Source organism: Ruminococcus sp. YE282 (genome assembly GCA_900101355.1).
Lineage (GTDB): Bacteria > Bacillota > Clostridia > Oscillospirales > Acutalibacteraceae > Ruminococcoides > Ruminococcoides bromii_A.
Map to the genome: position 1 here is coordinate 1 of FMUV01000017.1, position 45051 is coordinate 45051.

Annotated in this window: 42 protein-coding genes, 1 tRNA gene and 1 pseudogene; 9 read left to right on the forward strand and 35 right to left on the reverse strand. The window is 39.1% G+C overall.

Annotated features, from left to right (window positions below):
* The 11 genes from BLP46_RS06950 to BLP46_RS07000 form a co-directional block, all read right to left on the reverse strand.
* The coding region (locus BLP46_RS06950; RefSeq protein WP_092977592.1) for a class I SAM-dependent methyltransferase at positions 1-732 on the reverse strand (732 nt) is incomplete at its 3' end.
* A gap of 15 nt (positions 733-747) precedes the next feature.
* Complete coding sequence (locus BLP46_RS06955; protein WP_092977594.1) at positions 748-1200, reverse strand: GNAT family N-acetyltransferase; 453 nt, start codon at positions 1198-1200, stop codon at positions 748-750.
* 9 nt (positions 1201-1209) lie between these two features.
* The gene (locus BLP46_RS06960; protein WP_092977596.1) at positions 1210-1752 is read right to left on the reverse strand and encodes a GNAT family N-acetyltransferase; all 543 of its coding nucleotides are present in this window, start codon (positions 1750-1752) and stop codon (positions 1210-1212) included.
* Entirely contained in the window at positions 1749-2627 is an 879-nt protein-coding gene (locus BLP46_RS06965) for an aminoglycoside 6-adenylyltransferase (protein WP_092977598.1), read from the reverse strand. Before BLP46_RS06965 ends, BLP46_RS06960 begins: the two co-directional genes overlap by 4 nt.
* Positions 2628-2629: 2 nt before the next feature.
* Entirely contained in the window at positions 2630-3394 is a 765-nt protein-coding gene (locus BLP46_RS06970; protein ID WP_092977600.1) for a nucleoside phosphorylase, read from the reverse strand.
* Between the two features lie 100 nt (positions 3395-3494).
* Entirely contained in the window at positions 3495-3872 is a 378-nt protein-coding gene (locus tag BLP46_RS06975; protein WP_092977602.1) for a TnpV protein, read from the reverse strand.
* A gap of 24 nt (positions 3873-3896) precedes the next feature.
* Complete coding sequence (locus tag BLP46_RS06980) at positions 3897-5051, reverse strand: plasmid recombination protein (RefSeq protein ID WP_353961303.1); 1155 nt, start codon at positions 5049-5051, stop codon at positions 3897-3899.
* 200 nt (positions 5052-5251) lie between these two features.
* The gene (locus BLP46_RS06985) at positions 5252-6457 is read right to left on the reverse strand and encodes a helicase RepA family protein (RefSeq protein WP_092977604.1); all 1206 of its coding nucleotides are present in this window, start codon (positions 6455-6457) and stop codon (positions 5252-5254) included.
* Positions 6445-6780: a plasmid mobilization protein gene (locus tag BLP46_RS06990; protein WP_092977606.1), complete on the reverse strand. Its 336-nt coding sequence runs from the start codon at positions 6778-6780 to the stop codon at positions 6445-6447. The genes BLP46_RS06985 and BLP46_RS06990 overlap by 13 nt, the downstream gene beginning before the upstream one ends.
* The gene (locus BLP46_RS06995) at positions 6770-7855 is read right to left on the reverse strand and encodes a site-specific integrase (RefSeq protein ID WP_092977608.1); all 1086 of its coding nucleotides are present in this window, start codon (positions 7853-7855) and stop codon (positions 6770-6772) included. Before BLP46_RS06995 ends, BLP46_RS06990 begins: the two co-directional genes overlap by 11 nt.
* Positions 7856-7857: 2 nt before the next feature.
* Positions 7858-8052, reverse strand: coding sequence for a helix-turn-helix domain-containing protein (locus BLP46_RS07000; protein ID WP_092977610.1), 195 nt, complete (start codon positions 8050-8052; stop codon positions 7858-7860).
* Between the two features lie 279 nt (positions 8053-8331).
* Here BLP46_RS07000 and BLP46_RS07005 point away from each other — a divergent pair, with 279 nt between their 5' ends.
* The gene (locus BLP46_RS07005) at positions 8332-8859 is read left to right on the forward strand and encodes a helix-turn-helix domain-containing protein (protein WP_092977612.1); all 528 of its coding nucleotides are present in this window, start codon (positions 8332-8334) and stop codon (positions 8857-8859) included.
* A 154-nt stretch (positions 8860-9013) separates the two neighbouring features.
* Here BLP46_RS07005 and guaA read toward each other — a convergent pair whose 3' ends face one another.
* From guaA to purC, 5 genes are read right to left on the reverse strand one after another with little or no spacing between them, the layout of a single operon-like run.
* Positions 9014-10561, reverse strand: coding sequence for a glutamine-hydrolyzing GMP synthase (guaA, locus tag BLP46_RS07010; protein ID WP_092977614.1), 1548 nt, complete (start codon positions 10559-10561; stop codon positions 9014-9016).
* 57 nt (positions 10562-10618) lie between these two features.
* Positions 10619-11896, reverse strand: coding sequence for an adenylosuccinate synthase (locus BLP46_RS07015; protein WP_092977616.1), 1278 nt, complete (start codon positions 11894-11896; stop codon positions 10619-10621).
* 58 nt (positions 11897-11954) lie between these two features.
* Positions 11955-13391 carry an adenylosuccinate lyase gene (gene purB / locus BLP46_RS07020; RefSeq protein WP_173311986.1) on the reverse strand — a complete coding sequence of 479 codons (1437 nt, stop codon included), beginning with the start codon at positions 13389-13391 and terminating at the stop codon, positions 11955-11957.
* A gap of 24 nt (positions 13392-13415) precedes the next feature.
* A complete protein-coding gene (gene purF / locus BLP46_RS07025; RefSeq protein ID WP_167669207.1) occupies positions 13416-14879 on the reverse strand; it encodes an amidophosphoribosyltransferase in 1464 nt (487 codons plus the stop codon).
* A 42-nt stretch (positions 14880-14921) separates the two neighbouring features.
* The gene (gene purC, locus BLP46_RS07030) at positions 14922-15629 is read right to left on the reverse strand and encodes a phosphoribosylaminoimidazolesuccinocarboxamide synthase (protein ID WP_092977620.1); all 708 of its coding nucleotides are present in this window, start codon (positions 15627-15629) and stop codon (positions 14922-14924) included.
* Positions 15630-15871: 242 nt separating this feature from the next.
* On the opposite strand from purC, the gene BLP46_RS07035 reads away from it, so the two are divergent.
* Positions 15872-15958: transfer RNA gene (locus BLP46_RS07035), tRNA-Leu, on the forward strand.
* A gap of 149 nt (positions 15959-16107) precedes the next feature.
* On the opposite strand, the gene purD is transcribed toward BLP46_RS07035, so the two are convergent.
* From purD to BLP46_RS07085, 10 genes are all read right to left on the reverse strand, one after another.
* Positions 16108-17373 carry a phosphoribosylamine--glycine ligase gene (purD, locus tag BLP46_RS07040; protein ID WP_092977622.1) on the reverse strand — a complete coding sequence of 422 codons (1266 nt, stop codon included), beginning with the start codon at positions 17371-17373 and terminating at the stop codon, positions 16108-16110.
* Positions 17374-17387: 14 nt separating this feature from the next.
* Entirely contained in the window at positions 17388-18566 is a 1179-nt protein-coding gene (locus BLP46_RS07045; protein ID WP_092977624.1) for a phosphoribosylaminoimidazolecarboxamide formyltransferase, read from the reverse strand.
* Positions 18567-18584: 18 nt separating this feature from the next.
* Entirely contained in the window at positions 18585-19301 is a 717-nt protein-coding gene (locus tag BLP46_RS07050; protein ID WP_092977626.1) for an IMP cyclohydrolase, read from the reverse strand.
* A 12-nt stretch (positions 19302-19313) separates the two neighbouring features.
* The gene (gene purN, locus BLP46_RS07055) at positions 19314-19940 is read right to left on the reverse strand and encodes a phosphoribosylglycinamide formyltransferase (protein ID WP_092977628.1); all 627 of its coding nucleotides are present in this window, start codon (positions 19938-19940) and stop codon (positions 19314-19316) included.
* Positions 19940-20974, reverse strand: coding sequence for a phosphoribosylformylglycinamidine cyclo-ligase (purM, locus tag BLP46_RS07060; protein WP_092977630.1), 1035 nt, complete (start codon positions 20972-20974; stop codon positions 19940-19942). The genes purN and purM overlap by 1 nt, the downstream gene beginning before the upstream one ends.
* Positions 20975-20990: 16 nt before the next feature.
* Positions 20991-22442, reverse strand: coding sequence for an amidophosphoribosyltransferase (gene purF / locus BLP46_RS07065; protein ID WP_092977632.1), 1452 nt, complete (start codon positions 22440-22442; stop codon positions 20991-20993).
* On the reverse strand, positions 22439-22936 hold the full coding sequence (purE, locus tag BLP46_RS07070) for a 5-(carboxyamino)imidazole ribonucleotide mutase (protein WP_092977634.1): 498 nt from the start codon (positions 22934-22936) through the stop codon (positions 22439-22441). The genes purF (BLP46_RS07065) and purE overlap by 4 nt, the downstream gene beginning before the upstream one ends.
* Before the next feature lie 167 nt (positions 22937-23103).
* Positions 23104-24561, reverse strand: a complete 1458-nt coding sequence (locus BLP46_RS07075) for a putative ABC transporter permease (protein WP_092977636.1) — start codon at positions 24559-24561, stop codon at positions 23104-23106.
* A 32-nt stretch (positions 24562-24593) separates the two neighbouring features.
* Positions 24594-25550 carry an SPFH domain-containing protein gene (locus BLP46_RS07080; RefSeq protein WP_092977638.1) on the reverse strand — a complete coding sequence of 319 codons (957 nt, stop codon included), beginning with the start codon at positions 25548-25550 and terminating at the stop codon, positions 24594-24596.
* Positions 25550-25996, reverse strand: a complete 447-nt coding sequence (locus BLP46_RS07085; protein WP_092977640.1) for an NfeD family protein — start codon at positions 25994-25996, stop codon at positions 25550-25552. Before BLP46_RS07085 ends, BLP46_RS07080 begins: the two co-directional genes overlap by 1 nt.
* A 139-nt stretch (positions 25997-26135) precedes the next feature.
* Between BLP46_RS07085 and BLP46_RS07090 the strand changes: the two genes are divergently transcribed.
* Entirely contained in the window at positions 26136-26744 is a 609-nt protein-coding gene (locus tag BLP46_RS07090) for a DUF4364 family protein (RefSeq protein ID WP_167669205.1), read from the forward strand.
* 19 nt (positions 26745-26763) lie between these two features.
* Here BLP46_RS07090 and BLP46_RS07095 read toward each other — a convergent pair whose 3' ends face one another.
* From BLP46_RS07095 to pyrE, 7 genes are all read right to left on the reverse strand, one after another.
* Positions 26764-27024, reverse strand: a complete 261-nt coding sequence (locus BLP46_RS07095; protein ID WP_092977644.1) for a pro-sigmaK processing inhibitor BofA family protein — start codon at positions 27022-27024, stop codon at positions 26764-26766.
* An 82-nt stretch (positions 27025-27106) separates the two neighbouring features.
* Complete coding sequence (gene secG, locus BLP46_RS07100) at positions 27107-27358, reverse strand: preprotein translocase subunit SecG (protein ID WP_092977646.1); 252 nt, start codon at positions 27356-27358, stop codon at positions 27107-27109.
* Between the two features lie 151 nt (positions 27359-27509).
* Entirely contained in the window at positions 27510-29750 is a 2241-nt protein-coding gene (locus BLP46_RS07105; protein WP_092977648.1) for a DNA gyrase subunit A, read from the reverse strand.
* 16 nt (positions 29751-29766) lie between these two features.
* Positions 29767-31752, reverse strand: a complete 1986-nt coding sequence (locus BLP46_RS07110) for a DNA gyrase/topoisomerase IV subunit B (RefSeq protein WP_092977650.1) — start codon at positions 31750-31752, stop codon at positions 29767-29769.
* A 105-nt stretch (positions 31753-31857) separates the two neighbouring features.
* A complete protein-coding gene (gene uvrB, locus BLP46_RS07115) occupies positions 31858-33816 on the reverse strand; it encodes an excinuclease ABC subunit UvrB (RefSeq protein WP_092977652.1) in 1959 nt (652 codons plus the stop codon).
* Positions 33817-33824: 8 nt separating this feature from the next.
* Positions 33825-34529, reverse strand: a complete 705-nt coding sequence (locus tag BLP46_RS07120) for a JAB domain-containing protein (RefSeq protein ID WP_092977654.1) — start codon at positions 34527-34529, stop codon at positions 33825-33827.
* Positions 34530-34544: 15 nt separating this feature from the next.
* Positions 34545-35219 (reverse strand): orotate phosphoribosyltransferase, encoded by a 675-nt coding sequence (gene pyrE / locus BLP46_RS07125; protein ID WP_092977656.1) that lies wholly within the window; start codon positions 35217-35219, stop codon positions 34545-34547.
* 202 nt (positions 35220-35421) lie between these two features.
* On the opposite strand from pyrE, the gene BLP46_RS07130 reads away from it, so the two are divergent.
* The 4 genes from BLP46_RS07130 (at position 35422) to BLP46_RS07145 (ending at position 40544) form a co-directional block, all read left to right on the forward strand.
* Positions 35422-36699, forward strand: a complete 1278-nt coding sequence (locus BLP46_RS07130; RefSeq protein WP_092977658.1) for a DNA polymerase Y family protein — start codon at positions 35422-35424, stop codon at positions 36697-36699.
* 12 nt (positions 36700-36711) lie between these two features.
* Complete coding sequence (locus BLP46_RS07135) at positions 36712-36957, forward strand: hypothetical protein (RefSeq protein ID WP_167669206.1); 246 nt, start codon at positions 36712-36714, stop codon at positions 36955-36957.
* A 181-nt stretch (positions 36958-37138) separates the two neighbouring features.
* Entirely contained in the window at positions 37139-38842 is a 1704-nt protein-coding gene (locus tag BLP46_RS07140; RefSeq protein ID WP_092977662.1) for a leucine-rich repeat protein, read from the forward strand.
* A 157-nt stretch (positions 38843-38999) separates the two neighbouring features.
* Complete coding sequence (locus tag BLP46_RS07145) at positions 39000-40544, forward strand: hypothetical protein (RefSeq protein ID WP_092977664.1); 1545 nt, start codon at positions 39000-39002, stop codon at positions 40542-40544.
* 201 nt (positions 40545-40745) lie between these two features.
* Here the strand turns inward: BLP46_RS07145 and BLP46_RS07150 are convergent, their stop codons facing one another.
* Positions 40746-41300, reverse strand: coding sequence for a Maf family protein (locus tag BLP46_RS07150; RefSeq protein ID WP_092977666.1), 555 nt, complete (start codon positions 41298-41300; stop codon positions 40746-40748).
* Positions 41301-41580: 280 nt separating this feature from the next.
* Between BLP46_RS07150 and BLP46_RS07155 the strand changes: the two genes are divergently transcribed.
* Together BLP46_RS07155 and BLP46_RS07160 are read left to right on the forward strand one after the other, a co-directional pair.
* On the forward strand, positions 41581-42513 hold the full coding sequence (locus BLP46_RS07155) for a LysR family transcriptional regulator (protein WP_092977668.1): 933 nt from the start codon (positions 41581-41583) through the stop codon (positions 42511-42513).
* Positions 42514-42724: 211 nt separating this feature from the next.
* Positions 42725-43942 (forward strand): iron-containing alcohol dehydrogenase, encoded by a 1218-nt coding sequence (locus BLP46_RS07160; protein ID WP_092977670.1) that lies wholly within the window; start codon positions 42725-42727, stop codon positions 43940-43942.
* 967 nt (positions 43943-44909) lie between these two features.
* On the opposite strand, the pseudogene BLP46_RS13545 reads toward BLP46_RS07160, so the two are convergent.
* A pseudogene (locus tag BLP46_RS13545) lies at positions 44910-45051 on the reverse strand (IS256 family transposase); the annotation flags it as partial.

The following is a 45051-nucleotide window of genomic DNA, read 5'->3' on the forward strand; positions in this document are numbered from 1 at the left end:
TTCGCAGGTTGCAAAATGATAGGACAGCCATTTTGCAAAGGTTTCATCGTCAAATTCTTCGAGATATTCACGGATATATCTGCTTGCGCCGTCGGTTGCAACGAGCTTGACGCGCTCAACAGGAACAACTGCGTTTAGGCGCTCAATATCCTCAATACGCACCATTTCAAACAGGTCTTTCGGCTCGCTGATGCATTTCCAATCGTCGGTGAGCATATTCAAATCCATTACCGATTTCAGCTGATTACAGCCGAAAACATATTGAATGACCGTCGCTTCGTTCATACAATAGGCGACCAAGATATGACCGCCGGGCTTTGTGATCCTGACCGCTTCTTTCAGTGCGGTGATTTTATCCACATCGGAATACAGATGATACATCGGTCCGAGCAGGAGCGTAATATCATAGGTGTTATCCTCCAGCATATTCAAGTCAAGCGCATTACCGAGAAAGGTTTTGATGTTCTCGCTACCATCGAGCTTGCTTTGAAGAATATCAAGATTGTGTTGTATCAACTCTACGTCGGTAATATCGTACCCTTCTTTTGCAAGTGTGGCGCTGTACCTACCTGTTCCTGCGCCGATTTCCGCTATTTTGCATTCAGCGGTCAACAGCGGATCTAAATATCTGCGTGTAGTAAGATATTCTACTCTGCCGAGACGGTTGTTTTCAAGTCGTCCATCCTCGTCGTATTCGTTGTAAAAGTTTTCTAAGAAGGTGTTATTACTCATTGGCTAACCTCATAATTACAATTTATACTGCATAAAGTTGTCATTCTTCTCAAATCCGAAATCAGAATATAAAAGCACTCCCATATCGGAAGCGGTGATTTGAACAGTACTGCATCCCTGCTTTCTTGCTTCGTCAACTACCTTTGAAAGCAATGTCTTTGCGATGCCTTTTCTTCGATAGGCTTTATCTGTAAACATACTTGACAAAATTCCGATTTTACCGCTTGGGCAACCGAAATACGGCGGCTTTTCCACGATAGACATTCCGCTTGTACCGATAATCCTATCGTTATCTAAAGCAAGCCAAGAGATAAACGTACCGTCTGACAAATGACGAAGATAATAATCTCTTAAAGTAGGCTCAAGGTCAATTTCATCCTTTGCACCTTCCTCACGCAGTTGATGAATGCGCATTTTGATAAATATATCAAGGTCATTATCTGTTAGTTTTCTGTATATAATATTCATATCTTTACCTCAAATTTCAATCCAATACCGTTTTATCTCTGTCCCGTCAACAATAATTGTCTTTTCATAAATGCCATCATTTGCAAGTATCGTTCTCTCGCTTGCAACATTATCTGAATGACAGGTAACCAATAGTTTCTCAATACCAAACTCTTTTGCGTTACCGAGATTCTGTCGAAGCATTTCCTTTGCGTAACCGTGTCCTCGTTCGGAAGGGCGAACAGTATAACCACAATGACCGCCCCAAGTTCCGAGGATAGGGTGATTGATATGGTGGCGCAAATCAATGATACCAACCAACCGATTATCTTTTTTGCGTATAGCAAAGTAGGTAGTTGAAGGAACATCAACGCCTGTTTGACCGCAAGTTTCTTCATTAGTCCTTAATTGACACAAGCGTATCCATTCTTCGGCAGAAGTTGCTTCATCAAGAGATAAACAGCCTGCAAATTGACTTTCGCTGTTATTATCGTAATCAAAAACTTCCTGACGGAATTGCCATACTTGCTCTGCATATTCAAATGTAGCTTCAATCAAATATATATCAGTCATTGGATATTTATCTCCTTTGCGTCTTTAGGCAAATTCTTTACAGCGTTTAGGAATTTCATACAGTTTTCCGCTTCTTTATCATTAAATGGATATTGTAATTCTTCGGCAACCCAAACAGCTGTTTCTTTGAACAAAGAGCACATTTCATCTACCGACTGCCAAATATCATTTATATCAGCTCTACAATATGTTCTCAAGTATATTTTCCATTCCTGATTCGAAAGCCATTTATACATATACTTTGCTGACTTGCCAACACTGACCGAGTAATCGGTTGTTATGCCAACCTTCCAAGACAACATTTTCTCTAACTGCTTTCTGACAACATAATTCAGCATATCTTGAACATAAGGAATTTCCTCACGCCACAAACCTTTTGCAACATTGTTTAGGCACCACCAAAACTCCGTACAAGTGCAAACAAATTGCGCTTTTGAGGGTTTAGCTACCCAATACGTCCTGTCGGAGGATTCGGGAATATCGGGCAGGCATTTATCTTTATCCAATATAATTTTGCAAAGGCTGTCGTTTACTATATTTGCCCTTGCGTGTTCAATGCTTTCAATGTGCAAATCAATTCTGTTGCCATCTGTAAACTGCATTAACCAACCGTAGAAATTATCCTTATCGCTTGGATAATCAGGGTGCTCGTCAGGAAATTGCATAAACAGGATTTCGCCGAATCGGTTGATCCAATCTTTATCCACAATAAATTGCTTTGTTTCAGTGACTACATATACAACATCATAATCTTGAAAAATATCTTTCGGCACATTCGGATTTGTTCTTGAACCATTGAGATAAACGGCTCGTATCCTTTCGTCGCTTTGAGCAATGCTTATGATTAAATCATACATTTCTTTTTCCGTTCTCATCACTAAACCTCCACCGCTGCGTACATTGCTAAATCCATAGCCAAAGCAAAATGACGATTACCCCAATTTCGTATGTCGTGCGCTTCAATATTCGCCAATGAATCCGCAGTGAATAACAGCTGACCGAATGTGATGTTACGAAATTCTGCACAAGCGGCAAGTGAAGCGCACTCCATTTCCACCACCGAATAACCCTCTGCTTTGCGATACTCTACCATTTCTTTTGTTTCACGATAAAAGCCGTCTGTAGTCCACGTTTTACACTTTTTATAGCGGAAGCCACGATTTATTAATACGTCAGCTATCGCATTAATCGCCTTATCATTGAGAGTCACTTCCCGTGAAGGCGGCAAATAATGATAGGATGTTCCTTCCTGCCGCAATGCGGAAACAGGAATATAAAAGTCTCCTTCATTATCTGTGAACAACGCACCGCAGCAGCCTGCGGCTATAATCTTTTTCACACCGCCTGCAACCAACTGTTCCATACTTTGTGTAGCCGCCGCACCGCCTAAAGGAGCCTGACAAACGGCAAGTTCAACACCGTTATGAATCGTTTTATAAACATTAAATGCTTTTGTGACCGTGTTGAATTGACCGATGATCTCGCAATCATTTTCCAACGCATAATGATCCACTTCTGTATCCATAAATAGCATAACCGCTCTTTCGGGAAAGTGAAAATCAGTACTGTGTCCGGGCATAATGATTGCCTTGCTCTCGGTGTCATATTCTAAAATGGGATAGTCATTTTTAATTAAGCTCATAGCGATTACATCCTTTTCATTTTATAGAATTTTACCACAAAAATGCAGATATAGCAATAGCCACCAAGCAGGAGGTTATCCCGCTTGGCGGCTGTACTTGTTAGGTATAAATCAACTCTGCATTTACAATCTCTTCCGCACGGTTACGGAGATTGTTCATTCGCTTCACCCACAGCATTTGATTGTCCGCTTTGAGCTGTTCGGTTACACCTTCCTTTTCGGCAAGTTGTTGTACCAACCGAAAGAACATCTCCTCTGCCTGCTCGTCAATGTCGGCGAGATATGCGGTGAGCTTGCAGCTTGTCAGCAGATTGGTATAGCGGATTTTGTGGTGCTGCTTGATGTAGCGCAAATGCCGCTTGCCCCAAATGCCGATTTCAACCTTCGGCTGTTCGGGAAGCTTCAAACACGGCAGATAGTAATCGCCTTGCAGCTCGTAGTAAATACCTGTTTTCTTGTCGTAAATTCTCTTTTCCATTGTTCATCAACCTTTCATAATATATTAGCGTGCGTCACGCTGTTTTGACTTTTTGAATCCTCTCGCCTGCTCGATAATCTCATTGAGCTTGTGCTTTCCGAAAACCTTTTCCAACAAGCGATAGGCTTTGTTTTGTTCACGGAGCATACCGTTGACCTCTTTGAGCTTGGTGTTTTCATATTTCAGATGTTCGTTCTCACGGTACAGTCTGCCGTTCATATTATTGATACGGTGGTAACTCTCCCAGCCCTGATAGCTTCTGGCGAGGACTGTTCGGACAAGGTTTTTCAGGCGCTTGATTAGCGGCTCCACAAACTTTTTCTTATAGCTCTTTGCCGTCATCAAGCCCTGCGGCTCAGAGAGTTGCAGTTGCGGATCTTCGTCAAGCTGTTTTTCGACGTCGCCGATAAGCTCCTTTGCTTCCTCGATTTTCTCAACCGTCGCTTTTAGCCCCTTGACCTCCAACTGCTTTTCTTCAATCTCCCTGTCAAGCTCGGCAACCTCTTTGGCTCGTTCCTGCTTTTTGTAATCAAGGACGGATAGGTGCTGCTCGTGAGTACCCTTCTGCTCCCACTCGATACCGTGCCGCTCCATAATCTGAGCGAGGACTTTCTTTTCGGAAAATATCCAACGATTCAGCTCGTTGTCGCTCTTTCCCTCGCCTTTGAAACCCATATTGAGCATTGCCTGTTTCAGCGAAACTCGTTTCTCCAAACCTCGCTTGCTTCCGGTGGTGAATGGTACAAAGTCGATATGGATATGCGGCGTCGCTTCGTCCATATGAAGGTGAGCGGAGAACACTCGCAGATAGGGATTGCGCTCTTGGAAGCCTTGATAGTATTCGTCGAGGATTGTCCTCGCAAGCTCGGCGTGTTCTCCTGTCGCTGACATATCGTCCTTGTTGCCGATTTGGAAGATGATTTCGTGGAACAGCTTTTCCTGTTTACCGGACTCGATATGCTTATAGTAATCGGGAATTTTTCTATCCTTGCGTTTCTGTTTATCGTTGTACTGTTTCAGAGCTTCATCAAACATTTCGTGATACACTTTTTTGATTGGCTCGTTGCAGTAATCTATATTCAAATGGGTACGCTCGCTGTCCACGTTCTCCGCCGTAAACGCTCGGCTGTTATGCGTGACGGAACCTTTACCCACCATTGCGCTAATCGTTCTCTTCATTTATCTACCTCAAATCTGTATATTAATATGGTTATCTCACTGAATTTTCTCTAACTCAGGTTCTGTTACTCTTGCCAAGAGTAACGCAAAAGCACTTTTGACAGCAGGGCTATCAAAAATGCAACCTGCGAGCAGGTTTTGCGCTCACCGAGGGGCAGGGATTGCTTTTTGAAAAAAGCACCCTGCACCCAGCAAAAACTTTAGTGCGTGTCAGTCCGTGTCAGCTGTGTCGGTGTTTCACACACCCCACAATCGCTGTCACAGTTGTCACGCTTTGACACGCTGCCCTCATAGGTCAGCGTGATTCTGCGCCCTTCGTGAGTGCGCTTGTAGTGGTAGGCAATCTTGTGCTCGTCCATCAGACGGTTGACATTGACATTCAGCTTTTGTGTGATAGCGTTCGGCTTGATGTCAACGGCGAGATATTCGCACAGCTCCGTCGGGGTTCCGCACCATTGCGGATTGTCGGCAGTCACCCTTTCGGCGATTCTTTCGAGCAAAGGCTCCGGCGGGGCTTTCCAAAGCTCTGTTTCGATTTTGTCAAGCTCCCACACCAGTGTTTCCGTGTTCTTCTTCAAGTACACACGCTGGTCTTGCTGATCTCTGCCCGATACCTCAAGCGTGGCGTTGTTGCTTGTGCGCTTATCTTTAGAAAGAACAAATCCTCCGTCAGCAGCGCCGAGCAAGCCGTTGGTGCCGGAAATCATATCAAACTTATCGTCAGCCGATTGCTTACGTGTATGGTGGACAACCAACATACAAATGTTGTGGTTGTCGGTGAAACTCTTTAGCTTCGTGATGATCTGGTAGTCGTTGGCGTAGCTGTAATTCTCGCCGCCGACCTCTCTGACCTTTTGCAAGGTGTCGATAATCACAAGCGAAGTATCTGGGTGCTTCTGTAAGAAGCCGTCGAGCTGTTCGTCCAAACCATTGCCGAGCTGATGAGCTGATACCGAAAAGAACAGGTTTTCATTTTCGGATGTTCCGAACATACGGTACAGCCGCTTCTGCAATCTCGGATAGTTGTCCTCCAGAGCAAGGTACAGCACCTTACCCTGCCGCACATCAAAGCCCCACAGGTTTGTGCCTGTGCTGACGTGATAGGCAAGCTGTGCCATCAGAAAACTCTTGCCGATTTTCGGCGAGCCGGCGAAAAGATATGTTCCCCGGTAAAGCAAGCCGTCGATAATCGGCGGCTTGCTCTGATAGGCACTGTCAAACAGCTCGGTCATTGAAACCGTGTGTAAATACGATTCGTCTATATCGCAGAGGTCGTTAATTTCATCAAACCTATTGAAATCTGAATCGTTATCGTTTATAATAGTGGTGTTAGTTTTTGTGAATGGCTGTCCTGCTTCTGCGCCAACAGAAGCGTTGAGGGCAGTCATTTCATTTAAGGCATCCATTCGCATTCCTCCTTCATTCCGTTAAGAGTAACGGTGATTAATCTGATATTGTCGAGCAGCTCGTCATCAACGCCTGCTCCTGCTTCTATGCGTTTCAGTTCATCCAAGACTAAGACGAGCTGATTTTTCAAAGCCTTATATACTCTCGGATTGCCCTGCACGATAATATCCCTGTTTAATACCCTGCTGATTAAAAAATCCTGTTTGGTGTGACCGGAAAGCTTAACAGCAAAATTGATTTGATCGTTTTCTTCGGGCGATACATTAAAACCTACCGTCTTGCAACGCCAGCGGTTTTTTCTGTCTCTGTTTTTAGCTGACATCCTCTATTCCCCTTTCCACATTCAGTTTTGCAGCCATTTCATTCTGCGCCGTAGGAAGCATATGAGCATAGCGGTAAGTGATGTCTATACTCTCGTGTCCTACACGGTTTGCTATAGCTACCACCGAAAAGCCCATTTCTATTAACAACGAAACGTGGCTGTGGCGCAAATCGTGTATGCGTATGCGTTTTACGCCAGCTTCTTGACTGCCGCGCTTCATCTCCCGATGCAAATAGCTTTTTGTAATCAAAAATATTCTGTCATCGGGCTGTACGCCATAAATGGATTTGATGTAGTCCTGCATTTCTTCGGCGAGAAAATCAGGCATTGTTACTGTGCGAATACTCTTAGTCGTTTTCGGATCGGTAATAACGTCCTCGCCGTTTATACGCTGATAGGATTTGTTGATTCTTACCGTCCGCTTTTCAAAATCGAAATCAGCAGATGTTAGTGCTAACAATTCTCCTAATCGTAATCCGCACCAATAGAGCATTTCAAAGGCATAATATGAAACGTTTTTATCCATCATTGCTTCGGCAAATTTGAGATATTCCGCCTTTGTCCAAAACAGCATTTCTCGGTTTTGTTTTTTGCCCATACTGCCCGCTTTCTTGCAAGGATTTTCTTTCAGGTTATAAAACCTGACAGCGTGATTAAAGATAGCTGAAAGCTGATTCTGGATAGTTTTCAAATATACCGGAGAATACGGTTTACCGTTATCGTCCTTGTAGTTAATCAGTGTATTTTGCCAAGTGATAATCTGCTGTGGCGTAATATTACACATTTTCAGCTTTCCGAAATAAGGGAGCAGCTTTTTTTCGATAATATGCTCTTTAGTTGACCAAGTGTTTTCCTTGATCCTTGACTTCATATCCTCGGTGTAGTGTTCAACAAAGCTTTTAAACGTCATATCCAAGTCGCCGCCGAGCTTATTGAGCTGTTCACGCTCCCAAGCCTGCGCTTCTCGTTTGGTTTTAAAGCCCCGTTTTTGTGACTGTTTACGTTCTCCGTTCCAGTCGGTGTAGCGATATATTACTCGCCAGGTGTTTGTCTTTTCTTCTTTATATACTGACATATTTACCTCTCTTTCTTTGTCACACCGTAACAGGTGCGCTCAATAAAATACTGTTTATTTACTCGCCCCGAAATCGTTAAATAGCCTTCTGCCTTAAGTTCAGCGTTAAGCTGATGTACGATTTTATAGGCGTAGGATTTAGAAACCCCCAGTGTCTGAGCTACCTCATCAACACTCATAAAGCTTGTACCGTCCATTCAAATTCCCCCTTTCTGAAAAATATAATTATTGTTATTTAGTGTCGGATACTTTCTGACCGCATTCCGATTCGCCCGAGCGGATACGTCATTACCGTGGCGTACAACGGTTAAACCAATAGCTTAACGCTATTTGTTTAATATCATTATACTAAACATTTTTGCTTATGTCAAGTGCATTTGAAGAAAATATTTAACTTTTTTGTTTTGGTTGTCTTGACAAATGCTAAACATATATGTTATTATGATTATATCAAAATAAAAAAGGGGCAATTAATGATGGCTATTGGTGAAAGAATTAGATTTTTCCGAAATCTGCGTGGAATGACACAAAAATATTTAGGCTGTTTAGTAGGGTTTCCTGAGAAAACCGCAGACATCCGTATGGCACAGTATGAATCAGGCACAAGATCGCCGAAAGCAGATTTAACAAATAAACTTGCGGAGGTATTCGGCATATCTCCCGACGCATTAAACGTACCTGACATTGATTCCTATATCGGTCTTATGCACACTCTATTTACCTTAGAGGATATTTACGGGCTGACGATTGAAAAAAGAGACGGCGAGATAATTATGCGTGTTGATCCATTCAACAGCAGAGAAGCACAAAATCTTTTAGACGAGCTTCACGTTTGGTGTGCTGAACGTGAAAAATACCGCAATGGCGAAATCAGCAAAGACGACTACGACAAGTGGCGTTATAACTATCCAAAGTACACCAATGTCAATTATGCGAAAGCTCCTTCACAGGAATTGAATGAAGCTATGGCAGAAGCATTCAAAGACAAACTAAATAAAGATTAAAAGCAAGGCAAAATAATAAGAGCTATCAGACTTACAGAAAATCTGATAGCTCTCTATTTTTACAATAATTCAAATAATGTTGCCATTCTGTTGCCAATGAGGATAACAACACAGCAGAAACCGCTTGTTTATGCGCTTTTTAACGGTTTGGGGATTACTCCCACTCAACTGTTCCGGGGGGTTTTGAAGTTATATCATAAACAACGCGGTTTACGTGGTCTACCTCATTGATTATGCGGTTTGACACCTTACCGAGAATTTCATAGGGGATTTTTGCCCAATCAGCGGTCATAAAATCATCTGTCACAACTGCTCTTATTGCAACAAGTTCATCGTATGTGCGTGCATCACCCATTACGCCTACGGTTTTTACGCCCGGAAGTACGGCAAAAAACTGGCTCATTTGTTCAGCATAGCCACACTTATCCATTTCATCACGCAGTATTGCGTCTGCTTCTTGCAGAATTTTTACCTTTTCTGCTGTAATTTCACCGATTACGCGAACTCCGAGTCCTGGACCCGGGAACGGCTGACGCCATACTAACTCGTGAGGCAATCCGAGCTTTTCACCGACAACTCGTACTTCGTCTTTAAACAAGTCCTTAAGCGGTTCAATTATATCTTCAAAATTGATATCTTTTGGTACACCAACTTGGTTATGGTGTGTTTTAATTTTGGCTGCGTCGCCTTTTCCGCTTTCGATTCTGTCAGGATATATTGTTCCCTGAGCAAAATATCCTGAGCCGTAGCTCTCGCGAATTTTATTCCAAAATACCTTGTAAAATTCTTCTCCGATTATCTTTCTCTTTGCTTCCGGTTCAGATACGCCCTTAAGCTTTGAAAGAAATTCATCTTGGCAATTGATACGGACAAAATTCATATCAAAAAGTTTTGTGAACGTTTGCTCAACGTAATCGCCCTCGTCCTTACGCATAAGACCTTGGTCAACAAAAACACAGGTAAGCTGCTTACCAATAGCTTTGCTTATCAGGGCTGCAGCAACTGATGAATCAACACCGCCTGAAAGACCTAGTACGACACCCTTATCCCCTACTTTTTCTCTGATTTGTGCAACAGTAGTGTCGATAAAGCTGTCCATCTTCCATTCGCCTTCGCACCCGCAAACATTATACAAAAACGACTTGAGCATCAAATTTCCGTTTTCGGTATGATTTACCTCAGGGTGAAACTGAACGCCATACAGCTTGCGCTCAGGGCATGACATTGCGGCAACCGGACAAGATGAAGTGGTAGCGGATATTGAAAATCCATCCGGAGCCTTGCTGATATAGTCACGATGACTCATCCACGAAACACCGGTCTCGGGTAAACCGGTAAATAGAACATCATTTGTGTTATAAGTTGTTATAGTTTTGCCATATTCACTTGAAGACGAATCAACGGCTGAATTAACAACACCACCCAATGAATATGCCATAAGCTGACAACCATAACAAATACCTAAAATCGGGATACCAAGTTCAAAAATTTCCGGTGTATAGTGCGGAGAAGTTTCATCATATACGCTGTTTGGTCCACCGGTAAAAATAATACCTTTCGGAGAAATTGCCTTAATCTTTTCAATATCAACTGTATACGGCAAAATTTCACAATAAACATTATATTCGCGCACACGTCTTGCAATAAGCTGATTGTACTGACCTCCAAAGTCAAGGACAATTACGGTTTCTTTGTTATCCATTTCTCCACCCTTTCTAAAATCAAAGAATACCGCACAAAAATGTACGGTATTCTGTTTTTATCTGTAAATTATATCATTTCTTGACGGACCGTTTGAAACCATTGTAATCGGCACGCCAATTTGTTTTTCTGCAAATTCAATATATTCTCTGCATTCCTTTGGAAGCTTGTCATATTCCTTAATGCCAGAAATAGAGCATTTCCATCCCTTTAATTTTTTGAGGATAGGTTTGCATCTCTTAAGTTTTGTAGTAGACGGGAAGTAATCAATTTCTTTACCGTCAAGCTCATAGCCTACGCAAACAGGAATTTCATCAAGGTATCCAAGTACATCAAGCACTGTAAATGCAACCTGAGTTGCACCCTGAACCATACAACCGTAGCGTGTTGCAACAAGGTCAAGCCAACCCATACGGCGAGGTCTTCCGGTAGTTGCACCAAATTCACCGCCGTCGCCGCCGCGTCTGCGAAGCTCATCTGCTTCATCTCCAAAAATTTCAGAAACAAATTCACCTGCACCAACAGCACTTGAATATGCTTTTACAACAGTAATAATTTCTTTGATTTCATACGGTGGAATTCCTGCACCAACAGCGCCGTAACCTGCAATTGTATTCGATGAAGTAACCATCGGATAAATACCAAAGTCAGTATCTTTTAATGAGCCGAGCTGACCCTCAAGAAGAATATTTTTTCCTTCTTTTAACGCATTATGTATAAACATAAACGCATCGCCAACATATGGAGCAAGAAGTTCTCTGTATTCCATCAACTTACCAAAAATCTCCTGCTCTGATATTTCAGGTTTATTATAGAGATTTTTAAGCATTGCATTTTTAATTTCAAGAGCATGATGAATTTTTTCTTTCAATGAATCAGGGTCATCATATAACTCGTTTATTTGAAAACCGATTTTAGAATATTTATCAGAATAGAACGGAGCTATGCCGCTTTTGGTAGAACCGAAAGAATTTTTGCCCAAACGCTCTTCTTCATAGCAATCAAAGGCTACATGATAAGGCATTACAATTTGTGCTCTATCGGAAATTATTATATTTGGCTCAGGCACGCCGCGCTTTTTTAAATCATCAATTTCCTTTACAAAATTCTCAACACTGAATGCAACACCGTTTCCGATGATGTTTGTAATATTTTGGTGAAATACACCTGACGGAAGCTGATGTAAAGCAAACTTTCCGTAATCGTTAATTATGGTGTGACCGGCATTTGCTCCGCCCTGAAAACGGATGACAATGTCACTGTTGTTTGCGAGAACATCGGTAATTTTGCCCTTGCCCTCATCGCCCCAGTTGGCGCCTACAATTGCTTTTACCATAAGTTAAACTCCTTTTTTAAGAAAAATAATCAATTGCTGTAATCACAATTTAAATTTATTAGACGTTAATTTCAGGTTTATCCGATTCAATATCTTTATATTTTTCAAGAACAGGATTAACATAATCAGAAAGAAAATCTTCGGTCTGTTCCTTTGCCCTGCCAGTATATTTTTCAGGCTGCAAAATATTTTCAAGCTCTTCAAGCGTTACTCCAAAAGCTTCGTCATTTGCAATTCTTTCAAGAAGGTCGTTTTCTCCGCCTTCTTCTTTTATAACCTTTGAAGCTGCCATTGAATGAACACGGATCCTTTCATGAAGCTGCTGTCTGTCAGCGCCTCTCTTCTTTACTGCATCCATCATAATGTTTTCGGTAGCCATAAACGGAAGTTCCTTTTTAAGGCGCTGTTCGATAACCTTAGGATAAACAACCAAGCCGTCAGCTACATTTGCATAAAGTGAAAGTATTCCGTCTACTGCCAAAAATGCTTCCGGTACACTCAAACGCTTGTTAGCGGAATCATCAAGGGTTCTCTCAAACCATTGTGTAGCTGTTGTAAAATAGGTATTGAGAACGTCACACATTACGTATCTTGAAAGTGAACCGATACGTTCGCTACGCATCGGATTGCGCTTATATGCCATCGCAGATGAACCTATCTGATGTTTTTCAAACGGTTCTTCAACCTCTTTCAAATGCTGTAAAAGACGTATGTCATTGGAAAACTTTGCAGCCGACTGTGCAATTCCTGCCAAAACATTGAGAAATTGAGAGTCAAGTTTTCTTGAATAGGTTTGACCGGATACCGGGAAACAAGATTTGTAGCCCATCTTTTCTGCGATTTTTTTGTCAAGCTCTTTGCACTTCTGATGGTCGCCGTCAAACAACTCTAAAAAGCTTGCCTGAGTTCCCGTTGTGCCCTTTGAGCCGAGAAGTTTTGCCTTTGAAAGCTGATACTCAACGTCCTCAAGATCCATCAAAAGTTCTTGAAGCCACAAAGTTGCACGTTTGCCTACTGTTGTAGGCTGGGCAGGCTGAAAATGCGTAAATGCAAGAGTTGGCAAAGCTTTATAAGTTTCTGCAAATTTTGAAAGATTGCGGATAACCGTTATCAATTTATTTCTTATGAGCTGCAAGCCTTCTGTCATAATGATAATATCTGTATTATCACCTACATAACAAGAGGTTGCGCCTAAGTGTATAATGCCCTTTGCGTTCGGGCATTGAACACCGTATGCATAAACGTGCGACATAACATCGTGGCGAACTTCTTTTTCTCTTGCCTGAGCAACTTCGTAATTTATGTCGTCAGCATGAGCTTTAAGTTCATCAATCTGAGCCTGCGTTATCGGAAGTCCAAGTTCCATTTCAGACTCTGCAAGTGCTATCCAAAGTTTTCTCCAAGTTTTAAATTTTTTATCCGGAGAAAAAATATACTTCATTTCCTTGCTGGCATATCGTGATGACAATGGGGATTCATATGTGTCTTTAATCATACTGTAATTCCTTTCATATACAAGTCAGCACTTGCTTTTATTATCAAAATTCATTCCGCCGCGTTCCTTGCCTTTGAATGTTTCCTTAGTAGTAGCAGCAGGATATTTGCCTGTAAAACATCCGTCACAAAAGCCTATCGGCGCATAGTTAATCATTTCATGGAGAGAATCAACTGGCAGATATCCGAGAGAATCCGCACCGCTTAATTTGGTGATTTCTTCAATCGTGTGATTGCAGGCAATAAGCTCGCCTCTTGACGGAATATCCGTGCCGTAATAACACGGCCACATAAACGGCGGAGAACTGATGCGCATATGCACTTCTTTTGCTCCGGCATCACGAAGCATAGTAACGATTCTGTCAACTGTGGTACCGCGCACAATACTGTCGTCAATCATAATAACACGCTTGCCCTTAACCTTGTCGGCAATAGGGTTAAGCTTTATTTTAACACTCTTCATTCGCTCGCTTTGACTTGGCTTTATAAAAGTTCTGCCAATGTAGCTGTTTTTAACAATTGCCTTTTCATATGGTATTCCGGATTCTTCGCTATAACCTATTGCAGCGTCTATTCCCGATTCGGGAACACCGATTACCATATCGGCGTCAACAGGATAAGTACGTGCAAGTATTCTTCCCGCTTGTTTGCGGGCTTCATACACGCTTACACCGTCAATAAAGCTGTCGCTGCGAGCAAAATATATGTACTCAAAAATACAAAGTGACTTTTTGGTTTCGCCCAAATCAGGTTTAATTGAGCGAACTCCTTCTTCGTTTACAACAACAATTTCACCGGGTTCTATATCACGCACAAATTCTGCGCCGCAAGCATCAAGTGCGGCACTTTCACTTGCAAATACAATAGAGTTATTGTATTTGCCCATGCAAAGCGGTCTGAAACCATGAGGATCACGAGCAGCAATAATCTTTCGCGGGCTCATTACAAGGAGCGAATATGCACCCTCAATAACCTGCATAGTTTTTGCGACAGCCTCTTCCACAGAATGACATTTCAGTCTTTCACGTGCGATAACATAACAAATAACTTCTGAATCAATTGTAGTCTGAAATATAGCGCCGCGCTGTTCGAGCTGACGGCGAATTTCAACCGCATTAGTAAGGTTACCGTTGTGTGCAACCGACAATGTTCCCTTTACATAACGCATAACAAGCGGCTGTGCATTTTCAAGTACAGAGCCGCCTGCTGTCGAATATCGAACGTGAGAAATTCCCATCTGTCCGTTCAACGAATCAAGAATATTATTGTTAAAAACCTCGGTTACAAGTCCCATATTTTTGTGATAATCAATTACACCATCGTCAGATACAGCAATTCCACAGCTTTCCTGACCTCTGTGCTGAAGTGCAAGAAGACCGTTATAACAAGCATAAGCGGGGTTGATTGTGCCGTCGCTGAACACGCCGAAAACTCCACACTCTTCGTGAAGCCCTTCTGTTGCAAAATTATCGAAAGAACTTTTCAAAATTACACCGTCCGATTATTATTTTTTAGATTAGATATCTATAAATTATGCAAGACCTATGCGCTTCATCATCTCTGCATAAGCTTCTTCAACTCCGCCCATATCACGACGGAAACGATCCTTATCAAGCTTTTCCTGAGTATCAATATCCCAGAAACGGCAAGTATCAGGTGAAATCTCATCAGCAAGGATTACCTGGTCCTTGTATCTGCCAAACTCAATCTTAAAGTCGATAAGGTCAACCTTGCACTCTTTAAAGAACTGAATCATAATTTCATTGATTTTAAGAGCCATTTCGGAAATCTTGTCAATTTCTTCTTTTGTAGCAAATCCGGCAGCTAAAATATGATATTCATTTACCATAGGGTCACCGAGATCGTCATCTTTATAGCAGAACTCAAGAACCGGAGTTTTCATTGGAGTTCCCTCAGGAAGACCGAGGCGCTTTGAAAGGCTTCCGGCAGCTTTATTTCTTACGATTACCTCAAGAGGTACAATTTCAGCTTTTTTAAGAACAGTGTCTCTGTCATTGAGTTCTTCAACAAAGTCGGTCGGGATTCCTTTTTCTTCAAGCATCTTAAACATAAAGTTGCTCATACGGTTATTAACTACACCCTTACCGATGATAGTACCCTTTTTTTCTCCGTTAAATGCTGTTGCATCGTCTTTATAAGAAACAATGCAGTAATCAGGATTTTCGGTTGCGTATACTTTTTTTGCTTTTCCTTCATAAAGAAGCTCTTTCTTTTCCATTTCAATTCCTCCATATTGCGACAAAATGTCAAAAGAATAAATATCAATACAACATATATTATAATATAGATTTTAAAAATAAGCAACTAAAATAGAATTAAAATAATATTTTTACAAAATATACAGAATATAGTTAATTTCAGCAAAATATTTGAGAAATTTATATTCTTTTGCCTAAATTAATTTAATTTTCAAAAATCACTTGATTTTTTACAAATGATAATGTATAATAAGTTTGTTACGCCGGCGTGTTGGAATTGGCAGACGAGGTGGACTCAAAATCCATTGCTAGCGATAGCGTGCGGGTTCAAGTCCCGCCGCCGGCACCAAAAGCTGTAAGTTCTCTTGAACTTACAGCTTTTTTGTTTTAAGTAACTTAAATTTAAAATTAGATATATTACACTTTAAATAATTTTGATGTATAGATGTATAAAAGCAGGTGAACAAAAGCTCATGTTCACCTGCTTTAAGTTTTATCTTATTTTGTTTTGCCGATATCATGGCGATAATGAGCACCGTCAAAATTGATTTTATCAACTGCCGAATATGCTTTCTTTAGTGCCTCGTCAAGTGTCGGCGCAACTGCTGTTATACCGAGAACACGTCCGCCATTTGTATAGAACTTACCGTTTTCATACTTTGTTCCTGCATGATAAACTATTGCATCATCAACCTGACCTTTATCGTCAAGGCCTGTGATTTCAAGACCTTTGTTATACTTTACAGGATATCCGCCGCTTGCCATAACTACACAAGCTGCTGCTCCGTCATACCATTCAATATCAAGGTCTGAAAGAGTTTCATCAATTACAGCTTCACAAATATCTACCAAATCGGTTTTAAGTCTTGGAAGTACAACCTGGGCTTCGGGATCACCGAAACGTGCGTTATACTCAATAACCTTTGGTCCGTTTGGAGTTATCATAAGCCCGAAGTAGAGGCAGCCCTTAAACGGTCTTCCCTCTTTATTCATAGCTTCGATGGTAGGTTTAAATATAGTTTCCATACAAACATCTGCAATTTCATCTGTATAGTACGGATTAGGACTAATAGTTCCCATACCGCCGGTATTAAGTCCTTCATCATTATCAAAAGCGCGTTTATGGTCTTTTGAACTTACCATAGGCTTTACGCACTTGCCGTCAGTAAAAGCAAGAACCGAAACCTCAGGACCTGTCAAAAATTCTTCGATAACGATATTATTACCGGAATCTCCGAATTTCTTATCTTCCATAATTTCCTTAATTGCTTCTACGGCTTCATCAATTGTCTGAGCTATGATTACGCCCTTTCCTAGAGCGAGTCCGTCAGCTTTTACCACAACAGGAGTCGTATTTTCAGCTTTTACATATTCAATTGCCTTATCAGGGTCGTTAAACACCTCATATTTGGCGGTAGGTATATTGTACTTCTTCATAAGATTTTTTGAAAAAACCTTTGAAGCCTCAATAATTGCGGCGTTTGCATTAGGACCGAATGCTCGGATTCCCTCAGCCTGCATAGCGTCAACCATTCCGTCAGCAAGCGGATCGTCAGGAGCGACAAAAACAAGGCCAATATTATTTTCTTTAGCAAATTTGACCATGTTTTCCTTATCCATTACTCCTATATTCACGAGTTCGGCATCACGGGAAATACCGCCATTGCCGGGAGCACAATAAAGTTTTGTGCATTTTGGACTTTCAAGCAGCTTCTTTATAAGAGCATGTTCTCTGCCGCCTGAACCTATCATTAAAATTTTCATATTATACCTCGAAATTAGTGGTGGAATAATCTTATTCCTGTAAAGCACATTGTCATATTGTACTTATTGCAGGTATCAATTACATTGTCGTCACGAATAGAGCCGCCGGGCTGTGCCACATACTGAACGCCTGAACGTTTTGCACGCTCTATGTTATCGCCAAATGGGAAAAATGCGTCAGAACCGAGAGACACGCCGTTAAATGTTGCAAGCCATTCTTTCTTTTCCTCTTTTGTGAGAGGTTCAGGCTTAGTTTTAAAGAATTGCTGCCATATTCCGTCGGCAAGCACATCTTCATAATCGTCTGAAATATAAACGTCAATTGTATTGTCCCTGTCAGGACGACGAATATCGTCAACAAACGGCAAGCTCATAACCTTCGGATGCTGTCTGAGATACCAAATATCGGCTTTGTTGCCTGCAAGTCTTGTGCAATGGATTCTTGACTGCTGACCTGCACCGACGCCGATAGCCTGTCCGCCCTTTGCGTAGCAAACCGAATTTGACTGTGTATACTTAAGCGTAATCAGAGCAATAAGCAGGTCACGCTTTGCTTCCTCTGTAAGATTCTTATTTTCGGTTACGATGTTTTGCATAAGCATTTCTTCGTCAATTTTGAGCTCGTTTCTTCCCTGCTCAAAAGTAACGCCGAATACATCTTTGTGTTCAATAGGATTCGGAACATAATTCGGGTCAATTTTAACTACGTTGTATGTGCCGCGTCTTTTTGTCTTCAGTACTTCAAGAGCTTCGGGAGTATAGTCAGGAGCAATAATGCCGTCTGAAACCTCACGCTTTAAAAGAAGAGCTGTTTGAACATCACATGTATCCGAAAGCGCAACCCAATCTCCGTATGATGACATTCTGTCAGCGCCACGTGCCATAGCATAAGCTGACGCAATAGGAGAAAGTTCCAAATCATCAACAAAATATATCTTTTTAAGTGTATCAGAAAGCTCAGTGGCTACTGCCGCACCTGCCGGGCTGACGTGCTTAAATGAAGCTGCAGCCGGAAGACCTGTTGCAGTTTTAAGTTCTTTTACAAGCTGCCATGAATTGAATGCGTCAAGAAAATTAATATAACCCGGCTTGCCGTTCAAAACTTCAACAGGGAGGTCTTTTCCGTCCTGCATAAAAATTCTTGACGGTTTCTGATTGGGGTTACAGCCGTATTTTAAAGCGAGTTCGTTCATCTTATCGTCCCTTTCGTATTACTTGTTTTTATTGATTATTCTTGAATCCGAAGTATTTGTTGCTATATCAATATAGCGTACGAACAATGAAACCTTGTTATCCGCATTAAGAGAATTCCAAATTTTCTCTGCAAAGGTATCTATATCATCATTACCGATGTCTACCAATGTAGGTTCACCCTCAAAACTCGGAAGCGGATTTCCGTCTCCCATATATGTATGGATAAATCTTCCCTTTCCTGCAAGCGGTGTATCATAAGAGAATGTGTAACGCTCACAGCAATCGGGATTTCCGTCGGCACTTTTTAAAATAGACATTGCATAATTCATATTTCCGTCGCTGCATTTAACAATGCCGGAAATTCTCGGTGTGTAGTTAGGCTCGTCAGGCTCAAACTGGCGGGTGCGAAGTGATTGCTCAAATGTGAGCTGCTGATTCATAAGGTCATAAATTGTATCAGTCTGGTCACCGTTGGTTACAATAGTTTTGTTACCAAGAGTACGAACAGGTGCATAAATAATCAAAGACGGGTCAACAAGCTTTGACGGGTCAAATGCCTCTGTTTTGATACCGTCTTCAGTTTCTACAAAAACTCTGTTTCTGCTGTTTTCGCTTCTGCCCATAATAAAATAAGCAATTACTGCTTTTTTACCATCCGCACTTTTTCCTATTACAATGCCTCTGCCGGGATAAGTGGTAGATGAAATTTCTTTTTCGAGTGATACTGCTTTCATTGTTACCTCCGATTAATTGAGAATTTCGGTTTTTGAGCCGATTACCTTTATTTTATCATCACAGAATAAAGAAACAGCCTTAGGCAATATTTTCCATTCAGCCTGTTCCATAACTCTTTTCTGCAAAATTTCAGGGGTATCGCCGTTTTTAATTTCAACTGCTTTTTGAATAATAATCGGTCCGCCGTCACATACCTCATTTACAAAATGTGCCGTTGCCCCTGTCACCTTTACACCTCGTGCAAGAGCTGATTCATGTACGTGCAGCCCATAAAACCCCTCGCCGCAAAACGACGGAATAAGCGACGGATGGATATTTATAATGCGGTTTTCAAAAGATTTAATGACGATTTTGCCAAGTATTGTCATAAATCCCGCAAGAACAACCAAATCTGCATTTTTGCTTTTTATTAGATTTGTCAATGCAATATCATAGTCTTCAAAAGCGTCATAATCTTTACGCTTTATAACTGAGGTGTCTATTCCGTTGTTTTTTGCTCTTTCAAGCGCATAGGCGTTTGGATTTGAAGAAATAACACAAGTAATTTTACCGTTTTTTATTTCTCCTCTGTTTTGTGCATCAATAAGTGCCTGTAAGTTTGTTCCTCCGCCCGAAACAAGAACTACGATATTTTTCATTAAGCGAACACTACTCCTTCGTTGCCTTCGATAACTTCACCGAGAACAACTGCATCTTCACCGTTTGCCTTAAGAACTTCGATTGCCTTGTCAACATCTTCTTTGTCAACAGCTGTAATCATTCCGACACCCATATTAAAGGTATTAAACATATCGTGTTCAGAAATATTTCCGACTTTCTGCATAAGTTTAAATATCGGAAGTACCGGAACTGCGGCTTTGTCTATTTTGGCGGTTAGACCGTCTTTTAACATACGCGGAATATTCTCATAAAATCCGCCGCCTGTAATATGAGAAACAGCCTTTACCTCTACTGCATCCATAAGTGCAAGAATAGGCTTTACATATATTTTTGTAGGAGTAAGCAATGTTTCACCAAGAGGCTTGTCAAGTTCGTCGTATGTATTATTTATAGTAGTTTCGTTTATGTCAAAAATCTTTCTTACAAGTGAAAAACCGTTTGAATGTACTCCTGAAGAGCGAAGTCCGATAAGCACATCACCTGATTTAAGCTTTGAGCCGTCAATCATCTTTGGCTTATCAGCAATGCCAACGCAGAATCCTGCAACATCATATTCATCAACAGGCATTAATCCGGGGTGTTCGGCAGTTTCACCGCCGACAAGAGCACAGCCAGACTGGACACAGCCCTCTGCTATTCCGGAAACGATTTCTGCTACTTTTTCAGGAATATTTTTACCGATTGCAATATAGTCAAGGAAAAACAAAGGCTTTGCTCCGCAGCACACAACATCATTAACGCACATTGCAACTGAATCAATTCCGATTGTATCATGCTTATTAAGCAAAAATGCAAGTTTAAGCTTAGTGCCTACGCCGTCAGTACCGCTGACAAGAATCGGTTCTTCCATATCCTTAAAATTCGGCGCAAACAATCCGCCAAATCCTCCGATACCGGAAACAACACCGTCAATTTTAGTGCGGGCAACGTGCTTTTTCATCAGTTCAACTGACTTATAGCCTGCCGTTACGTCAACTCCTGCCGCCTTGTAACTCTCTGAAAAGCTGTTCATTGTAATCCTCCGATTTTTAATTTTTGATTTTTTTTGCGTATTTATCTATAAATATGGTACGTGGAATTTCAGCGTTATAAGAACCACTGAAACAGCCGTCGCACAGACCTATATTCGCATTTTCAGCAATTTTACGAACACTGTCTAAGCTGAGATACCCAAGCGAATCCGCGCCGATATATTTGCATATCTCGTCAACAGACATTTTATTTGCAATCAAATTTTCTTTATCCTGAATATCAATTCCAAAATAACACGGACATACAAAAGGCGGTGAGCTTATAAGCATATGAACCTCCTTGGCGCCTGCGTCACGCATTAGCTTGACAATATGTGCCGAAGTTTTGCCGCGTACAATTGAATCATCAATAATAATTACCCTTTTGCCCTGAACATTTGCTTTCAGTGCAGTAAGTCTGGTTTGCATAAGGCGTTTAATTTTGTTTTTGCCTGTTCCTGCTCCTCGGGGAATAAACTTGTTTTTCATAAAGCCCATTCCAAACGGAATACCCGAGGCAGAAGCATATCCCTCAGCCGCAATTAATCCGGAATCCGGAACACCGCACACAATATCCGCATCTAAAGGATACTCTTTGTAAAGTAATTCTCCCGCCTTAAAGCGTGCCTGATGTACGCTTACGCCGTTAATTACACTGTCGGGACGAGCAACATAAACGTATTCAAACAAGCAAAAAGAGGTCTGTTCAGCAGTAAATCTTGCCTTGTAGCTGTGAAAACCGTCTTCATCTATTACTACCATTTCACCCGGCTCCACGTCACGTACAAATGCTCCTCCAAGACTGTCGATAACACAGCTCTCGGAAGATAAAACGTAGCTGTTTTTAACCTTACCTATGCACAACGGACGAAAACCGTACATATCACGCATTCCGATAAGTCGTGACGGAGCACAAATTACTGTTGAATATGCACCCTTAAGTTTGTCCATAGAACGAAGAACCGCATCTTCAAGATTATCTGTAAGGCAACGTTCCGAGGCTATTACGTACGCCATAAGCTCTGCATTGGAATTTGACTGGAATATCGCGCCGCCACGTTCAAGCTCTGTGCGAATTTCAGGAAAATTGGTTATAGAACCGTTGCTTGCAATTGCAATTGAGCCTTCTTTATATCTGAGTACCAATGGTTGGTTAGAGGCACGGTCGAGCGTGTCACTCGAAGTATATCGAACGTGACCGACAGCGATTTTCCCATTCTTGAGACGTGATAACGCCTTTTCGTTAAAAACTTCGGAAACCATTCCGAGTTCTTTAACCGTTGAAAATTCACCGTTACAATTAACTGTAATTCCGGCACTTTCCTGACCGCGGTGCTGAAGTCCGTAAAGAGCGTCTTGGGTAATTTCAACAACATCCAAATCTTCATCATTACGGTAAATTCCGAAAACTCCACATTCATCAAAAGCCTTATCCTGCTTTGAATCTATGTCAACATAATTCTTAATCAAAGTTCTGCCACCTTAGTCTGCATTACCTTATCCTTTTCGGCAACGCCTTTTTCCATTGTAATTTTCATATCTTCAAGTTTTTGTGAAAGAGTATCATCTGAAAGTGCGAGCATTTCAACTGCAAGTATTGCCGCATTCGCCGCACCGTCAACTGCAACAGTAGCAACCGGAATACCGGTAGGCATCATAACTGTTGCCAAAAGCGCATCCATACCGTCAAGCTGAGCAGACTTGCATGGGATTCCGATTACAGGTAAAGTAGTTTTTGCGGCAAGAACACCAGCAAGATGAGCAGCCATACCTGCTGCGGCAATGATTACACCAAAGCCGTTTTTCTTTGCATTAGCAGAAAACTCAATTGCGGCATCCGGTGTTCTGTGTGCGCTCATTACATGAACCTCATACGGAACATCAAATTCCTTTAATTTTTTGACAGCCTTTGAAACAACAGGAAAGTCACTGTCGGAACCCATTATGATTGCAACCTTTTTCATAATTTACTCCTTTAATGTCATAATTTATTATTTTATATTATATTAAAAAATTTAATTTTTTGCAATACAATAAAAGAATTATTCAAAATTATATATGATTATTTAGTTTATCAGATATTATTCTATAAAAGAAAATCAGCTGAATAATATTCAGCTGAAATTTAAAATTATTGATTTTTCGGTGCAGGCTGCTTTGTAATTATAGGAGAATTATCCTTTTTATCAGATATATCCTCAATTTCGGTCATGTGAGGAAACAAAAAGTTCATCTTATCATCGTTAAAACTTACATCAAGGTAGTTTTCAAAATAATTTGAAGCCGGCACATCGTCAATGCGCTGTTGCCACCTGTAAACTGCGGAAATACTCATAAATGAATCAAATATCATAAATATAATCAGAACGGTGGTGAGAATTGCACCGACTTTTACAGGTATTTTTTCAATCAGTTTTGAAGCAAACGGATACATATAGCGCACCCAAACAAGTCCGAGGAATCCCCAAATCAAAGCATACATAAGATTAGTGCGACCGTCAAGATTCAAAAGAGTGCCGGTGTAATCCCATGATACTGTTCCGAAAACTTCTTCCTGAAACCACGAACAAAAATATTCAAACATTGCGCCGACAACCGCACTGATTATAAATATAAGCGTGTCGCTCAGCTTGTACAGCTTATAGAGAACAATTGTTAAAAAGCATGCGCCGCCGCCGTAGACCGGTATAAATGGCCCGTAAACCATGCCCACACGCATTTCAAATTGTCCGTCTGCACATATTGCCCAGATAGTTTCAAGGACGGTGCCAATAAATGAACCTATTACGAAAAGATAGAAAAGTTTAGTAAAGCAAAATCCGAAGGCAAAAGGTTTTTCTTCCTTGTTATCATATACAAGGGTGTATTCCTTCATATTCTCGTTACGAATTTCATATAACTTGTCAGCAATTTGTTTAACATAGGCTGTTGTTTTCAGCTCAGGAAATGCAGATACAAGTCTGCGTCTTATAATATTGTCGGTAAAAAGTTTATTATAATTGTGCTCAAGTTCTTCAGCCTTGTCCTTTGGTACATCATCTCCGAGGAGTTGTGAGATATTATTTAATTTTCTTATTCTGCGCTTTAATCTTATAGTTGTAACAATTGACAAAGAATAGTCAATGAATATTAATCCGCAAATTGACAGCACAACAATAAGGCTTATATTAAACGGAATTAAATCCAGCACTGTGTTAAGGACAGGGATAATTACTCCGACCAGCAATGTACCGGAAACACCGAGCAACAGTGCATATGGCAAAGTTATATAACTGCCGATACTAAACTTTAAGTCAGAATAATCCCAAGGTTTACAGCCAAGAAGCTTTTCGGTAAATGTGCCGATTACTACCGACAACGCAGATAAAATTATCGCGCTGCCAAAAAGCAGTACAATTTTGTTTGAAACAAACGGTCTTAAAGCAAGATCACAAATAATTGCACTAAAGCCGTACGTAGGACAAAAACAAGAGGTAAGAAAGCCTTTATTATAAAATTTATGCTCTAAAAATAAATTGCGTATTCCATTAAATAACCAACCTAAAAATGAAAAAATAACAAAATACCATAAAATATTTACAAAAAACATCCTACCCTTATCCTTTAACCCACTATATAAAATTAATCAGCCTGTTGTTCATCAGCATTTGATTCTTGAACTCCAACCTGTTGTTGATTATCATCTTTCCAAATCTCTTTGATTGTGGCAACGCTGCCAGCCAAACCCTGAATATCAGACGGAATTATAATCTTTGTAGCCTTGCCGTCTGCTGCTTTTCCGAATGCTTCAAGAGATTTTAGCTGAATAATACGGTCTGTCGGAGCTGCTTCATTGAGCATTCTTAATGCGTCGGCATTAGCTCTCTGTACGGTAAGTATTGCTTCAGCTTCACCCTTTGCCTCGCGGATTTTTTTCTCTTTAACAGCGTCGGCTTCAAGAATTGCAGATTCTTTTAAACCTTCGGCAACAAGTATTCTGCTGCGCTTTTCACCTTCGGCGTCAAGTATCCTTGCACGACGTTCACGCTCTGCTTTCATCTGTTTTTCCATTGCATCCTGAATTTCGCGAGGAGGCAAAATATTTTTAAGCTCAATTCTGATAACCTTAATACCCCATGCGTCCGTGGCCTCATCAAGAATTATTCTGATTTTACCGTTAATAGTATCACGGGATGTCAGGGTGCTGTCGAGTTCCATATCACCGATGATATTACGCAAAGTGGTTGCCGTTAAGTTTTCAATAGCTTCCAACGGTCTCTCAACACCATAAGTATATAGCTTTGGATCTGTAATTTCAAAGTATACAACGGTATCTATTTGCATGGTAACGTTATCTCTTGTAATAACAGGCTGAGGTGGAAAGTCAATAACCTGTTCCTTTAAAGAAACACGCAAAGAAATTCTGTCAATAAACGGAACTTTAATATGAAGTCCTGTTTGCCAAGTTGTGTAATATGTTCCGAATCTTTCTATTACATATGCCTGTGCCTGTGGAACTATCTGCACATTTCTTATTACTACTATTAAAACTAAAATTGCTATTATTGCAAAAATTGCAAATATAATTACTGCCGGCATTACTTTCTCTCCTTACTTATAGGCTCTACAATCAGTTTAACTCCCTCAATTGCAAGCACTTTTATCCTATTGTCTTTTAAAATCGGTGCGAAATCCGAGCGTGCAGACCAAGTTTCTCCCGCAACTTTGACTTGTCCGATACTTTGTTCGTCATCTATATCCGTGACAACTACACCAACCATACCGATAAGCCTGTCGGCATTTGTATTTTGTGCGTTGCCATTATTGCGAAGCTTTTTTACAAGAGGCTTTGTAACAATTAGCGCAATAAAAGAAACTGCAAGAAAAACCGTTGTCTGAATAATTATTGACGGTGTAAAAATAGTTGTAATTGCGGCGCATATAGCACCAAGCACAAACCATATTGAAACAAGCTGCGCAGTAGCCGCTTCACACACAGCCATAACAATCGCAAGACCTATCCATATAAATGGCATAATTTGCATTATATCAAAACTCCTTTCGTGCTTTTATTCTAACATATTAATTAATTGCCGTCAATTTATTTGTAAAATTCACTTAAAATATACACTTTTTATTTATTATGTGTTATAATAAAATAAATATTATATGATAGGTGATTTTATGACTTTAGATACAGAGACTTTTGACGAGGGTATTGCTCCGGGCGGAGTAAGAAGCAAAAGCGAAATTAAAGTTTTGATTTGTTATTTATATAATTCCGTTTCTGATAAGATGAGTAAAGAACTTATATTGGATGCTATTATGCAGGATGAACTTGCCAATTACTTTGAAACAAGTGCTGCTTTTGAAGATTTAATTGCAAACGGCAACCTAAAGGAAAGCGGAAAAATAGACAATGAAGCCGCATATGAGCTTACGGAAAACGGTAAGACCATTGCAAGCCAGCTTGACACAACACTTGCGTATACCGTTAAGGAAAAAGCTTATTTATGTGCTGTTAAGCTTCTTGCAGAAAGAAAAACCGCAAGAGAAAACAAGGTAGATATAGTAAAGAACGAGAACGGATACGATGTTGTGTGCAAAATTTTGGGCGGTGATGTGATACTGTTCTCTTTCACTATCTATGCCCCTGATTATGATCAGGCAAAAATTATAAAGACCAACTTTTTAAGTTATCCCCAAACCGTCTATAAAACCATGCTTGCTCTTATGACAAAGGATAAAGATAATGTCGGAAGCGCACTGGAAGAACTTTACGGTATTCTTTGATAAGCAACCTACTAAACTGTTAAAAGAACAAATTAAGCGTCAGAAGCAAAGTTACTCCGGGCACACCGCCGATAACTGATACAAGCACTGACAATAAACTGACGGGAATATATACTCCTGTTATCCCCGATAAAAGATTTACGCCTGTAAGCGTTGCCGCTCCGATACACATTGATATTAGCGCCCGTTTAAACGGGCGTTTGTTTTTGCTGCAAAAATGAATAATAGAAAATACAATGAACGTAGAAATTATAATAAGTAGAATTCCCCACCAAGGCATATTAACAACTCCGCAAAAAAATTAAACCGTCGGACATCCGACGGTTTAATAATATGCTTGTTTATTATAATTTATTACTTAATCAAAGTATGTTAAAGTGTGCAAGAACATTAAGTGCAATTACGAAAATTACGAATATTGCAGCAAAAACTTTTGTCCAGCGTGCAAGAAACGCATCAATTGAACGTGCCTTATTCTTCGAGAAATATGAATCAGCAGCACCTGTTACAACGCCAAGTCCCTGATCGTTACCTTCCTGAAGTATAATTACAATGATAATTGCAATAGCTACAATTCCGAGCAAAATTCCAAGAATAATTCCCCAAACGCTCATCTGTATCTTCCTTTCATTTATAGATTAACACATAATTTACAATATTTAACTCACTTATAATATCATATAAAATACTAAAATTCAAGTGATTTTAAAAAATAATATTTGCATTTTTGTTTTATTTTGCCACCTAAAACAGTTTAAGTCTTTATTATATCAATGTTAGCTGCTCATCGGAAGCGTCATCGTTTGACGGCAAAGCACCAAACGCCGGCAACGAACGGGTTCTGTACCTCTGAGGTTTTGCGAATGTTCCCTCTTTGTATTCTTCCACATCAAACAAACGCTGACCTTTTTTTAATTTCATAACAGCAACGCCCTGTGTTGAACGTGTCGATTTAAGTGACAGAACGCCTGTGTGCACGAGCAACATACGAGCAGAAGATGACTTGAACAAAACTTCTTTATCTTCTTTAAGCAACAACATTCCTGCAAGCGGGGATTTATCGGAATAAGCTCCTGTAAGCTTCTTTCGGTTAGTCTTGGTTGCATAAGCCTCAAGAGGAACTTTTGCGACTTTTCCGTTTTCAAAGGCAAACAGAAGAACGCCCTTGTAGTCCTTTGTCGCAACCATATAAACTACGTTCTCTCCCTCATCCATAGACAATTTTGCTGCAACATAATCTCCAAGCACGCTCGCTTTGGTATCTGAAAAATCAGAAGCTTTGGCTTTGTAAACCTGACTTTTATCACTGAAAAACAGCAAATCACAATTGTTGGAAAATTCGATGGTCTGAGTTATTTCATCGCCCTCTTTTAGCTTTTGAGCACCGCTCATACGCAAGGACTGAGGAGTGATTTTTTTGAAATAGCCCTCCTTGGTAAAGAAAAATGTTACCGGATAATCCGGAATTTCCTGAATTTCTTCTTCATACTTAGAAGTATCGTTATAAATAATTATACTCTTTCGAGGCTGACCGTATTTTTCCGCAACTTCTTTAAGTTCTTTAACGATAATCGTTTTGATTCTCGACTTGCTTTTAAAAATTTCGTCCAAATCGGCAATCTCTTTTTCAAGATTTTCAATATCTTTGGTGCGTTTTAAAATATACTCGCGATTCAAATGTCTGAGCTTAATCTCAGCAACATATTCCGCCTGGATTTTGTCAATACCAAAGCCAATCATGAGGTTAGGAACAACCTCAACTTCCTCATCTGTTTCACGAATAATTTTTATTGCTTTATCAATATCAAGCAATATTTTTGCAAGACCGTTAAGCAAATGCAATTTTTCTGCTTTTTTGGTTCTGTCAAAGTATGTTCTGCGTTTAACGCACTCTATACGAAATGCTATCCATTCTTCAAGCAAGGCTTTTACGCCCAAAACTTTTGGCACTCCGTTTATAAGCACATTAAAATTACAAGAATACGAGTCTTCAAGCGTTGTAAACTTAAACAGCTTAGCCATAAGTTTATCAGGATCTACGCCACGCTTCAAGTCAATTGTAATTTTAAGTCCGTCGATACCTGTTTCATCACGGATATCTGAAATTTCTTTGATTTTCCCCTGCTTAACAAGTTCAATTATTTTCTCAATAATCACTTCACAGGTTGTGGAACTTGGAATCGCAAGTATGTCGATGCAGTTTGCGGAACTGTCATATTCATACTTTGCTCTAAGCTTTATACTTCCCTTGCCTGTTTCATAAACCTGATTTATTACTTTTTCATCGTAAATAATCTGACAGCCGCCTATAAAATCAGGTGCGGGAAGAGTTGATTTTATGTCATGCTCCGGATCACGAATCAGCGCAGCCGTGGTTTCGCAAATTTCTTTTAAATTAAATGAGCAAATATTTGAAGCCATACCTACGGCTATACCGGTGTTTGCATTGACAAGAACCGACGGAAAAGCAACAGGCAGCAATGTAGGTTCTTTCATTGTATTGTCGTAATTGTCAACAAAATCTACTGTATCCTTGTCAATATCCCGAAAAAGTTCATTGCAAATCGGTGCAAGCTTTGCTTCGGTATATCTCGAAGCAGCCCAAGCCATATCACGGCTGTAAAACTTACCAAAATTACCCTTTGAATCAACGTATGGATGCAAAAGAGCTTCATATCCTCTTGATAAACGCACCATAGTATCATAAATTGCAGAATCACCGTGGGGGTTTAATTTCATTGTTGCTCCGACAATGTTTGCGGATTTTGTGCGTCCTCCGGTCAAGAGTCCCATTTTATACATTGTATAAAGCAATTTGCGGTGAGACGGCTTAAATCCGTCAATTTCAGGAATTGCACGTGACAAAATTACGCTCATTGCGTAGGGCATAAAGTTTTCACGAATTGTGGAAACTATGGGCTGTTCGACTATATCTCCGGCTCCGTTAATGACTCCGTGAGTTTTAGCAGATTTTGGAGATTTGGATGTATTTCTTCTTTTTGCCAATATCTTCCGCCTCCGATCAACTTACATCAAGATTATCTATATATTCGCTGCCATGTTCAACAATATAATCCTTTCTTCCCTGCATATTATCGCCGAGAAGAATATCAAAAATCCTTACAGTCTGCTCCATATCATCAGGCATTACCTTTATCAGACGACGTGTGCTTGGATTCATTGTTGTAAGATTCATCATATCAGGTTCGTTTTCGCCAAGACCTTTTGAACGCTGAATGGTAAACTTTTCTTTTCCTATCTGCTCAATAAATTTATCTTTTTCAGCCTCGTCATATGCAAAATAAACATCGTTTTTTGAAGTTATTTCATACAACGGAGACTCGGCAATGAACACCTTTCCGGCTTCAATAAGAGTCGGAGTCAGGCGGTAAATCATTGTGAGCAGCATTGTACGGATATGGAAGCCGTCAACATCGGCATCAGTACATAAAATAATTTTATTCCAGCGCAGCAGGTTCATATCAAAGCTTGAGAGGTTTTTGTTTGCCTTTGATTTAACTTCAACTCCGCAGCCAAGTACCTTAAGCAGATCAGTGATTATTTCACTTTTGAATATTTTGTCATAATCCGCTTTAAGACAATTAAGAATTTTTCCGCGGATAGGCATAATAGCCTGAAAATCAGGGTCGCGCGCCTGCTTACATGCACCGAGAGCAGAGTCGCCCTCTACAATAAACAGCTCACGACGTTCCACATCTTTGCTTCGGCAATCAACAAACTTGGCGACACGATCTGCCATTCCAAGGTTGCCCGAAAGCTTTTTCTTTATGTTAAGTCTGGTTTTTTCAGCATTTTCACGGCTTCTTTTATTTACAAGCACCTGTTCGGCTATCTTTTCAGCCTCAAGCGGATTTTCTATAAAATAGATTTCAAGACTTTGGCGCAAAAATGCTGTCATGGCATCTTGGATACCCTTATTGGTAACGGCCTTTTTAGTTTGGTTTTCATATGAAGAAACGCTTGAAAATGATGATATAACACATACAAGGCAATCCTCAACATCATCAAACTTAATTTTGCTTTCGGTCTTGTTATATTTATTATTCTGCTTTAAGTAACTGTCAATCTGATATACAAAAGCGTTTCTAACCGCTTTGTCAGGTGCACCGCCGTGTTCAAGCCAACTTGAATTGTGGTAATATTCCGTCAGGCTAACCTTATTTGAAAAGGCAACGGCTATGTCCATTTTGCATTTATATTCGGGTTTATCGTCACGGTCACGGGTTTTAACCTCGGTTGACCAATGCTGGACAGATGTTAAACCGTCTTCTCCGATAACTTCGGCAACATGGTCAACTATGCCGTTAACATAGTTAAATGTAGAGGTGTCAAACGCCTTTCCGTTCTGATTTTTAAAGCAAAACTCAACGCCGGCATTTACAATAGCCTGGCGTTTCATTATATCAATAAAATATTCCGGTTGTATATCAATATCGGTAAAAACCTCAAGGTCAGGCTTCCAGGTGATTTTTGTACCCGTATCCTTTTTTGAATATGGTTCTTTTTTCAGTCCGCCGATATTCTCGCCCTTTTCAAAGTGAAGAGTATAGCGGTAACCGTCACGTCGAATATCAACATCCATATATTCTGAGCTGTACTGGGTTGAACAAAGTCCGAGTCCGTTCATACCAAGCGAAAATTCATAACTTTCGCCCTCATTATTATTGTATTTACCGCCTGCATACATCTCACAAAAAACAAGTTCCCAGTTGTAACGCTGCTCTTTTTCGTTAAAATCAACCGGTATTCCTCGTCCGTGGTCTTCTACTTCAATTGAGCCGTCGGAAAATCTGGTTACAGATATTTTTTTACCATATCCCTCACGTGCCTCATCAATTGAGTTTGAAAGAATCTCAAACACCGAGTGTTCGCATCCGTCAATACCGTCGGAACCGAATATTACCGCAGGCCTTTTACGTACACGGTCGGCGCCTTTTAGAGTTGTTATGCTGGAATTGTCGTATTCGTTTTGTTTTTTTCTTGGCATATGTTTTTCCTTCGATTTATTCAATAATACAATTAGATTACATTTAGAGTCAACTGCAAATTTAAGCAGTCAATTATACATCAATAATTATAAGTTTAAAATATTCTATTTATCGCCACGTAATTTTTTTATCTTGTCACGCAGATAAGCAGCGTGCTCAAATTCAAGCAATTTGGCCGCAGCCTTCATTTCTTTTGTAAGGCTGTCTATCAGCTGGAGTTTTTGAGCTTTGGTAAGCTGTTTTGTATACTTAAAGTCACTGTCTTTATGAGAAGAAATCTCCAGAACCTCGCTGACTTTTTTAACTATTGTCTTAGGAACAATTCCGTGTTCCTCGTTGTATTTTTGCTGAATTTCACGGCGGCGATTCGTCTCGGTAATTGCAACACGCATCGAATCCGTTACGCTGTCCGCATACATTATTACCGTGCCCTCGCTGTTTCGGGCGGCACGACCGATTATCTGAATAAGCGAACGTGTACTGCGCAAAAATCCCTCTTTGTCTGCGTCAAGCACGGCAACAAGCGATACTTCCGGAATGTCAAGTCCTTCTCTCAAAAGATTTATTCCGACAAGCACGTCGAAATTTCCAAGTCTAAGGTCACGCACTATCTCCATTCGCTCTACGGTATCAATATCGTGATGCATATAACGCACCTTAATTCCCATTGTATCAAGATATGCGGTTAAATCCTCAGCCATTTTTTTTGTAAGAGTAGTGACAAGTGTTCGCTGCTTTTTGGCGGTACGCACATTTATTTCAGACACCAAATCGTCAAGCTGTCCCTCAGTCGGTCTTACGGAAATTTCGGGGTCAAGAAGTCCGGTCGGTCTTATAATTTGTTCGGCAACGACCTTACTCTTTTCAAGCTCCAAGTCACCGGGAGTAGCGCTGACAAACACAGCCTGATTTATTCTCTCGTAAAACTCATCAAAGTTAAGAGGTCTGTTGTCATATGCAGACGGCAGACGAAATCCAAAATCGACGAGGCTCTTTTTTCTTGCATGGTCACCGGCATACATTCCTCTGACCTGAGGCAGGGTAACGTGGGACTCATCCACAAATAAGAGAAAATCCTTGGGGAAATAATCAAGAAGCGTAAACGGTGCAGAACCGGGTTCTCTGCCCGATAAAATTCTGGAATAATTTTCAATTCCTGTGCAAAATCCTATTTCCTGAAGCATTTCCATATCATAATGGGTTCGCTGTTCAATGCGCTGAGCTTCAAGAAGCTTTCCGTTTGAACGAAAATACTCAAGCCGCTCCTGAAGTTCTTTTTCAATTTGCGCAAGTGCTACCTGCATTTTATCACGTGAAACTATATAATGAGAAGCAGGATAAATTGCCGCATGCTTAAGCAAGGCTTTTAATTCACCCGTAAGAGGGTTTATCTCAGAGATTCTGTCAATTTCATCTCCGAAAAACTCAACCCTTATTATTGAGTCATTTGACGCAGCCGGAAATATTTCCACCACATCTCCTCGTACCCTGAACTTATTACGAATAAAGTTGACGTCATTGCGCTCGTATTGAAGCTCAACAAGCTTTTTTACAAGCTCATCTCTGCTTTTTTCCATACCAGGGCGAAGAGAAATCACCATATTTCGGTAATCAATCGGGTCACCAAGGCTGTATATGCATGAAACCGAGGCAACTATTATTACATCTCTGCGCTCAGACAACGCAAGTGTTGCAGAATGTCGGAGTTTATCAATTTCATCATTTATCGAGCTGTCTTTTTCAATATAGGTATCAGTTTGGGCTACATACGCCTCAGGCTGATAGTAATCATAATAAGATACGAAATATTCTACGGCATTATCCGGAAAAAGCTCCTTAAACTCAGAGCAAAGCTGAGCGGCAAGAGTTTTGTTGTGGGCAAGCACAAGCGTTGGGCGCTGAACACGCTCAATAACGTTTGCCATTGTAAAGGTTTTGCCCGAACCGGTTACGCCTAAAAGCGTAGTTTCTTTGTTGCCGTCGTTCAAACTTTCAACTATTTTATCAATTGCCTGTGGCTGGTCGCCGGTAGGCTTATATTTTGAATGAATTTTAAACTGCATAAGTCAATTCAGTCCATATAAAATATTTTTCCCGCATAGGAGCTTTCTCTTAACGAAACATAATCCTCATCGGTTATGATGTAATGGTCTATTAAATTAACCCCCACACCGCGTAAGGTTGTAAATATGATATGAGTGGTTTCAATGTCTCCCGAAGACGGGAGTGAAGAACCGCTTGGGTGATTATGAGCAATAAAGGCAGTCTTGGCATTATGACGAAGTGCCAAATCGACAATTTTGCGTATTGGCAATTCGGTAGAATTGATAGAGCCTTTGGAAACAATATCAAAATATATCATTTTTCCTTTTGCGTCTCCAAGGATTAAAGCAACCGCTTCGCTTGTTCTGCCGATAAATTTAGCCTTAAACTTATCTCCAAGCGTATCAGGATCAATAATATAATCATTTGATAATTTAGACTCGTTATACAAACGAGACATTTCGGGAAGCATTTTAAGGTATACCGCAGCTGACCACGAAAGTCCGAAATCTTTTATCAATTCATCAATCGGCGCATCGCAAACTCCGCCTATTGTCAGGTATCTGTCAAGAAGCCTGTGTGCAAGAAGATTGGTATCCTTGCGGGGAATTGCATAAAAAAGATACATTTCAAGCGCTTCGTGAGGCTCAAATATATCAAAGCCGTTTTCGACGAACTTGTTTTTCAGTCTCTTTCTGTGACCGCTGTGTTCATTACCGTTTGACTGAGCCATAACTAACCCCTGAAATTACTTTACTCCATATTTTTCGTAATATTTGTCAATTGCTTCCTTAAGCTTATCGTCGATAACAACTTTACCCTTATATTCTTTATTGTAAAGATGCTCAACAACTTCTGCCATAGTTACGATTGCGGTAGTCTTAAGACCGTATTTTTCCTCAATTTCGGCAAGAGCGCTTTTTTCACCCTGTCCTCTTTCCATTCTGTCTACTGACACAACCAGACCCATAGGTTCTACTTTTCCCTGAGCCTTAATAATAGGCAGAGTCTCTTCAATTGAAGTGCCGGCCGTTGTAACATCTTCTATAATTACAACCTTATCTCCGTCATTAATCGGGCTGCCGAGTAAAATCCCCTTATCTCCGTGGTCTTTTACCTCTTTGCGATTTGAACAATAACGGATATCCTTATTGTATTTTTCACTTATTGCAATTGTGGCTGCAACCGAAAGCGGGATTCCTTTATAAGCAGGTCCGAACAGCACGTCAAAGTCAAGTCCGAACTTATTATTGATAGTTTCGGCATAATATCCGCCAAGCTTTCTCAGTTGCGCTCCGGTGCGGTAAAAACCGGTATTTACAAAAAACGGTGTGTTACGTCCGCTTTTAGTTACAAAATCGCCAAATTTTAAAACCTGGCAGTCAACCATAAATTCAATAAACTCTTTTTTGTACTGTTCCATATTAAACCTCCAAAAATTCGCATAATATTTCATTATATTAATTTTGATTTTATCACAACATATGGTCTTTGTAAATTAGAATTACACAAATGTAATCAATATGCAGTAGTCGATAACAACGATTATCATAATATTTTTATTGACAACTTAGAACAGATGTTCTATAATTATATAAAACATATGTTCGCTTTGGGTGATAGATATGAATATACAAAATGCCGTTGATAAAAATAAATATAAACACGACAGGATTATTTTGCACAGTGACTGCAACAGTTTTTATGCAAGCGTTGAGTGCCTTCATAATGCAAAAATAAGAAGTAAACCCGTTGCGGTAGGCGGCGACGCCGAAAACAGGCACGGAATAATTCTTGCAAAAAATGAGATTGCCAAAAAGTACAATATTAAAACTGGCGAAGCAATATGGCAGGCAAAGCAGAAATGTCCCGAACTTATAGTAGTTCCCCCACACTTTGAACTGTACAAAAGGTTCTCAAAAATGGCAAAAAGAATTTATCTTGAATATACCGACCGTGTTGAATCTTTTGGTCTTGACGAGGCGTGGCTTGACATAACTGGAAATTCGGAGCACTCTGACGGATTTAAAACCGCCTGTGAAATAAGCAGGCGAATTAAAGAGGAACTCGGAATCACCGTAAGTATAGGCGTGAGTTTTAATAAGATATTTGCAAAATTCGGCAGTGATTATAAAAAACCGGACGCCATAACCTGCATCACAAGAGAAAATTACAAGGATATTGTATGGAACGCTCCGGCAAGTGATTTGCTGTATGTTGGCAGAGCAACAAAGAAAAAGCTTAAAGATATAGGTATATATACAATAGGTGAAATTGCAAACACGCCGCTTGAAATTCTGAGGAGTCACCTTGGAAAATGGGGAGATTTGCTTTATGGTTTTGCAAACGGCTATGATTCGTCTCCCGTTACACGGTTTGACGAACACAGCGAAGTAAAATCAATAGGCAACTCAACAACAACCCCTAAGGACATTAAAACATTGGAGGATGCCAAGATTGTATTATATGTATTGTGCGACAGCGTATGCAGACGTATGAGACAACAAGGTTTTATTGCAAAAACAGTGTGTATAAGCGTTCGCGACACCAAACTCAATACATTTAACCGTCAACATACAATGGATGACTATACAAATCTTACGGCGATTATTACAAAAAACGCTTACGAGCTGTTTAAAGCAAATTGCAGAATGGATATTCCGCTGAGAAGTATCGGCGTTGCGGTAACCGATTTTGCACATGAGGATATACCGCATCAAATAAATATGCTTGTAAACGAAGAGAGATTAAGCCAAAATATAGAGCTTGACAAAACCCTTGACAGACTCAAGCAACGTTTTGGAAACTATGTTGTTCGTCCCGCGGTACTGCTTAGTGATAACGCATTATCGGGATTTAATCCAAAAGACGACCATATAGTGCACCCTGTAAGCTATTTATAAAGAGGTATAGAAATGAAAAAGTATATTAAAGTAACAGCTACATTTGACTGTGACGGAAATCTTTTACCCGAATTAATTTACTGGGATGACGGAAGAAAATATCCCATTGATAAAATCACTGATGTAAGATATGCCGCCTCGCTTAAAGCTTGCGGAGCGGGAATAAGATATACATGCAAAATTTTGGGCAAAGAAAGGTATCTGTTCTTGGAAGAAAACAGATGGTTTGTTGACACTAAAGAAAAATCTGCGGTTTAAATTTTATTTTCAGTAAAGCCAAATCAGCAAAACTAACGAATACAGTGTGTAAAGATTGTGAATAATCACCAAGAAATTTATTGAAAAAATTTATAAAACAGTGGTATAATTTTAATGAATATTTATTTTAGGTGCAAAATATCGAATAAATATTCAAATTTCAAAAAAGAGGGAGATTTTTATGATTAGGACTCAAAAAGTCAAAAGCAAGGCATTGAAAACAATATCAATGGTACTGGTTTTAACTATGGCATTGTTTGTTATCAGCCCTGCTGTTTCCGTAAGCGCAGCAACCGGAAACGCACTAAACTCAGAAAACGAAACAATTTATTATATAGACGATGATTACGCCGAAGCCATCGGAGCATTACCCGACGGCTACAACACATCGTTTCAGTTTTCTTTAAGCGGAACTTACAATACAATTAAATGGTCCGTCAGCCGTGGCAATACTGTAACAATAAGTGAAAACGGTTTGGTTGAGCCTGTAATTGAAACATGGTATTGGTATAATACAGGAAACGGATACTCTATCGGTATGACCACAAAACAAGACGGAAAAGAACCTGACAAAATAACTCATAAGTATAAATCGGGAGAATCAACAATCTGCTGCACTGCAGACGGTAAAAAATATTATGCTACCGTAAATGTATCGGATTATTCGGATATATACGTACAAAATGAAATCAATAACTTTTTGTCTGAAAAAATCAATGATTCAATGTCTACATACGATAAAGTAAACGCAATTTGCAAATATGTAGCAGGTTTTAATTATGATTATCATTACTCAAGCTACAAAGCGATGGTTATTTGCAAAGGCGGAGATTGCTGGGCATCATCTTACCTGATTTTACATCTTTGTGATAAACTCGGTATTAATGCTAAGCTCCGTTACGCTGCGCATGATTCAGGTGCCGGAAGCGGACACAGAAATGTAATTGTTGATGTAGACGGCGAAATTTATGTAGCAGACGCAGGTTATTATACATCATCACCAAGATATTACGTATTTCAAAAATTCAACGACGGTTATTCACTAAAAAGCACAAACGGCGGATATTCAATCTATCAATATGACGGTTTTGACCAGGATGTAACTATCCCAAGCTCAATCAACGGAAAGAATATAACCGCAATCAGTGATCTTGCATTCTATTACGGAAGCCCAAAACCTACATCAATTTATATTCCAAAAACAATTACTTCTATTTCTGATCAGGCACTTTCATTTGTAAGCACATTGCAAAAGGTAACTGTAAGTGCTGATAATCCAAATTATTGTGATATTAACGGCGTTGTTTACACAAAAGACAAATCTACTATGATAGCCCTTCCCGGAGCATACGAAGGCAAATACAAAATTGCAAACGGCACTAAAACCATAGGTTCTTATGCAGTGTTTGGTGTAGACAACCTCACTGATGTTTTTGTACCAAACGGCGTAACAACAATCAATGCTAACGGTATTGTCTATTCTGATAAACTTGAAACAATATCACTTCCGCCAACTGTAACAACACTCGGTGAAAAGGCATTTTTCAAAAACAACAATCTTAAATCAATCTATATTCCTGATTCCGTAACATCAATCGGCGACAGTATTGTAAATAAAAACACTGTCATCTACGGTGGCAAAGGCAGTGCGGCTGAAAAATATGCGAATGAAAACGAGTGCTCATTTGTTGAAACAAAATTGGGAGATGCGAATCTTGACGGTAATCTTACAATAGCAGATACATCTAAAATTCAAAGATATATTGCACAATTTGATTCTTCACTTGACAAAATGCAATTACAGCTTGCTGACTACAATCATGACGGTGTTGTTGATATTCACGATGCAACAGACATCCAAAGAACATTAGCCGGAATTAAATAAATAATCACAAATAAAATAACAATGGGCAACTGCTGGTGCGGCTGCCCATTATTTATGATAAAATAATTTATGTAATGCTTTTTATACAAATAAATATGTTTATAATTAAACATTTGAATCCATATTTTTTACCATAGCAGTGCTATGAGGTGTCATAATGAAATTTAGCGAACAACTTAACGAATATATTGAAACAATTGAATGTACAGCAAAGGAACTGTGCGATATATCAGGTCTTTCGGCGGCAAGTATCAGCCGTTACCGCTCAGGAGAAAGAATGCCTGAAATTGAAAGCGAAACATTTGACAAAATCAGTTTTGCAATTAGTGAAATTGCAAAACAAAAAAACATTGAAAATATAACTGAATTTTCCGTAACAAATACATTTTTGAAATGTTCTGACGTGGTCATTGCCAACAGGGAACAAATAAGGCAAAACTTCGATGTACTTGTTTCAACACTTAATATAAACGTTGCAAAACTATGCCAATATACCAACTATGACACATCAACAATATTTAGATTTCGAAACGGTTCACGGCGGCCGTCGGATCCAAATCGCTTTATTTCAGATGTTGCAAGCTATATATCAAATGAATTTGGCAGTATTTCGCAGAAAAAAACCATGGCAAAACTCTTTAACTGTAATGAAAGTGACCTTTGCAATCAACAAATGTGCTATAACATAGTGAAGGAATGGCTATTTAACAACCAAATCAGAAATAACGACAACATTTCTGATTTTTTAATAAAGCTTGATGAATTTGATTTAAACGAATATATTCAAGCAATAAAATTTGACAAAATCAAAATTCCTACTCTTCCCTTTCAGCTTCCGACATCAAAAACATATTTTGGGCTAAAAGAAATGATGGACAGCGAACTTGATTTTCTAAAGGCAACTGTTCTTTCAAAATCAAACGCATCCGTTATAATGTACAGCGATATGCCTATGGGTGAAATGGCAAAGGACCCCGAATTTCCTAAAAAATGGATGATAGGAATGGCTATGATGCTAAAAAAGGGATTGCATTTAAACAAAATACATAATCTTGACAGAACATTTGAAGATATGATGCTTGGTCTTGAGAGCTGGATTCCAATGTATATGACGGGGCAAATTTCACCCTACTATTTAAAAAATGTGCAGAACAATGTATTTATGCACATTTTAAAAGTATCCGGTACAGCAGCATTGTCGGGAGAAGCAATAGCAGGATATCATTCTAACGGAAAATACTATTTAACAAAATCAAAGGACGAAGTAGCATATTATAGAGAGCGAGCAAGTGAGCTTCTTGAAAATGCACAACCGCTGATGGATATATACCGAGCTGACAGAGCAAAAGAATTTACTGCATTTATTCTGGCAGATTCTCAAAGCGAAGGCAACAGAAGAAACATTTTATCTGCACCGCCTATATATACTATGAATGAAGAATTTCTTAACAAATTTTTGAGCAAACGAAAAATTGATAATGAAACAAAAAATAAAATTATTGCATACTTTAAACTGCAAAAAAATATTACGGAAAATATATTGAAAACCGGTGTCATTACAGATGAAATCCCATATATTTCCGAAAATGAATTTAATAGTTGCAAGATGTCATTATCGCTTTCCGGAATGTTCTGCGAAACAGATATTTTTTACAATTATAATGAATACATGGAGCATTTAAATCAAACTAAAAACTTTTAGAAAAAATATAATAATTACTTTATAAATTTATCTTTAAATCGTGTATTTAATAATCTTCAAATTCTTATACACGAAAATGAGTGTGTCATAGTTTCAAAAAATAAATCTCCGGCTATACATTTTATAATACATCATCCAAAACTTAGAAATGCAATTGAAAATTTTATTCCGCCGATAACAGAAGAATAAATACAATTAAAATTAACAAAACTCCTGCAAACGGCGGTTAAGTAACGCAACAGGAAGTCCCACAATATTAAAATAGTCGCCGCAAATTTGCTTGACAAGGAGTGCGCCTTTACCCTGTATTCCGTAACTTCCCGCTTTATCATACGGCTCGCTTGTATTAATATAATTTTCAATTTCAGAATTTGTAAGAGGATAAAATTCAACTTCAGAAATCTGAGAAAAAGCCACTTCCTTTTTCTTTGAAATTATACAACATCCCGTTATAACTTTATGTATTTTACCCGAAAGCATTTTTAACATTCGTCTTGCATCGTCACTGTCTTTTGGTTTGCCAAGCATCATATTGTCTGCAAAGACACCTGTGTCACAGCCGATTACAATATCATTGGAATGACCATCTTGGAAAACGTGATTTGCTTTTTTTCGTGCAAGATATTTTGGATATTCAAAAAGCGGAATATCAGACTCAACTGTTTCTTCAACCTGAGCAGGCTCAACCCGAAAATCATCTGTAATAAGTCTTAATAATTCTTTTCTGCGCGGTGAATTTGAAGCAAGAATAATCATATTAAAAATTCCTTTCGTTTTTCTAATTTAAATAATCGCACTAACGCCCTGTTTTAAATTTCAGCGAAAGATTATAGGTCACATTGAAACTCTGAATGTAAGCCTCCATCTTTGAAGCAGAGCAAATCTGAAATACAGTTATATTAAAACTATTTTAATATTGAAGTCGAGATAATTCAACTAAAATTACTCAATTTATATAATTACATACAAATTAGGTGTAGTATTCATAGGCATTTTATGTTATAATAGTCAAAGAACATTCAATGGAGATATTATTATGAATTTATTGCATATGAAATACGCCGTAGTTGTGGCAGAAACAAATTCTATTAATAAAGCCGCTGAAAAACTCTTTGTCGGACAGCCTAACCTAAGCCGAGCAATTAAAGAGATTGAATCAAACCTTGGTATAACATTATTTGAGCGAAAAGCAAAAGGTATGTTTCTTACTCCTGACGGAGAGGTGTTTATCAGATATGCCAAAAATATTCTTAAACAAATTGATGAAGTAGAAACACTATTTAATAAAAACAGTTACAGTAAAAACAGGTTTTCAATTTCTGTTCCACGTGCAAGCTACATAGCGGAAGCATTTGCAAAATTTACAGAGTTGATTGAAAACAATATAAAAGCAGAAATCTTTTATAATGAAACCGATTCAATGAGTACTATTAAGAGTGTTTTGCAAGATGACTACAAATTGGGAATAATCAGATATGCGGAATCGTTTGACAAATACTACAAATCAATGATGGACGAAAAGGGCATTAAATACGAAATCATAGCTGAATTTAAATACGTTTTACTGATGAATAAAAACTGCCCTCTTGCATCGGTTGGTAACATAAAAAACGAGGATTTGCAAAATTACATTGAAATTTCCCATTCAGACACCTATGTGCCATTTCTTCCGTTTGGTGAACTCAAAAAAGTTGGGCAACAGGATGGAAGCCAAAGAAAAATTTATGTTTTTGAAAGAGCAAGCCAATTTGAAATTTTGTCTCAAAACAAAAATGCTTATATGTGGGTATCACCTATTCCTAAAAACTTAGAAGAACGATTTGGCTTATTGCAAAGGTCAACTGAGTTTAACACGAAAGTTTACAAAGACATGCTGATAAACAAAAAAGAATATTCTTACACTCAGCTTGATACGATGTTTGTTGAGCAACTAATCAAATCAAAAAGAGACACTATCGGCAAATATTAAAAACAAAATATTGCTTTATTCTATTAATTAATCGGTTGGAATTTTCCGGCCGATTTTTATTTTAACATATATCAAGTAATACAACATTGGTATGTAAAAGAAGCATTACTAAAATACAATAAGTTATGTTATTATATATTTAGTGAAAAAAATATTATAATTTTCATTAGATTATAGAGAAAAACAATAAGAATTTAGGAGGCTTATTATTATGGCACGTTTTACGTTACCACGTGATTTGTATCACGGCAAAGGAGCGCTTGAGGCTCTGAAAACATTTGAAGGAAAAAAAGCTATGGTCTGTGTAGGCGGCGGCTCAATGAAGCGTTTTGGCTTTCTTGACAAAGCTGTTGAATACTTAAAAGAAGCAGGTATGGAAGTTGAACTTTACGAAGGTATTGAGTCAGACCCATCTGTTGAAACAGTTATGAAGGGCGCAGCAGCAATGGAAAAATTCCAACCTGACTGGATTATTGCTATGGGCGGCGGATCTCCGATAGACGCTGCAAAGGCAATGTGGATTAAATATGAGTACCCTGACGTAACTTTTGAAGATATGTGCAAGGTATTCGGTCTTCCAAAGTTAAGACAAAAGGCGCATTTCTGCGCTATTTCATCAACCTCAGGTACTGCAACAGAAGTTACAGCATTCTCAATTATCACAGACTACTCAAAGGGCATTAAATATCCTATTGCCGACTTTGAAATCACACCTGACGTTGCCATTGTTGACCCTGAACTTGCAGAAACAATGCCTAAAAAGCTTGTTGCACACACAGGTATGGACGCATTAACACATGCTATTGAGGCTTATGTTTCAACAGCTAACTGCGATTATACCGATGCACTTGCTATGTATGCAATTAAGATGATTCAGTCAGATTTAATCGGCTCTTATAACGGAGATATGGAAAAACGCGATAATATGCACAATGCTCAGTGCCTTGCAGGTATGGCATTCTCCAACGCTTTGCTTGGTATTGTTCACTCAATGGCACACAAAACAGGTGCAGCATTTGCAGATTATGGTGCTCACATCATTCACGGTGCAGCTAATGCTATGTATCTTCCAAAGGTAATTGCATTTAATGCAAAGGATGAAACCGCAGCTAAGAGATATGCAAAAATTGCTGATGATATGAAGCTCGGCGGCGACAGCGTTGAAGAAAAGGTTAAATTATTAATAGAAGCTGTTCGCAAGATGAATGATGAGCTCAATATTCCACATTGCATAAAAAATTACGGTGCTGACAGCTATCCGACAGAAAACGGATTTGTACCGGAAGATGTATTCCTTGAAAGATTGCCTGAAATCGCAAAGAATGCTATTGCTGATGCATGTACCGGTTCAAACCCACGTCAACCAAGTCAGGAAGAAATGGAAAAACTTCTTAAATGTTGCTATTATGATACAGAAGTTGACTTCTAATTCAGCTTTTACCCTCCAATTTTAATTAAACAAGAAGATGGCACTCAATACGTTATGTTGAGTGCCGTTTTCTTGTTTAGTATATTTTCTGAATATTGATAAAATAAGCAGCAACTTTTATCACCGCTTACTAAGTAAATTATTGACTTTAAATAACTTTAAAAAGAAACACCCACTTGTTAAAATTAAACAACGTCTAACACATAATTTAACAAGTGGGGAATCCATTGTAACCATAGTAGTAACATTACATATGTAATTCATTTACTTGAAAATTAATTACATACGATAACAAAGTTGCTACCAAAGAGTGCATACCAGGTACTCTCTACTGGCTCAAGTTCTTCAACATCATTTAAGTCAAACATAAACTCTTTCATTGCTAATTCTCCTTTCAAACATATTTATAATTAAAAAAATAATAACATAGTTATTATTTTTTAATCACCAAATCAATTTGCAAAAAGTTGCTAGAATCATAATAAAACAAATAAAATAAAAAGTAAATTTTATGATAATAAAAAGCTTGTTTTTTCGATATTTATAATCATTAACATTAAATATAATATTAATCCAAATATGATAACCGTCAGTTTTTATAGCTCCATTAGGTAAAAAATTCAATAAAACATTTATTAGAATAAAACTATTTACATATGTATATTTTGGAAAAAAAAGAATAACTATAGACATTAGTATGACATTCACTACTAATCCATAAACATATACAAATAATCTTCGAAAACGGGGAAGTATGTATGAGTCTGATGTATCCACACATACAGGCAACCCATAAAATTTTGTGTAAATAATAATCCTTCAAGCAATAACAGAATACAGGATTGCGGTTGCAATCAGGCTTTCTGATTTGCCCCGTGTCAACTTTTCATTCCTGTCTGCGGAATGTTATGCATGCCAAAGCGTGAATAACATTTTGCAGACAGGAAATTCTATTCACAGGGGCAAATCAAGCAGGTATTCTGGTCTCAAATATTATTGATAACTGGCTTAAAACTACATCCCAGTTTCGACATCTTTGTGTCCAGCGTTCGACAATTTTTTGAGACGCTAAATACAACATTTTGCGCAGGCTGTCATCGTTTGTGAAT

Coding starts and splice junctions, on each gene's coding strand:
- BLP46_RS06955 (WP_092977594.1), bottom strand. CDS start 1,200: ATGAATATTATATACAGAAAACTAACAGATAATGACCTTGATATATTT.
- BLP46_RS06960 (WP_092977596.1), bottom strand. CDS start 1,752: ATGACTGATATATATTTGATTGAAGCTACATTTGAATATGCAGAGCAA.
- BLP46_RS06965 (WP_092977598.1), bottom strand. CDS start 2,627: ATGAGAACGGAAAAAGAAATGTATGATTTAATCATAAGCATTGCTCAA.
- BLP46_RS06970 (WP_092977600.1), bottom strand. CDS start 3,394: ATGAGCTTAATTAAAAATGACTATCCCATTTTAGAATATGACACCGAG.
- BLP46_RS06975 (WP_092977602.1), bottom strand. CDS start 3,872: ATGGAAAAGAGAATTTACGACAAGAAAACAGGTATTTACTACGAGCTG.
- BLP46_RS06980 (WP_353961303.1), bottom strand. CDS start 5,051: ATGAAGAGAACGATTAGCGCAATGGTGGGTAAAGGTTCCGTCACGCAT.
- BLP46_RS06985 (WP_092977604.1), bottom strand. CDS start 6,457: ATGGATGCCTTAAATGAAATGACTGCCCTCAACGCTTCTGTTGGCGCA.
- BLP46_RS06990 (WP_092977606.1), bottom strand. CDS start 6,780: ATGTCAGCTAAAAACAGAGACAGAAAAAACCGCTGGCGTTGCAAGACG.
- BLP46_RS06995 (WP_092977608.1), bottom strand. CDS start 7,855: ATGTCAGTATATAAAGAAGAAAAGACAAACACCTGGCGAGTAATATAT.
- BLP46_RS07000 (WP_092977610.1), bottom strand. CDS start 8,052: ATGGACGGTACAAGCTTTATGAGTGTTGATGAGGTAGCTCAGACACTG.
- BLP46_RS07005 (WP_092977612.1), top strand. CDS start 8,332: ATGGCTATTGGTGAAAGAATTAGATTTTTCCGAAATCTGCGTGGAATG.
- guaA (WP_092977614.1), bottom strand. CDS start 10,561: ATGGATAACAAAGAAACCGTAATTGTCCTTGACTTTGGAGGTCAGTAC.
- BLP46_RS07015 (WP_092977616.1), bottom strand. CDS start 11,896: ATGGTAAAAGCAATTGTAGGCGCCAACTGGGGCGATGAGGGCAAGGGC.
- purB (WP_173311986.1), bottom strand. CDS start 13,391: ATGATTAAAGACACATATGAATCCCCATTGTCATCACGATATGCCAGC.
- purC (WP_092977620.1), bottom strand. CDS start 15,629: ATGGAAAAGAAAGAGCTTCTTTATGAAGGAAAAGCAAAAAAAGTATAC.
- purD (WP_092977622.1), bottom strand. CDS start 17,373: ATGAAAATTTTAATGATAGGTTCAGGCGGCAGAGAACATGCTCTTATA.
- BLP46_RS07045 (WP_092977624.1), bottom strand. CDS start 18,566: ATGAACGAACTCGCTTTAAAATACGGCTGTAACCCCAATCAGAAACCG.
- BLP46_RS07050 (WP_092977626.1), bottom strand. CDS start 19,301: ATGAAAGCAGTATCACTCGAAAAAGAAATTTCATCTACCACTTATCCC.
- purN (WP_092977628.1), bottom strand. CDS start 19,940: ATGAAAAATATCGTAGTTCTTGTTTCGGGCGGAGGAACAAACTTACAG.
- purM (WP_092977630.1), bottom strand. CDS start 20,974: ATGAACAGCTTTTCAGAGAGTTACAAGGCGGCAGGAGTTGACGTAACG.
- purE (WP_092977634.1), bottom strand. CDS start 22,936: ATGAAAAAGGTTGCAATCATAATGGGTTCCGACAGTGACTTTCCTGTT.
- BLP46_RS07075 (WP_092977636.1), bottom strand. CDS start 24,561: ATGTTTTTTGTAAATATTTTATGGTATTTTGTTATTTTTTCATTTTTA.
- BLP46_RS07080 (WP_092977638.1), bottom strand. CDS start 25,550: ATGCCGGCAGTAATTATATTTGCAATTTTTGCAATAATAGCAATTTTA.
- BLP46_RS07085 (WP_092977640.1), bottom strand. CDS start 25,996: ATGCAAATTATGCCATTTATATGGATAGGTCTTGCGATTGTTATGGCT.
- BLP46_RS07090 (WP_167669205.1), top strand. CDS start 26,136: ATGACTTTAGATACAGAGACTTTTGACGAGGGTATTGCTCCGGGCGGA.
- BLP46_RS07095 (WP_092977644.1), bottom strand. CDS start 27,024: ATGCCTTGGTGGGGAATTCTACTTATTATAATTTCTACGTTCATTGTA.
- secG (WP_092977646.1), bottom strand. CDS start 27,358: ATGAGCGTTTGGGGAATTATTCTTGGAATTTTGCTCGGAATTGTAGCT.
- BLP46_RS07110 (WP_092977650.1), bottom strand. CDS start 31,752: ATGCCAAGAAAAAAACAAAACGAATACGACAATTCCAGCATAACAACT.
- uvrB (WP_092977652.1), bottom strand. CDS start 33,816: ATGCAGTTTAAAATTCATTCAAAATATAAGCCTACCGGCGACCAGCCA.
- BLP46_RS07120 (WP_092977654.1), bottom strand. CDS start 34,529: ATGGCTCAGTCAAACGGTAATGAACACAGCGGTCACAGAAAGAGACTG.
- pyrE (WP_092977656.1), bottom strand. CDS start 35,219: ATGGAACAGTACAAAAAAGAGTTTATTGAATTTATGGTTGACTGCCAG.
- BLP46_RS07130 (WP_092977658.1), top strand. CDS start 35,422: ATGAATATACAAAATGCCGTTGATAAAAATAAATATAAACACGACAGG.
- BLP46_RS07135 (WP_167669206.1), top strand. CDS start 36,712: ATGAAAAAGTATATTAAAGTAACAGCTACATTTGACTGTGACGGAAAT.
- BLP46_RS07140 (WP_092977662.1), top strand. CDS start 37,139: ATGATTAGGACTCAAAAAGTCAAAAGCAAGGCATTGAAAACAATATCA.
- BLP46_RS07145 (WP_092977664.1), top strand. CDS start 39,000: ATGAAATTTAGCGAACAACTTAACGAATATATTGAAACAATTGAATGT.
- BLP46_RS07150 (WP_092977666.1), bottom strand. CDS start 41,300: ATGATTATTCTTGCTTCAAATTCACCGCGCAGAAAAGAATTATTAAGA.
- BLP46_RS07155 (WP_092977668.1), top strand. CDS start 41,581: ATGAATTTATTGCATATGAAATACGCCGTAGTTGTGGCAGAAACAAAT.
- BLP46_RS07160 (WP_092977670.1), top strand. CDS start 42,725: ATGGCACGTTTTACGTTACCACGTGATTTGTATCACGGCAAAGGAGCG.